Source organism: Kitasatospora sp. NPDC001095, from assembly GCF_053598615.1.
Genome location: NZ_JBSFKQ010000031.1, coordinates 1 through 57,671 on the forward strand (window position 1 = coordinate 1; position 57,671 = coordinate 57,671).

Annotated in this window: 36 protein-coding genes and 3 pseudogenes (1 of these 39 running past the window's edge); 15 read left to right on the forward strand and 24 right to left on the reverse strand. The window is 68.5% G+C overall.

The features are described from left to right. Positions 1 to 434: 434 nt before the first annotated feature. The 4 genes from ACWDBB_RS23585 to ACWDBB_RS23600 all read right to left on the reverse strand — a co-directional run bounded on the left by ACWDBB_RS23585 (position 435) and on the right by ACWDBB_RS23600 (position 2,915). Entirely contained in the window at positions 435 to 764 is a 330-nt protein-coding gene (locus ACWDBB_RS23585) for a hypothetical protein (protein WP_449791489.1), read from the reverse strand. Between the two features lie 245 nt (positions 765 to 1,009). Further along, positions 1,010 to 1,558: a hypothetical protein gene (locus tag ACWDBB_RS23590; RefSeq protein WP_449791490.1), complete on the reverse strand. Its 549-nt coding sequence runs from the start codon at positions 1,556 to 1,558 to the stop codon at positions 1,010 to 1,012. Positions 1,559 to 1,686: 128 nt separating this feature from the next. Further along, a complete protein-coding gene (locus ACWDBB_RS23595; protein ID WP_449791491.1) occupies positions 1,687 to 2,673 on the reverse strand; it encodes an IS3 family transposase in 987 nt (328 codons plus the stop codon). Continuing rightward, on the reverse strand, positions 2,604 to 2,915 hold the full coding sequence (locus tag ACWDBB_RS23600; protein ID WP_449791492.1) for a transposase: 312 nt from the start codon (positions 2,913 to 2,915) through the stop codon (positions 2,604 to 2,606). Before ACWDBB_RS23600 ends, ACWDBB_RS23595 begins: the two co-directional genes overlap by 70 nt. A gap of 2,384 nt (positions 2,916 to 5,299) precedes the next feature. Here ACWDBB_RS23600 and ACWDBB_RS23605 point away from each other — a divergent pair. Genes ACWDBB_RS23605 through cas3 form a run of 5 tightly spaced genes read left to right on the forward strand, consistent with a single transcriptional unit; the run spans position 5,300 to position 11,586 of the window. Continuing rightward, a complete protein-coding gene (locus tag ACWDBB_RS23605; protein ID WP_449791493.1) occupies positions 5,300 to 6,028 on the forward strand; it encodes a CRISPR-associated endoribonuclease Cas6 in 729 nt (242 codons plus the stop codon). 38 nt (positions 6,029 to 6,066) lie between these two features. Further along, positions 6,067 to 7,458 (forward strand): hypothetical protein, encoded by a 1,392-nt coding sequence (locus ACWDBB_RS23610; RefSeq protein WP_449791494.1) that lies wholly within the window; start codon positions 6,067 to 6,069, stop codon positions 7,456 to 7,458. Beyond that, a complete protein-coding gene (gene cas7i / locus ACWDBB_RS23615; RefSeq protein WP_449791495.1) occupies positions 7,455 to 8,480 on the forward strand; it encodes a type I-B CRISPR-associated protein Cas7/Cst2/DevR in 1,026 nt (341 codons plus the stop codon). Before ACWDBB_RS23610 ends, cas7i begins: the two co-directional genes overlap by 4 nt. Next, entirely contained in the window at positions 8,477 to 9,154 is a 678-nt protein-coding gene (gene cas5, locus ACWDBB_RS23620) for a CRISPR-associated protein Cas5 (RefSeq protein ID WP_449791496.1), read from the forward strand. Before cas7i ends, cas5 begins: the two co-directional genes overlap by 4 nt. A gap of 20 nt (positions 9,155 to 9,174) precedes the next feature. Beyond that, positions 9,175 to 11,586, forward strand: a complete 2,412-nt coding sequence (gene cas3, locus ACWDBB_RS23625) for a CRISPR-associated helicase Cas3' (protein ID WP_449791497.1) — start codon at positions 9,175 to 9,177, stop codon at positions 11,584 to 11,586. Between the two features lie 857 nt (positions 11,587 to 12,443). On the opposite strand, the gene ACWDBB_RS23630 is transcribed toward cas3, so the two are convergent. Beyond that, on the reverse strand, positions 12,444 to 13,199 hold the full coding sequence (locus ACWDBB_RS23630) for an HNH endonuclease (RefSeq protein WP_449791498.1): 756 nt from the start codon (positions 13,197 to 13,199) through the stop codon (positions 12,444 to 12,446). Between the two features lie 51 nt (positions 13,200 to 13,250). Next, positions 13,251 to 14,105, reverse strand: coding sequence for a hypothetical protein (locus tag ACWDBB_RS23635; protein WP_449791499.1), 855 nt, complete (start codon positions 14,103 to 14,105; stop codon positions 13,251 to 13,253). Positions 14,106 to 14,342: 237 nt separating this feature from the next. On the opposite strand from ACWDBB_RS23635, the gene ACWDBB_RS23640 reads away from it, so the two are divergent. Continuing rightward, positions 14,343 to 15,197, forward strand: coding sequence for a hypothetical protein (locus ACWDBB_RS23640; RefSeq protein WP_449791500.1), 855 nt, complete (start codon positions 14,343 to 14,345; stop codon positions 15,195 to 15,197). A 414-nt stretch (positions 15,198 to 15,611) separates the two neighbouring features. On the opposite strand, the gene ACWDBB_RS23645 is transcribed toward ACWDBB_RS23640, so the two are convergent. Both ACWDBB_RS23645 and ACWDBB_RS23650 read right to left on the reverse strand, forming a co-directional pair. Then, complete coding sequence (locus ACWDBB_RS23645; RefSeq protein ID WP_449791501.1) at positions 15,612 to 16,628, reverse strand: PIN domain-containing protein; 1,017 nt, start codon at positions 16,626 to 16,628, stop codon at positions 15,612 to 15,614. A gap of 270 nt (positions 16,629 to 16,898) precedes the next feature. Continuing rightward, positions 16,899 to 18,083 (reverse strand): hypothetical protein, encoded by a 1,185-nt coding sequence (locus ACWDBB_RS23650; RefSeq protein ID WP_449791502.1) that lies wholly within the window; start codon positions 18,081 to 18,083, stop codon positions 16,899 to 16,901. A gap of 143 nt (positions 18,084 to 18,226) precedes the next feature. Between ACWDBB_RS23650 and ACWDBB_RS23655 the strand changes: the two genes are divergently transcribed. Together ACWDBB_RS23655 and ACWDBB_RS23660 are read left to right on the forward strand one after the other, a co-directional pair. Beyond that, entirely contained in the window at positions 18,227 to 18,481 is a 255-nt protein-coding gene (locus ACWDBB_RS23655) for a hypothetical protein (protein ID WP_449791503.1), read from the forward strand. 110 nt (positions 18,482 to 18,591) lie between these two features. Further along, entirely contained in the window at positions 18,592 to 18,984 is a 393-nt protein-coding gene (locus ACWDBB_RS23660; protein ID WP_449791504.1) for a hypothetical protein, read from the forward strand. A 304-nt stretch (positions 18,985 to 19,288) separates the two neighbouring features. On the opposite strand, the gene ACWDBB_RS23665 is transcribed toward ACWDBB_RS23660, so the two are convergent. The 11 genes from ACWDBB_RS23665 to ACWDBB_RS23715 all read right to left on the reverse strand — a co-directional run bounded on the left by ACWDBB_RS23665 (position 19,289) and on the right by ACWDBB_RS23715 (position 45,063). After that, entirely contained in the window at positions 19,289 to 20,557 is a 1,269-nt protein-coding gene (locus ACWDBB_RS23665; protein ID WP_449791505.1) for a TIGR02679 family protein, read from the reverse strand. Then, positions 20,554 to 24,861 (reverse strand): TIGR02680 family protein, encoded by a 4,308-nt coding sequence (locus tag ACWDBB_RS23670; RefSeq protein ID WP_449791506.1) that lies wholly within the window; start codon positions 24,859 to 24,861, stop codon positions 20,554 to 20,556. The genes ACWDBB_RS23665 and ACWDBB_RS23670 overlap by 4 nt, the downstream gene beginning before the upstream one ends. Beyond that, positions 24,858 to 26,288, reverse strand: coding sequence for a DUF2398 family protein (locus ACWDBB_RS23675; RefSeq protein WP_449791507.1), 1,431 nt, complete (start codon positions 26,286 to 26,288; stop codon positions 24,858 to 24,860). The genes ACWDBB_RS23670 and ACWDBB_RS23675 overlap by 4 nt, the downstream gene beginning before the upstream one ends. Beyond that, on the reverse strand, positions 26,288 to 27,877 hold the full coding sequence (locus tag ACWDBB_RS23680; protein WP_449791508.1) for a TIGR02677 family protein: 1,590 nt from the start codon (positions 27,875 to 27,877) through the stop codon (positions 26,288 to 26,290). The genes ACWDBB_RS23675 and ACWDBB_RS23680 overlap by 1 nt, the downstream gene beginning before the upstream one ends. A gap of 443 nt (positions 27,878 to 28,320) precedes the next feature. Beyond that, a complete protein-coding gene (locus ACWDBB_RS23685; protein WP_449791509.1) occupies positions 28,321 to 29,247 on the reverse strand; it encodes a hypothetical protein in 927 nt (308 codons plus the stop codon). Between the two features lie 706 nt (positions 29,248 to 29,953). Then, entirely contained in the window at positions 29,954 to 34,576 is a 4,623-nt protein-coding gene (locus tag ACWDBB_RS23690; RefSeq protein WP_449791510.1) for a trypsin-like peptidase domain-containing protein, read from the reverse strand. Further along, positions 34,573 to 34,965, reverse strand: a complete 393-nt coding sequence (locus ACWDBB_RS23695) for a CU044_2847 family protein (protein ID WP_449791511.1) — start codon at positions 34,963 to 34,965, stop codon at positions 34,573 to 34,575. The genes ACWDBB_RS23690 and ACWDBB_RS23695 overlap by 4 nt, the downstream gene beginning before the upstream one ends. Positions 34,966 to 35,693: 728 nt before the next feature. Next, positions 35,694 to 36,341, reverse strand: coding sequence for a DCL family protein (locus ACWDBB_RS23700; protein WP_380451269.1), 648 nt, complete (start codon positions 36,339 to 36,341; stop codon positions 35,694 to 35,696). A gap of 387 nt (positions 36,342 to 36,728) precedes the next feature. After that, positions 36,729 to 42,005, reverse strand: coding sequence for a sacsin N-terminal ATP-binding-like domain-containing protein (locus ACWDBB_RS23705; RefSeq protein ID WP_449791512.1), 5,277 nt, complete (start codon positions 42,003 to 42,005; stop codon positions 36,729 to 36,731). Between the two features lie 435 nt (positions 42,006 to 42,440). Next, a complete protein-coding gene (locus ACWDBB_RS23710) occupies positions 42,441 to 44,510 on the reverse strand; it encodes a Shedu anti-phage system protein SduA domain-containing protein (RefSeq protein WP_449791513.1) in 2,070 nt (689 codons plus the stop codon). 226 nt (positions 44,511 to 44,736) lie between these two features. Beyond that, positions 44,737 to 45,063 carry a hypothetical protein gene (locus tag ACWDBB_RS23715; RefSeq protein WP_157881959.1) on the reverse strand — a complete coding sequence of 109 codons (327 nt, stop codon included), beginning with the start codon at positions 45,061 to 45,063 and terminating at the stop codon, positions 44,737 to 44,739. A gap of 292 nt (positions 45,064 to 45,355) precedes the next feature. Between ACWDBB_RS23715 and ACWDBB_RS23720 the strand changes: the two genes are divergently transcribed. Next, positions 45,356 to 46,195, forward strand: coding sequence for a PIN domain-containing protein (locus tag ACWDBB_RS23720; protein WP_449791514.1), 840 nt, complete (start codon positions 45,356 to 45,358; stop codon positions 46,193 to 46,195). Positions 46,196 to 46,581: 386 nt separating this feature from the next. Here the strand turns inward: ACWDBB_RS23720 and ACWDBB_RS23725 are convergent, their stop codons facing one another. Further along, complete coding sequence (locus tag ACWDBB_RS23725) at positions 46,582 to 47,760, reverse strand: hypothetical protein (RefSeq protein WP_449791515.1); 1,179 nt, start codon at positions 47,758 to 47,760, stop codon at positions 46,582 to 46,584. Positions 47,761 to 48,469: 709 nt separating this feature from the next. Between ACWDBB_RS23725 and ACWDBB_RS23730 the strand changes: the two are divergent. After that, positions 48,470 to 48,865: pseudogene (locus tag ACWDBB_RS23730) on the forward strand (restriction endonuclease fold toxin-2 domain-containing protein); the annotation flags it as partial. Here the strand turns inward: ACWDBB_RS23730 and ACWDBB_RS23735 are convergent. Further along, positions 48,845 to 50,275, reverse strand: a complete 1,431-nt coding sequence (locus tag ACWDBB_RS23735) for a recombinase family protein (RefSeq protein ID WP_449791516.1) — start codon at positions 50,273 to 50,275, stop codon at positions 48,845 to 48,847. The pseudogene ACWDBB_RS23730 and the gene ACWDBB_RS23735 sit on opposite strands and share 21 nt — an antisense overlap. A gap of 140 nt (positions 50,276 to 50,415) precedes the next feature. Here ACWDBB_RS23735 and ACWDBB_RS23740 point away from each other — a divergent pair. Further along, a pseudogene (locus tag ACWDBB_RS23740) lies at positions 50,416 to 50,553 on the forward strand (exodeoxyribonuclease III); the annotation flags it as partial. A gap of 895 nt (positions 50,554 to 51,448) precedes the next feature. Here ACWDBB_RS23740 and ACWDBB_RS23745 read toward each other — a convergent pair. Together ACWDBB_RS23745 and ACWDBB_RS23750 are read right to left on the reverse strand one after the other, a co-directional pair. Next, entirely contained in the window at positions 51,449 to 52,753 is a 1,305-nt protein-coding gene (locus tag ACWDBB_RS23745) for a sensor histidine kinase (RefSeq protein WP_449791517.1), read from the reverse strand. Next, on the reverse strand, positions 52,750 to 53,412 hold the full coding sequence (locus tag ACWDBB_RS23750; protein WP_449791518.1) for a response regulator transcription factor: 663 nt from the start codon (positions 53,410 to 53,412) through the stop codon (positions 52,750 to 52,752). Before ACWDBB_RS23750 ends, ACWDBB_RS23745 begins: the two co-directional genes overlap by 4 nt. Before the next feature lie 186 nt (positions 53,413 to 53,598). Between ACWDBB_RS23750 and ACWDBB_RS23755 the strand changes: the two genes are divergently transcribed. Together ACWDBB_RS23755 and ACWDBB_RS23760 are read left to right on the forward strand one after the other, a co-directional pair. Next, positions 53,599 to 55,032 (forward strand): ABC transporter permease, encoded by a 1,434-nt coding sequence (locus tag ACWDBB_RS23755; RefSeq protein WP_449791519.1) that lies wholly within the window; start codon positions 53,599 to 53,601, stop codon positions 55,030 to 55,032. A 6-nt stretch (positions 55,033 to 55,038) separates the two neighbouring features. Then, positions 55,039 to 55,761 (forward strand): ABC transporter ATP-binding protein, encoded by a 723-nt coding sequence (locus tag ACWDBB_RS23760; protein WP_449791520.1) that lies wholly within the window; start codon positions 55,039 to 55,041, stop codon positions 55,759 to 55,761. 342 nt (positions 55,762 to 56,103) lie between these two features. On the opposite strand, the gene ACWDBB_RS23765 is transcribed toward ACWDBB_RS23760, so the two are convergent. After that, positions 56,104 to 56,706, reverse strand: a complete 603-nt coding sequence (locus ACWDBB_RS23765) for a hypothetical protein (RefSeq protein WP_449791521.1) — start codon at positions 56,704 to 56,706, stop codon at positions 56,104 to 56,106. 368 nt (positions 56,707 to 57,074) lie between these two features. On the opposite strand from ACWDBB_RS23765, the gene ACWDBB_RS23770 reads away from it, so the two are divergent. Together ACWDBB_RS23770 and ACWDBB_RS23775 are read left to right on the forward strand one after the other, a co-directional pair. Next, positions 57,075 to 57,629, forward strand: coding sequence for an NAD-dependent epimerase/dehydratase family protein (locus tag ACWDBB_RS23770; RefSeq protein WP_449791522.1), 555 nt, complete (start codon positions 57,075 to 57,077; stop codon positions 57,627 to 57,629). A gap of 17 nt (positions 57,630 to 57,646) precedes the next feature. Further along, positions 57,647 to 57,671: pseudogene (locus ACWDBB_RS23775) on the forward strand (exodeoxyribonuclease III); its annotated part runs 113 nt beyond the window's last position; the annotation flags it as partial.

Sequence of the window (57,671 nt, forward strand, 5' to 3'; positions counted from 1 at the left end):
TCAGCCACGTGATCATTCTGACGGTCCAGCGTCGCCCGGCACGGCAACCGGGCGACACGTCACGACGGGGCGAACGTTGCCTGATGCGGCACTAGGGGGTGCGGTCCCAGCTGGAGGCGGACTAGAGGACCGATGCGGTGCAAGCCGGTGATGAAGCCCAGCGGGTCCCGGGCCAGGGGCAGGAGATGCCCGATCATTGGAAGGCCACCGGGCGCCCGCGGCAGCGCCGCGGCACCATCGGCCGTCACCCTTTCGTCCTTGAACGCGGCAATCACCGGGCCACGAAGCCTCACAGGTCCTCCAGGTAGTGAGGGGCTTCCCCACACCTCACCGCACCACCACCTCTCAGGACTGCTGACACCCTGATGCAGCGGACGAACTCCCCCGACCGACCCACGGCGCCTTCTCCCGCCCCGGTACCGCGGTTACCCGGGCTACACAACCACGATCGCTGTCGCGAGTGCCCGCGACCAGCAGACCACGGACTCGGGCCGCCACGTCGATCTGACTCCGGCCGGGTCCGCAGCGGTGTGGCGGGAGCGGAATCTCCGGACGCTGGCAAACGACATCCCGGCGGCCGGCCTGGTTCTCGTTTCGCGGGCGAGCCTCCCCAGCCCCTCTTCGGGCGTCCGGACGCCACCGACGCCCGGCTTGCCGATTTCGGCACGCCCGTCCTTACTCGTCTTACGAGCGAACTGATCTTTGAGGAGCGCACCGTTCTGGACAACGTCAGTCGTCTCGTGCGCGAAGACCTCTTTGCACAAGCGCGCACCTCGCCCACGTACTCGCGATGCAGGCGGTCGGTCCTCCTCTGGCGGCCCCCGCCTGATCAGCCTGGCCGGACCAGGAGAACGGCACGGCGAGGCTCGGCCGGCATAGCCCGGTGGGTACGGTGCCGAATTGCTCGACAGCATGCTGGCGGGCCCGGACCCGGTACCCGGCCCAGGGCTCCGATCAGCCGTTCGGGGCTCGCCTGCGGCCACCTACGCGACGCGTGATGGCTCGCGAGCTACATCTCTTCACCATGGTCGATGTCAGGCAGCGTCTCGCCGAACCGCTCCAACGCCGCCTCCGGCGAGCAGCCGAATGCGCGGCCGATGTACTCCCAAGTCATCATGCTGCTGCGGGCCTTGCGACCGGCCAGCAGCGCGGTCGACCCGGCGGCACGCTCGAACCGGGCCGCCGCACGGGCGGCCGCGTATGGTCTGTTCTCCGTCAGGTCGCAGATCCGGTCCACCAGGGCCGCAACCAGCTCCTCGACCTCGCGCGGCACGACGCCCTCGGCCAGGTCGACGTGTTGCTCCCAGTCCGCGAACGGACCGGTGGCTTCGCCGACCGCCTCGGTCGCCACGTCGTCGCCGAAGTCCAACAGGTGCAGCCGCTCACCTCGCCAGCCGCAACCGCAGCCACCGCGCACGGCAACGGCCCGAGGGCCATCCGCGCCGTTGTAGAGCCACCAGGTGGTGCGCCCGTCCGGCAGCGGCGCCGGCTCGCTGCCGTCCGCCAACACCGCCGCCGAGAAGCCCCGGTGGCGCTCGCTCTCGTCAATCCATGGCATGCCGCGCCCCTCCGTCCCTGGAGTACTGGCACCAGGGTTCGCGGCCCGCGACGCACTGTCAAAGCACCTTGACAATCGGTGCGATTCGCGCCTCAAGTGAGCTTCCCCCGATGAGCGGGAGGTGTTGATTAGCTGGTCAGGACGGGTTCGGATGGTTGGACGACCACTGGTTCGGCGGTCGCCTGGTCGGCGTAGTGCTTCGCCTCGTACTCGTCGGGGCTGAGCCAGTCGAGGCGCTTTTGGATGCAGCGGGTGTTGTACCAGCCGTCGATGTAGGCGAACAGGGCCAGGTCGGCGTCGGTGCGGGTCTCGAAGGTTGTGCGGCGCACGCACTCGGTCTTCAGGATGCTCCAGAAGTTCTCGGCCAGGGCGTTGTCGAACGAGTCGCCCACGGTGCCCATGCTCGGCTCGATTCCCGCTTTCAGCAGGCGGGTTGTGAGCTTGATGGACGTGTACTGGCAGCCGTGGTCGCTGTGGTGGATCAGCTTCCCGGGCTCGACCGGGCGCCCGTGCAGCGCGTACTCCAGAGCGGTGAGCACGAGGTCGGCGTCCGCACGCTCTGAGGTGTGCCAGCCCACGATTCGGCGGGAGAAGGCGTCGCGGATCGTGGCCAGCCACCACGGGCCCTCGCCGGTGGGGATCAGCGAGATGTCGGCGACCCACAGCCGGTTCGGGGCGCCCGCGGTGAAGTCGCGCCGGACCAGGTCCGGGGCGGAGTCGGCGGCCGGGTCGCGGCGGGTGAAGGAGCGGGGCCGGCGCGGGCTGACGCCCTGCAGGCCGGCCTGGCGCATCAGGCGCTCGACCCGCTTGCGGCTGACATGGGTGCCCTCGCGCCGCAGGACGGCGTGGATGCGCGGGGAGCCGTAGGTTTCGTCGGAGTCGGCGTGGATGCGACGGATGTGCTCGGTGAGTTCGACGTCGTGGCGCTTGCGCTCGCAGGGCTCGACGGCCTTGCGGCGCCAGCGGTAGTAGGTGGAGGCGGGGATGTGCAGTTCCCGGAGGACGGGCTCGGCCCCGAAGCGGTGCTGGTGCTCGTCGATGAGCTTCAGTACCGTCGCCGGGTCGGGTCGAGCTCCTGGGCGAAAAAAGCCGAGGCGGCCTTGAGGATCTCGCATGAGCGTCGCAGTTCGGCGTTTTCCTTGCGCAGAGCGGCCAGCTCCTCCTTCGCGGCAGTGGTCAGCCGGTCGTCGCGCTCGCCCCGGTCCGCCTCGTCCTGGCGGATCCAGTTCCGCAGGGCCTCGTGGTGCACGCCCAGGTCCCGGGCCATCTGACGGATCACGGGCTTCGGATCAGCGGCCCGGTACGCGGCAACAGCCCGCTGCCGCAATTCGGGCGGGTACTTCATCGGTGCAGCCATGGCAGAAGCTCCCTTCTCATGGCCAATCAGGCCACCTCCAGCAACCTTCCGCATCTCGGGGGAACCTCACAAGCCGTACTTGGCTCTGCTGTCCGTCACCCTCGAATTGTTCTCCCTCCCCGGGGCGATAAGACCCGTGCCAAAAACCCGCCAGCAGGTGGCGCGGACCATATTGCTGCCCCTCCCAGGGGGATGAGGCGGTGGCCGGCAACCCGGTCACCGTCACCGTGGCCTGGTTGTTACCCCTCCCAGGGGCGATAAGGCGGAGTGGACGGCGTACGGGATGGCCGGCCATCACGGGTTGCCACCCCTCCCAGGGGCGATGAGGCAAGGACACGCTCCACGGCCTGGCCCAGTACTTCGTGTTGCTACCCCTCCCAGGGGCGATGAGATCAGTACGTCGCGCTCGCTGACGTCCTGATCGTCACGTTGCTGCCCCTGCCCAGGGCAATGAGCCTGGCCGTGGCGAAACATGAGATGTACACAGACGAGTTGCGACCCATTCAACGGGTAATGAGACAGCGCGCTCCTACCTCCTGCAGCGGTGCGCGCAGATGTTGTTACCCCTCCGAGGAACGATGAGCCTCGACTTCCGCGGCACCTTCGACATCCTGGAGTACTCGTTGCTACCCCTCCGAGGGTGTGATGAGACGGGCGGGCCAGCTCCACAAGGCCCGCATGCTGCAATGATTGTCACCCCTCCAAGAGGCGATGAGATTGCCACATGGTCGTGGTCCCCGGAGACGTCAAGGGGTTGTTACCCCTCCGAAGGGCGATGAGCCCACTCCGGGTACCCCCGTGCAGTGCGACATCTGGGAGTTGTTACCCCTCCGAGGGGCGATGAGTCAGCGCCGATCCACGCCACCCACATCCACGGCATCACCTTGCTACCCCTGCGGGGTGATGAGGACCAGCGCGCTGGACATGCGCCGGGTGCCCGCCACCACATTGCAGCCCCTCCAATGGGCTATGAGACTTGCTGCAAGGTCAATGCCTGGCTGATCGCTAACCTGCTCAACGGCGCGGGTACGCGGAACACAGTATTGGTACCCCCGAGAGGGGCGATCAGTCGACCGCGGCCAGCGGGCGGCATTCTCCTTGATCACGTTGCTGCTCCTCCGAAGGGTGATGAGACGCCTACGTCATCACCCCGGTCTACATTGCCGGCCCGTTGCGACCCCTCCGAGAGGCGATGAGTCCGCGAAGAACTCCGAACTGCTGTCCGTCACCCTCGAATTGTTTTCCCTCCCAGGGACAATGAGACCAGGGATGCCTATTTCATCCGATAGACCGTCAGTACATTGTTACCCCTCCGGGGGCGATGAGACTACGTGGACCCGGAGACGGACGACACGCCGTGGTAGTTGCTACCCCGCCGAGGGTCAGTGAGCCTTCGCCAGCGCTGGAACGCTGACCGTGATCACCAAGTTGCCACCCCTTCGAGGGCGATGAGACGACATGGCGCGAGCGCGCCCACGGAGTTACTACCCCTCCCAGGGGCTATGAGGCCTCCGCTGGCCGCACCTGGACCTGCGCCGACTACGAGTTGCTACCCCTCCGAGGGGCGATGAGGCGCGCGTGGGCGTCTGCCGCCAGATGGTCTCCCGGGTGTTGCTACCCCTCCCAGGGACGATGAGGCTCGGTGCGCAACAGCGTTTCTGAGACTCGGCAGCAAGTTGTTACCCCTCCCGGGGGCGATGAGACTGGGCAGGACGTCACCCAGTCCGTCCAGTCCGCCGCGTTACTGCCCCTCCCAGGGATGATAAGACCAGAGGACAGGGCCCGCTTGCGCATGTCCATCAAGGAGTTGCTACCCCTCCCAGGGGCGATGAGACCACGGACTGGGTTCGCTGGATCGTCCCCTCGACCGCATTGCTACCCCCCAGGAGCGGTGAGGCGAAGCCGGAGTTCGTGCTGGAGCACGGCGCGAATTGGTTGCTACCCCTCCCAGGGGCGATGAGACCTGGGTCGACCTGGACCGCGTCATCGCGGAGATCTAGTTGCCACCCCTCCCAGGGGCGATGAGACCCGGGCATGTTCAGGGCGGGTGGCAAGCGGGTCTGTTGTTGCTACCCCTCCCAGGGGCGATGAGACCCGATGGTAAAGCTACAGGTCAGACGCCGGATATGACTGGTCAGTGAGTCAGGTTCTGCAGTAGGAGTCCGGTGATGCTGTTGGCCACGTCATGGCGCTGTGGTGCGCAGCTTGGCGTTGGTCTGGGTGGTCTTGTTCAACGGTAGGGCATCGAGTGCTGCCCGGGGTCGTGGGTGACTGTGCGCAATCTTGTGACGGCTGTCAGTGGTGCAGTTTAGGGTCCTGGACTGTGCGGCTGGTGGTTCGTCAGCTTGCTGGTTTGTCATGCCGTTTGAGCGTTGGAGTGCGGGATGAGGGTGCGGCTGGCCGTGGTGACGGCGGCGGCGGAGGTGCCGTGGGGCAGCGTGCTTGCCCCTGGTCGGGGGTTGGTCTACGGCGTGCTGGGGCGGGTGGCTCCGGAGCTTGGGCGCCGGTTGCACGAGCATGGTGAGGGGCCGCACGGGATGGCGCCGTTCGGGCATGGTGCGCCGGTGTTCTCGTCCGCACGTCGGCGGCCGGGGCGGTATGCGGCTGGCGGGCGGGGGGTGGTTGAGTTCGGCAGTCCGGTGCCGGCCATCGTGGAGGCGCTGGCGGCGGGGTTCGCGGAGCGTGAGTTGTTGGACTGGGGCGGGGTCGCCCTGCGCCTGACGGGCCTCGGCATGGTGGAGCCGCCGGAGTTCGCGGACGGTCGGGCGGTGTTGCGGACGTCAACTCCGGTGGTGATGAAGAGCTCCGGATACGGCGCGGATGGGGTGCGCGGTCCGCGTCAGGCGTGGGTGCTGCCGACGGAGCTGGAGTGGGCGGGCTATTTCCAGGGGAACCTGCGGCGCAAGGCCGAGACCTTGGGCCTGGACGCCGGGGTCAACCTGGAGTCGGTGTCCTGGGTGGGGCCGAAGAGGTCGTTCGCGGTGGGGCAGGGCGCCAAGCCTGGGGCCGCCGTCGAGGTGGAGCTGTCGGGAGCGCCGGAGACGCTGCGGGCCTTGTGGAGCTGGGGCCTGGGCCAGGCGAACTCGGCCGGGTTCGGCTGGGTGGCGGCATGACCGCGCCGGCTCGCGGTGACCTCGGCCAGGGCCGACTGGTGCTGACCGCGCACCCCTTGCAGCGGGTGGGGGCGTTCGCGCTCGCGGCCCTGGCCGGCGACGGCTCTCCGGAGGAGACCACCGAGGCCGATTTCGAGGCGGCGCTGTCGCAGATGGCCCGGGACGCGCTACGTGCGGCGCTCGGACGCGACAGCAAGGCACCGGACGGTTTCTGGTTGAAGGTCAGCTACTCCTTCTTCCCCAACACCGCGATGAACCACCCCAGCAACGGCAAGCGCACCGACGCCGAGATCACGGAGCGGGTGGAGCAGTGGCGGACTCTGTCCCCGCCGTCCGGCTGGCCGCCCACGGTGTGCTCGCTGTGCTCACGGCAGGCAGTCGGGTACTACGGGAAGAGCGACGTGCCGCTCGCCGAGAGCCAGTCGTACCGCAACACCACCCCGCGAGGCCACGACGGGATGGCACTGTGCTGGCCGTGTCTGTGCAGCTTCTACGCGCTGCCCTACGGGGTGCGCCTGACCGGCGGCCCGTCCATCGCCGTGCACAGCTGGGACGACGACTTCCTCCAGCACGCTGTGGCCGAGCAGGTCGACCACAACCAGATGCTCGCCGCTACCGGCGACGGCAGTAAGCGGCAGACCGGCGCGCAGGAGGTCGTCGCACTTGTCGCGCTGCGCACCCACCGCCGACCGATGGGCGCCGCTGTCGAACTGCTGGTGTTCAACAACAACAACCGCGGCCAGGAGCTGGAGACCCACGCGCTGGAGCAGCCGCTGGCCGAGTGGCTGCGCCGCACCCAGCGGCTGGGTGATCGGCGTGCGGGTTTCGCGGAGCTGGTTCGCGCCCATGCCAGTGCGTCGACGCCTGGGCTCGTGGCCTTGGCCCGCAACGTTTTCCGCTCGCCTGGCCGGATCGTGGCCGTCGGCCACGGCCGGCTGCTCGGCTGTCTGACCCGCACCGGGCGTGACCGGTCTAGGGCCGAGGCCCTGGCCGTGCTGCTCAACTCCTTTGCGACCGAGGTAATGCTGATGACCGAGAAAGACCTGGCCGAGATCGCCAGGACCGCCCGCAACGTGGCCGCGCTGCTGAGCACCGCCACCACCGGCGGCCGGTTGCGGAGCTTCCGCACGCTGCTTCGCGACCCGTCGAAGCTGCGCGGGTGGCTCACATCCCAGGGCGTGCAGTGGACCGTCAAGCCGCCCGCCGGAGCAGCGGGGCCGCTGGTGACTGAGCGGGGCTTCGAGCTGCTGTTCAGCCCGGTCTCGCAGAACCCGGCCTGGTTCCACCGGGACATGCTCCTGGTCGGTGTGCTGCAGGAGCTGAACTCGCTCGGCTGGAAGCCCGAGCAACCGGAGGAGGAGAGCGAGGAGGATCTCGATCCCCGCGACCTCGAAGCGATGACGTTTGACACGGAGGATGAGCAGCAGTGACGTACCTGGTTGGCAAGATCGTTCTGGATGTTGTGGCGGGAGCCCCGAACAACGGCTTGGCGGAGGACAACAACGGCAAGGTCAAGCAGTTGCGGGTCGGGCGGGACGTCCACCCGTACGTGTCCGCGCAGGCGTTCCGCCGCTGGCTGCGCGACAGTCTGCCCGTGCAGGAGTCGCGATCGCCGGTAATCCGCAGCGGCGCCGGGGCCAAGCAGCAGGCTTACACTGCGGGTCGTCCCGATCTGCACCTGGACGACGACCTGTTCGGCTACATGGTCGCGGTGAAGAAGGAGAGCTACGGCCGGGAGACGGTGCTGGCGACGGGCACGTTCGTGTCGGTCGTCCCGCAGCGGCCCACCAGCGACTTCGGCACCATGAGCCGGGACTTCCCTCCTGGCGAGCACCCGGTGATCCACTCCCACGAGCTCTACAGCGCCGTCCTGGCCGGGGATGTGCTCCTGGACCTTCCCCGTGTCGGTGTCTTCGAGACGGACGGCACGGGGCTGCGTACCGCGCTGAGCCCGGCCGCCGAGGAGGAGGCCGTCAATGCGGGTGCGGAGAAGACGGTGCTGCGCAGCGTCGGCGCGGTGCGGCTGCCCCTTGCAGAGCGCCGACGGCGGGTGGACACCGTGCTGCGCACGCTCGCCGCGGTGCGCGGCGGCGCGAAGCAGGCCCTCCACTACGGCGACCGCGCCCCGGCGCTGGTGCTGCTCGCTCCGGTCAAGGGCGGGGTGAACCCGTTCACCCGGATCGTCGGCGCCGACGACGGCCGGCCTGTCTTCCAGACCGATGTGCTGCGCGAGGAGATCGAGGCGTGGCGCGACGAGCTGGACGGCCCGGTGCTGGCCGGCTGGGCGCCCGGGTTCCTCGGCGACCAGCGTGAGAGGGCGGTCAAGGACCTCGCCGACCTCGTCGACAGCGGCGCCGTGGTCTTCGGGCACCCCCGGCTGATCCTCAACGGCCTGGCCGACCGGATCGGTGCGGGCGAGCACGACGCCTGGTTCGAGGACCCCGCGGTATGACGGCCGCCTCGGTCACGGCGCTGCGGGTGACTCTGACCGCGCCGGTGGTCTCCTTCCGCAACCACCTGTATGCCGGTGTGCAGGTCACTCATCCCTGTCCGCCGCCGTCCACCGTCGCCGGGATACTCGCGGCGGCGGCCGGCGGCTGGGACGCGGTCGACGTCGGCCTGCGGTTCGCCATGGCCTTCCACGCCGCCGGCGCCGGGGTCGACTTGGAGACCTACCACCCGCTGGATGCCACTGGGAAGGCCACCACCCCGGTCCCGCGTACCCGGGAGTTCCTCGCCGACGCCACCATGCGCATCTGGCTGCTGGACGATACCGAGTTATGGCGCGGCCGGTTGCGGAGGCCGGTGTGGCCGCTGCGGCTGGGCCGAAGCCAGGACCTCGTCGGAATCCGCCTCGACCACACCGTCCTCACCCCGGCCGAGGGGGAGCAGCGCAGCGCCGTCGTCCCCGCCTTCCCCAAGGCCCAGGGCACGCTGCTGCGACTGCCGACCGCAGTGGCCCCGGGGCGGGAGCGGACCGTCTGGGGCGACTACCGGCACGACGCCACCAGCCGCAGCCGCACCATCGTGCCCGGCAGCTGGTCGGATGCCGACGGCCAGGCCGTTCTGCTGCTGCCGCCCGTCCACCCCGGCGCCCACTTCACCACCACCGTCAGCCCGGCCTGACCCAGAAGAAGGAGACGACCTTGGGCACGAGCGCCGATCCCCTACGGACGCTGCTGGCCAAGAGCGCCCGCGGCGCCGTGCCGCCCGAAGAGCTGACGGTGCATCTGGAGACCACATTGACGGCGGGGGTCGAGTTCGCCCGGCGGGTCGGCCGGATCGAGGCCGCAGAGCATGTGCTGGACGGCCGGTTCTGGCCGGCCGCCCAGCTGAGCGGGCTGTACCACGACGGCGGCAAGCTCCCCGATGGCTGCCAGCAGATGCTCCTCGGCAGGGTCCGATCCTGGGGCGAGAGGCACGAGGTTGTCTCCCTCGGGTTCCTCCCCGCCCTCGTACCGGACGAGCAACTGTGCGGCTGGGTGGCCGCCGGTGTCGCCACCCACCACCGCGCACTGACCGGAAGCAACGGCCGCGATCTGCGCTTCCTCTACGACGGCCTGACACCGGAGGACCTCGCGAAGCGGATCGGCCCGATCGGCGAGAGCGCGGTGACGGCGCTGCTCGGCTGGCTGCACACCACCGCGACCGCGGCCATGCTCCCCACCACCCCGAAGACCAGCTCGCTGAGCAGTACCGACCTCATCGACGCGGCACACCGCACCCTCACCGAGCTGCTCCACCGCTGGGACCGACGGGTGACTCCCGACGTCGGCCTGGCCGCCGTCCTGCTCCAAGGGGCAGTAACGGTCGCCGACCACCTCTCCTCCGCCCACGGCTCCCTCCACACCACCCAGCCCTTCGACCACCGCTTCCGGCCCGCCCTTGAAGAGCAGATGGCCGCCAAGGGCCGGGCGCTGCGCGAACACCAGATCCGCGCGGCCGAGACCACCGGCCACCTGCTCCTGCGGGCGCCCACCGGCAGCGGGAAGACCGAGGCCGTGCTGCTGTGGGCGGCCCGCCAGGTCACGGAGCTCACCCAGCACTCGGGCGGCGTGCCCAGAGTCTTCTTCACCCTGCCCTACCTCGCCTCCATCAACGCGATGGCCGACCGCTTCGCCGACCTCCTCGGCAACCCGGACCTGGTCGGCGTCGCCCACTCCCGCGCCGCCTCCTACCACCTGGCCGCCGCCATCCACTCCACCGACAGCCAGGAGCAGGAGGAGACCGGGCCCTGTCAACAGAGCGAAGCCACCAAGGCCCTCGCCAGGGCGGCGGCCACCCGGCTGTTCCGCGAGAGCGTGCGGGTGGGCACGCCCTACCAGCTACTCCGCGCCGCCCTCGCGGGCCCGGCCCATGCCGGCCTGCTCGTGGACGCCGCGAACTCGGTATTCATCCTCGACGAGCTGCACGCCTACGACTCCCGCCGCCTCGGCTACGTCCTCGCCACGGCCCGGCTGTGGGAACGCCTGGGCGGGCGGATCGCCGTCGTCTCCGCCACCCTGCCCGACGTCCTCGCCGACCTCTTCAAGGACACGCTCGCCCAGGCACCCGCTCTGGTGGACACCCCCGATCTCGGCCTGCCGCCCCGCCACCGCTTTCAGGTCCGCCGCCACCACCTCACCGACCCAGCTACCACCCACGAGATCCGCGCTCGGCTCGACCGCGGTCAGAGCGTCCTGGTCGTCGCCAACAACGTCGCGCACGCCCTGGCCCTGTTCAGCGAACTCGCCCCGCACTGCGGGGCCCTCCACGGCGACGACAGCGCCTTCCTCCTGCACTCCCGCTTCACCCGCCAAGACCGCAGCCGTATCGAGCAGAACATCCGAAACCGATTCGCCAGCGCAGCAGCCCACCGCCTCCCCGGGCTGCTGGTTGCCACCCAGGTCGTCGAGGTCAGCCTCGACCTCGACCTCGACGTGCTGTTCACCGCAGCCGCTCCGCTGGAAGCCCTACTCCAGCGATTCGGCCGCATCAACCGCCTCGGCGCCTACGACCCGGCCGACGTCATCGTCCACACACCGGCCTGGAAGCGCCGACGCAACCAGCCCGGCGAGTACGCCGACGGCATCTACCCCCGCGAACCGGTCGAGGCCGGCTGGCACCGCCTTCTCGAACACCAGCACCGCATCGTCAGCGAAGCTGACGCAACCGGCTGGCTCAACACCATCTACACCACCGACTGGGGCCGGCGCTGGCACGACGACGTCACCAACCACCGCGACGCTTTCGACAACGCCTTCCTCACCTTCCGCCGGCCCTTCGCCGACCGCACCGACCTCGCCCAGACCTTCGACGAGCTCTTCGACGGCACCGAAGCCATCGTCGAACAACACCGCGACGCCTACGCCGATGCGCTCACCCAAGGCACCACCGTGGAGGGACGACTCGTCGCCGACCAGTACCTCATCCCCATGCCCGCCTGGGCCGCCCCACTCACCCGCTACGAGAAAGCCCTCAACGTCCGCATCCTTGACGCCGACTACGACCCCGACCTCGGCCTCCTCGCCATCCGCGGCCCCCACCGCCACGCCTACCAGACCAGCCAGGTCGCGTGAGGGCTGCCGGTAGCATCAGCAACGCACGGTAGGTAGGCTCATCGCCCCATTCAGGGGTAACAACCCCTTGAAGTCGAGTACTAGGGCGAAGGCTCAGCGGTCTCATCGCCCCCGGCGGAGTAGCAACTAGCGCAGACCAGCGGTGGCAGTACCGCCGTGCCTGCTCTCATCGCCCCTGAAAGGGGTATCAACTACCACTCCCAGGCGTCGAAGCCGAATGTTCCGCCGCCCTGACCTGCCTTGAAAGGGGCGGCAACTCCATGAGGCTGGCCGCCACGCGAACGTCGCCGAGCAGAATGACTAGATTCCGATTGGTGGCGACCAGCGAAGACACTGTCACCAGAGGCTCAGGGGACGCCCTTCTGCAATCGCTGCCCGAACGCGCGCGGCGATCTCCTCTTCGTCCTCACCACCGGCCAGACCGGCGCAGATGGCGGCGCCGATCGCACGGGAGCGTCCAGCGGGGCCGCGGAGGTCCGCGAGAGGGCTTCATCGTTCTTGACCGGTTCGGTTCAGTCCCCGGGCATGGTGGGACAAACCATGCCCGGGGCCGTGCCGGACGTCCGGCACGAACATCAAATTACCGGCGCCTCAAGGCCGCAGAGCAGTTGATGCCCAACCGCGCAATTTCTGGATCGCGCGAAAGATCTCGAACAAATAATTGGCGTTTACGTTCAGATGGCATCCGGATTCGCCAATCTGTGCGCATATTCCTTCTACGCCCGACGAATTGGATGCGCCCGCCCCGGATAGTCTTCGGAACAGGCAAAGAGCCAGGCGACTGTTGCTGTGAACTACGGATCGCTCTCGCGATCCGTTACCGAAGTCGCGGACCGCGGCGGTCCGAGCGACACCCCTCAGCGGTTCGGCGACCTGCTATCGGACCGTTGCCGCCGACCTTCGTCAAGCTCATCCACGTAGTGCGGACGTTGCGGCATGAGCTTGACCTTCTTCCGGGCAGGGGCGTTGAGCACCTCGTGGATCTCGTGCTCCAGATCCGCCCACAGAGCGGGGAGATCGTCAGTGGCCGGTTTCAGGTCCAGGAACTCGGCGGGGACGGGCCTGCCCATGGTCGTGCAGGTGCTCCACACGGCCGCATTCATGATCTGGTCCGCCGCCTTCGTGACAAGGGGCGGTGATTCCGCCGCGAGGTACAGCCGTGCATAGCTGGCTTCCATGGCCGCGTCGCCCGTAGCCCGAAAGATCCGCCGGCCTTCGTCAGCCCCGGCTCCTTGCTGCTTCGCCGCGGTGAACGCGCGGGCGGCGTCGAGCCACATGTCGATGAATGCCCGGAACTTCTGGTAGGCCGCGAGGAGGTCGATGTGGTCCGGGTGTTCGGCAAGCGCGTACGGGGAGAACGGGCTCAGTCTCGCCTTGTAGTGGAGCATGGACTTCCGGTCGATATCGCCCCGGTCGAACAGCGTGTGGCAGGTCGGGCAGAGGGCGATCAGGTTCTCGAACTCGTGGCACTTCACCTTGGCCCAGGGCCTGATGTGAGCGATCACGAGAACGGGCATGCGGCAATGTGGGATGGCGCACCGGTGGCCGGCTTCGACTCGGACCCTGCGGTCCAATTCCCTTGGAATTGCTGGGCGGTTGGCGGGCATGACCATCAGGGTAGAGCAGTCTGCTGACACAGCACCCCGCCTCGCTGGTCGATACGGCTACTCCGCTGGCCAGGGCACGGAAGCGAAGACGCCGGGCGCCGCCACGACGGCCCAGCCGACCGCTCGGGTCCACCGGAACAAGGTGTCCGGCGCAAAGTAGCTGGCGAGCCATAGTTCGTCCACATGCTCGGGGACGTTCGGGTTGCCTGTGGGCTGGAAGGCGTTGGTGAGTGCCATGCCGATGCTCATGTGCGAGGAGTCCACCCAGACGAACAGGATCGTGTGCAGGCCGTCGTTCTTGGCGCGCCGGAGCTTGCCGATCTTGTTCGCGGCGGTGTTGGTCAACAGGAAGGCGTCGACGTGCGGGGTGACCGCGTCGGCGGTGGCGGTGGCGGTACCTGTGTCGAGGGTGCTGGGGATGATCCGTCCACGGACCTCCGACCCGTCACCGACCCGCGCGACGGCCCGCAGGCCGAGGCTGTGGACCTGGGCGATGTCCTCGGGGACTGGGGCATCGGCCGGAGTGGCGGCTTCCCATTCGCGGACGCTGATCCGCTCGACGCCCCGGGACTCCAGGTCGGCGAGAAAGTCGATCAGTTTCCGCTGGGCGTCTCCGCTGACCCGGGCGCCCTGGGCGAACTCCACAAACCAGCCAGCCGCGAGCTGCGGGTATTCCGTCCCGACGTGCTTCTTGTCGATTGCAGCCCACAGCCCGACCCGCTCCCGATCGAGGCTGGAGGTGACCTCCAGCGCGTACGTCGGCTCTGCCCGGCCGGGCTCCGCGAGCAGCGCGTCGATCATGCCGGGCCGGGAGTTGTCGTCCCGGGTGTGGGTCCAGGTGTCGAGGACGTGGTTGACCAGGGTCTCGGCGGCCAGTTCCTCGTGGCGGGGCGGTTTCGGGTTCTTCGACATGTCGAGGACGGTAGTAGCTGACGACCTACACCGCGTGGCGAAGTGCTGATCGCAACGGATTCCCTCTACTCTCGTCTTGGGCCCGGAGGTGGTCCACGGCTGGCCGTTCGCCCGGACGAATTGTGCTCGGAGCCGACGGGTGGGATGCCCAACCTCCTCGCGATTCGCCGTGCCATCAGACGACACCACCGTCTCATTTCGCGGCGCAGTCCGGGCTGTCGCCAGCGAGGATCTTCCATGCCGCATGTCAACGACCGTGCGCGCCTCAAGCAGTACCTGGCTCTGCTCTCCGTGCCCCAGCGTGCGCTGCAGGCGGCCGCGGTCAACGGACGGATCGAGCTGGATACCAAGGACGCCGGCCAGGAGGCTTTCCAGGCCCTGCTGTGGGACCTGTTGTTCAGCTCCAGCCACTCTCACCCATGGGACCACCGTGGCGGAAGGTCGTTCCGTGAGCTCGCCGGGTACGTCGAGTGGATCATGCCCGCGCCACATCAGCTGACGATCCAGGCCAGCGTGGCTCCACGGGTAGCCAACTACCTGTTGCCGAAGACCGTGACCTACACTGACGGCTCACATGTGCACTTCGGTGTCCCGGGCCTGCGGATCGAACGTGTCTCTGCTCGCGCCGTCCACTTGCTTCACCTGCCCACGCAGGGCCGTCTTGAACTGCGCGAATTTCACCGTGGCACCGTGCGGTTGATGCACTCGCGCCTACGGTGGGAAACCGGTTCTGTCAAGACCCCGGAGAACCTCACGTTCTGGCACACGGCGGGTGTCACGACTGCCGAGGAATCCGCTTCCCCGCACTGGGCTCCCACCTCGTGTACGCCGTTGCGCAGTCGGCTGATGGTGCGTGCGAGCACCTGGTGGAGGGATTGGTCCCACACCGCCGAGATCGTGCCCGCGCGGCGGAGCAACACCAGTCGTTGCCTGAAATGGAGCGAGGGGCCCTCCCCAATCGAAGTAGGGGACCTACTGGTCAACAGTGCCATCCAAATCGCCGACGCTGTCAGCGTCTCCCACCCTGACGAGCCCGATGTCAGTGTGCTGAGGCTCGGCTCCGCCGCCATCGAGCTGGCGCGCTCCCGCTAGAGAAGCCGTCCAGCGGCGTTAGGTGCCCCCACTCAAACGGCTCCCAGCGTGCGCCAGCCAGGCGCCGAGGGCACCGTCGAGGTATGGGTGTACTGGTGCTGCTGGAGGTTCTTAACGGATTCGACCCGGATGAAGCGGACCCCACCTTCATCCGGTCGGTCCACGCCGCCGCGAGCGATCCTGAGGTACCGGAGGACCCACTGCCGACGACGCTCTGTGGCGTCCGTACGGACCCGTTGGTGCACACGCACTACCAGGCCGGTTTCGGAGAGCCGTGGTATCCAGCAGCGTTCGAGGACCGGCGATGCCGTGAGTGCGAGAGGGCCCTTCGGCGGATGTAATTCAGGCGCCGGGCACATGCGCCTCGGCTCGTGCTGCATGCTCAAGTGATCTCGCCAGCAGGGCTCTCCTCGGCTACCGATCACCCAGTCGGCCAACCTGCCAACGTCCTCGGCCCTTGACCTCCACGAACATCGCGTAGGAAGTCAACACTTCCAGGACGGCCGCCATCCGGGCAGCGTGTCCGGCACCCGGGATGTCCTCGCCCAGACGCTCCACGATCTGCGTACGGGTCAACGGTGCCCGGGAGCCGACCAATGTCCGGGCCACTCGGTGCAACAGCGTGTCGCCGGGCGTGCCCCGCTCCGCCTGCTGCCACCGGTCCTCACCTCGGGCGTGCCGCTCAGTAAGTGCGGCTATCTCCTTCGAAGCGCGGGCCATCAGCACGGGCAGCATCGGCGGCCTCTGCGCGGGAACCCGTGGATGCTTCTTGTTCAGCCAGTACAGGGCCCCGGCAGCCCCAGCACCCACTGCCGCTAGAACTGCCAGTTGCTTCGGGGTCGACTTGCCGATCTTCGCCAGGCCGTGCCCCAGGGCACGTGCCGCGGTGCCCATCAGGACTTCGGCCTGCTGCTCGATGTCGGCCATCCGGCCCTCCGTCACCCCGACGTCCCCCAGGGCCTTACGCAGGGCTGCCCAGTCGGCGTCCGCCAGCCCGCTGGCGACCAGATCCTTGTCGGTTCCGATGAGGACCACCGGGGCGATCACGTCGGCCAGCAGCAGCATGGGCACGTCCGAGGCGTCGCGGTCCGCGAGCACCTCACCCTGCGGGGTCATCGGCAGGTTGGTGGTGTCCACGACGTACAGAACGGGCGCGTACCGGGACTGCCACAGCTCCAGAGCCCGCCCTAGATCGAACCGGCCGCCCTCGCGATGCCGGTCAGCCAGCACTCGCGGCACCTCGTCCCACACGTGGGCTGGGATCAGGCACCGCACTGTTCTCGCCCGTGCCCCTGCGACGAACGATGACGGGTCCGGGCGCTTAGTGGCTGCGATGATGTCCGTAGTCAGCACGGAGGTGTCAAGCAGCGCGCGACGCAGTTGTTCGCGCTGGTACAGGGTGCGCCGTACGGCTGGCGCCAGCTCGCTCATCCGCGCATCGTAGTGCGGGCGTTGATCGACCGGTGCGGGATTTCGACTCCGTGCGAGGGCTAAGCCGACCGCACAGGAACAATCCGAGCTGCTTCGGAGTATTCGGGCAGGCCAGGGTAGCTACTCGACTTCGAGGAGAACCCAACGTCAAGCCCGAAGTCGTCGCGGACCTCAAGTCCCCCACCTGAGTCCGCGAGGGCCGGCCGCTGGTGCTGCTCGGCGACTCCGGCATCGGCAGGTCCCACCTACTGATCGACATCGGCACCGCCATCAACCGGTCTTCTGCCACGGAGCGCGAGGGAAAGTCACTCCGGCCCGGACCGCCGCCTCGTGCTCGGCGTCGTCCTTGAAGCGAGCCCGTTGGCCGCAAGGGCGCTTGCCTCGGTAGTGGGCCTCTCCGTGGACCTGAAACTTGTCTCGGCGTCGATCGCGCTCGTCCCGATAGGTTCCAAGGATCTTCTTCTTGTGGGCTCGGGCGATCCACCGGCGCAGCGTCAGACCGTTCAGGTCTAGATCCCAGTAGTGGGAGATGACGCGACGAGGCGGAACACCGAGGTGAACCGCCGTCCGGTAGGCAGCAGCCACGGCGTGAAGGTGTGCGTCTCCCCGGTGGTGCGCGGGTAGCGCTTCGAGCGTGGCCAGGATGTTCATACTGACCTGGCTGTCCCAACCGGAGCCGACGGCCAGCTTGATGAACTGGTGGACGGGGAAGGCGCGCAATAGTCGGGGCGGCAGAAGCTGTGCGGGGCCGTTAGCGTGGTGCGGACTGGGCTGGATCGTCAGGCCACGGACGCGGTCCCGGGCTTCTCCGGTGAAGATCGGGATCTGCACCTTCCATTCCCGCCACCCGGGGAAGTCCTCGTAGACGAATGCCGAGTTCGTGACGGTCGTCTGCCGCGAGGGGAAATCGGACCAGGCCGGGGGCTTGGTTGCCGTGGGGTCCGGAGCGGGTGAGGTGCACGGGGCCCTCGTTACCGCTCTGGCACTCGTCTCCCTGATGGTCAGGCGGAGGTCCTCCGCTTCGTTGATCCAGTTGTAGGCGGTCCTCTCCGAGCAGTCCCAGGCCGACTGGATCATCTGCGGGCCGTGGACGCCAGCCGCCGCTGCTGCACGGTGGAGTGCAGCAACTGCCTCGGTGAAGCGACGGTTGCCGCCCCGAGGGCGGGTGACCGCGAGATCCAGGCGCCGGGCGCTGTCCATGCCGAGCACGCGCGCGGTCACTGCCAGCGTGAAGGCGGTGGTGAACGGCAGTCGGCGGAAGAGCGGCTCGGTCAGAAGGTGCGTGCCGGACGCCGCTGGTTGAAGGGTCAGCGCAGCCGGCCGGACCAACCCTGACGCGAGCCCTCGCAGGCCCACCGTGATGATCCAGTCTTCGGCCCCGGCGAGCCCGGCCAGCGTGACCGACCCGAATTCTGCGCCCAGCTCGGTGCCCGCTGAGCGGATGTCGATCTCCACTGAACCCTCCACTGCAATCAGGCTCTATGTGAGGACCTGTGCCGCGACTTCCGAGCAGCCAGGGTAGAGACATCGCCCCACGGGGTGCTCTACCCGCAGGCGCCTGCCGGTATCCCGCTTCTCACTTTGACGTGGAGGTCAAGATGACCGTCGCCGAGCCAACCGGCCCGTGCTCCTGCCAACACTGCATCATCCTGCGGGGCCGGGTGCTCCGGTTCGCCAACCGGGCTGCCGCTGCTGTTGGGGTCGTGCTCGGGATCGCCGGGGTGTTGATCACCCTGCGGGCAGTCCTGCTGCTCCCGGGCCCGCACCCTGCGGACGCTCTCCCCTGGGCCGGCGTCGCCGCCGCGCTCTTCGCGGCTCGGATCGCGGTCACCCAATTCTGGAACCGCGAGTAACCGACCCGGCCGGGTAGCCCGATGCCAGGTGCGACATCGGCCACCGCTGCGTGATCCCCTAATCGGACTGCACCAGCTGCTGATCAGCGGAGGCGCGGTCCCTGCGGGTCATGTTGGATCTGCTGCGGGCTCGGTTGAACCGGCTGGCGCTGCTCGACGGGCTTGGGTCGACGGCCGGGCACGTGCCGGGCGGTCCGGGTGGGCTGTCCGCCGCGCTGCTGGAGCTGGTCGCGGTGGGCCTGGCGCTCGGCCTGGCGGCCAGCTCGGCGGCGCTCGGCGAGGGTCGGCTGACGCTGTTCCTCCGCCTGCGGCTGCTCGGGCCGGACGGCCTCTGCGGTGAGCTGGCGTCGCTCGGCGAGCACGGTGGTGACCTGCTCGGTGACGGTCTGCTGGGTGAGGGCGGCGTCGTCCAGTCGCGGGAGGCTGGCGAGCCAGGTGGCACCGGTCCGGGCCGCGACGGCGCGCAGGATCTCGGTCTGGTCTGCTTCGGGCAGGCGCGGTAGACATCGGCGGCGAGCTGGCGGAGGGCCTGCTGGTCGGTGGTCGCGGGGGTGATCTCCGCGCTTGCCGGTGCGGCGGCGGTACGCCGGGCGGCGATGGCGGCTGCGGTGGCCTGCCAGTAGGCGTCGTGGCCGGTGCGGCCTTCCTCGATGTAGGGGCCGGCGGGCTGGGCGGCCGTCCTTCCACCCCGAGCGGTGGGTTTACCACGCTCCATGAACGTCGCTTACCTTCCCGACAGCATCGTGCATGCGGTTCAGCCGCTTCTTGGCACCGCCTTCCCAAGGGGCACAACTGACTGGCGCGTTCTTACCAGGAAGGATCTCGGGCCAGATCGTCAAGCAGGTTGTCTGCGACGGCTTCTTCGTAGAGGGTTTGGTTGGTGCGTTGCATGGCCTCGGCGAGCTGCGGATCCCATGGGGTCGGATGGGGCTTGCCGCTGAGCGAAATGCGGTCGTCCTCGCCGGTGGCAGAGGCGCCGGCCAGATAGTCGCTGGCGGTCATGCGCCAGGGGCGAGCCCGGTAGCGGTTGATGAGCTGGTTGGTCATGTCGATGCCGGGCCAGTCGAAGTCACCGTGGTAGCAGAGCGTTCCCCCACCTCGGCTGATTGCACGGGCGAGGCGGTGGAACGCGGTTGAGGGTCGCCCTTCGGTGCAGACAAGCGGTGGGCTCGTCGGGCCGAGTTCTCCGGCGGCCCGTCGTAGGACGGCGGGGTTCTCGCATGCGTAGACGATCGGCTGGTTGACGGAGATCGGCAGGGTGACGAGCTGATGGAGGGAGATATGGAAGGGTGTGCCGTGGCGGGCCGCGCCCGTGAGCCATTCGCCCAGGCCTTCGCCGTCAGCGGGCAGGTTGAGCACCAGAACGCGGCTGGCGAGGTCGTCAACGATCACGTCGAAGGCGTCCCAGAGGTCGCGGCGCGCCTCGGCGCCGCTCGCGAGGGTGGTGTCCTTCGCGATAGCCAGGGCGCGGAGCACCAGGGTCGGGAGAGCACCGCTGCCGTGGTTGAGGGCTTTGGTGTCACCGGTGGTTGCTTCGGCAAGGACTGGGAGCATGAGCGGTGGCGCGTTGCCTGGGCGCGTGTGCAGGTGCTCGAGGACGCGGATCGCGCGGGTCAGCGCGGCGCCGTCGTTCTTGTTGACGAGGCTGGTGAGGGTGCCGTCCGCTGTGATCACGGTGAGCCAGCTTCGGTACCACGAGTGCTGTTCGTGGAGCGGGCTGGCTTCGGCGGCGGCGGCCAGTTCTGCTCGCGCCCGACCCTGTGCTTGCTTCTGTCCCGGGCGATCGACGAGCGGTCCTCCGAACCTGCTGAGGAGGGCTGCCAGTGGGGCGCCGGTGGCAGCCTGGATGGCCGCTTCGAGGTCGGCGAGCTTCACCGTGATCCTGGCGATGCCCGGTGGCCGGTAGCTGCCCGTGATGCCGATCAGTGCCTCGCGTTCGGCATCGGTGGGGGCTGTGATGCTCACCGAGCCGTCGAGCCGACCACCGGTGCGTTCGAGAGAGCGGCGCGCTGCCGCCAGCAGCCGCTGGTACTCGGGACCGCCGTAGAGGTCCTGCGGGTCTGCCGGTGTCATCATTCCTCGTCGTCCTGTCCTTCGGTGAGGTCGTCGAGGTCGGTGTCGGGGTTGATGTCGGTGAGGAGGCCGTCACTGACGGGCGCGTGGCGGCGAGGTGTGAACCCGAGGATGTCTGCGGCCAGTTCGTCGGAGCCCGGGTAGCCGAGGTCGTCGTGGATCTGTTCGCCGTCCCAGAGCATGAGCATGGCGGAGACGGTGTGGGTGGCTTCGTCGTGGAGCATGTCGTAGTGCGAGATGCGTGGGACCGACGGGTAGGTGATCCACAGGTCGTGGCCGGTCATGAAGAGGTCGAGGTCGAACTTGACGGTCAGGGCGAGGAGGTCGGGGCGGTAGCGCTCGTCGATTCCGGCGAATGCCTCGTCCAGCGCGATCAGGCGCGGGCAGGTGGGGTGGGCTGAGCCATACTGGGCGTTGGCGGCGGCGAAGAGCGGCAGGTGGATGGAGGCGGACTTCTCACCGCCGGACATTTGGCTGTGCTTGGAGCGGGTGAGCTTGTCTTCCTTTCCTCCGGGGCGGGACAGGAGTAGCTCGAACCGGCGCCAGGATCGGTAGTCGAGGACCTGGGAGATGATCTGCTGGTAGGTCTTGCGGCGGTCGCGGGCTTGTGCGGCCCGGATCTGGCTGCGCAGGTGGGAGCGGAGTTCGGCGAGCCCTGCGGGCCCCAGTGCCCTGGCGTCCTTTTCAAGGAGCTTGTTGACGGCGCGCTGGGAGTCTGTCAGGTTGTCCGACTGGACCCAGCGGATTCCGACCCTGGTTCCGGAGGACATGGGTTTGGCCCGGGTGTCGGCGTCCATGTCCCTGACGAGGTCGCGTGCTTCGATGGTCCGGGAGTGGACTTGTTGGGCGAGGCCGGTGAGGAGGGTGTCCTCAAGAACAGTTCGCTCACGTTCTTCCAGGAGTACCTTCTGGTCGGCCACTTGTTCGGCCAGGCGGACGGCGAAGTCAACGATGGGCGCGGGACCGTCGTTGTCGCGGACGCGGGCGAGGATGATGTCGCCGTCGGGTTCCCATTCGAAGTGGTATCCCTGGTCGGAGGATGCCAGGGCGCTCTCGAGTGTGCTGAGGGCAGTGGACAGTTTGCTGGCGGTGCTCTTGAGGGCGCTGTCGGTGGCTGTCCGGCCGCGGGTGGCCTCGTCGAGGGCGTCATAGAGGGCGCACGTGGCATCGGGGAGGGCGCCGCGGGCTCCGGCTTCGGGTTTGAGGTCGGTGCTCGGGGCGGTGAGCCGCACCATAAGATCCTCTGCAGCCTGATCGGCTGTCGGCCACAGCTCGGTGGGTGTCCAGTTGCTATTGGTGGTCGCGCCCAGGACACGGAGCAGGTCGGGCCTGCTGTACGGCTGGAGGGCGGCTGCCGTGCGCAGTTGTTCGGCAACTGCCGTGGCGAGGGCCTCGTGGAGGTACTGGAGGGCCTTGTCGGCGCCGGCGAGTGCGAGCTGCTGGGCTGAGTGGTCCTTGTCGGCTTGTCGGTAGGCGTTCTGAGCGTCCTCGAGCTGCCGCTTCAGGGTGTTGATCTCTTCGTGGATCCGGCGCAGTGGTGCGCCGAGGGTCTCTTCCTGTTTCCGGAGGCGCTCGGCGAGCGCCGTGTGGTCGATACGTCGCGCTTCCAGCGCCTCGGCCTGTTCCTGGCAGACGGCGGTCTGCTCGTCGACGGTGTTGCGTCGGTCGGTGAGGTCTTTGCGTAGGTCGGTGATGCTGCTCCTGGTTGTCTCCAGGGCGGCTGCGGCGGTGGTGAGGTCGCGAAGGGCGTGGTCGACGGCTTTGAGGCCTTCGGTGTCGGTGGGAAGCTTCAGGGCTGCCGCGCTCTTGTGGAGTTGGCGCTTGCGCTCGTGGGCTTCCGCGATGGCGTTGTCGAGTACCTTGCTGGCGGTGGTGAGCCGGCTTCGGGCGTCGGTCGCCTTGTTGGCGGCGATGACCACCTGTTGGGCTGCGGTGACGATGCTGGTGGTGCTCGGCAGTTGGGCGCGGGCGGTTGCGAAGGCCGCGAGGTTTCCGGCCGCGTGCTGGAGGTCGGCAGTCAAGGTCTTCAGGGTGCTTTCGAGGCCGGTGATGGCGGCGTCGTAGGCGTTGAGCCGCTCGCGGCGGCGGGCGGCGCGTGCTGTCGCTCCGATGTACTCGGGCTGGTGCTTGGGGTGAGCGCCGCGGTGGACCCCGAGGGAGAACTGGCCGCGGGTGCTGACGGTTGCGGCCGAGTCGTGGTGGGTGCCCGGGTTCGACATGGCGAGGTCGTCGGCGAGGGCGATCGAGGCGAGGACTGCGCTGATGGCCTGCGCCTCGACATGTTCCTGCTCCTCGGGGACGAGGACGTTGGCGAGGGTGCGGCCGGAAGGGCGCTGTTCGGGGGGAAGCGGGTACAGGAAGCCGTCGGCCTCCTGGTCGGCGACGGCCTGGCGTGTGGCGCTGGGGTGCGGGTGTACCCATGCCGTGAGCAGGCCCGCGCCGTACAGGGCTCCTTCGATCGCCGCCGTGTACTCGGAGCTCAGGTGATCGGCGAAGCGGACGAGCTGCCACAGCGGCGCGCCAGGGCGGTCGGTTCGGTCGGCGGGGCGCAGGTCGCTGGGCGGCGGGGCGTCGTCGCGTTGCGCGGCCACGCTTGCACGTTCGGCCCGTGTAGCCTCCAGCGTGGTGTCGGTCTCGTCGTACCGGAGTTGGAGTGCATCCTGGTGTCGGCGGGCCTGGGTGCGACGCTCGTCAGTGGCGTTGTGAAAGACCTCCTGTAGGGAGGTTGCGCCGGGCTCGTCGGCCGTTGCCAGGGCCCGGGTGAGCAGAGCGCTGTCCTCCGGTCCGAGTACGGCGTGCGGGTCAGCGCCCATCCAGCGGTTGGTGAATGCTGCCAGCTCGGCGGCTGCCTGCGTTCGCGTGTTGGCCAGCGCTCGGGCTGCTGCGTCGCTTTCGAGTTCGCGCTCGGAGACCTCGGTCTCGGCCTTGTCGAGGGCGTCTTGGGCGGTCTTTTGCGCGCTGGCCGCGTCCTGGTAGCGGCTCAGGTGGCCCTGGACGACTCCGATGTCGTGACGCCGGGTGGTGGCTCGGGCGGCGGCTTGGGTTCTGACGTCCTCGGCCAGATCGAGCGGGTCGTCGTCAATCGGGATGCCCGCGTGACGGGCGTGTTCAAGCAGCGCGGTGACGTGCCGGCCGGCGGTCTTCTCCGCTGTGGTCAGCCTTTCGGCGAACCGTTCGGCTTCCTCTTCGAGCTTGGCTACGTGCTTCTGGGCCCCTGTGAGGTTGGTCGCGGTCTCCTGGACGGCGCGTTCTTCCGCGCTGACGCGGGCGCGCAGCTCGTCGAGGTCCCGCTCGCCCTTGATCGCTTCGTGGTTCTTGAGGCCGTCCAGTTGGGCCTGTGTCTTCTTCGCCGTCTCCGCTGCCGTGTCCCGTTCGGCCTGGGCCTTGGCCAGGGCCGCGGTGGCGTCTCGTCGCTGCTGGGCGGCGTCGGTGATCTTCTGGCAGTGCCCGGCCGTGGCCCGGAGCCGCTCGGTGATCTGGTCGACTCGGTGACTCGCGTGGACGCGCATGTAGGCGGTGTACTCGCGCAGGAAGTCCTGGACGGCCGTGTCTGCGCCGATCAGTGCGTCGAGGACGTCCTGGATCTCGGCGAGGTTCTCAAAGTCACCAGCGGCCTGCTTGATCAGGTGTTCATCGAGCGGGCGCAGGCCGGCGGTGAGGGTGGCGGAGAGCTTGTCGGGGTCCAGGTCCTTGGCGAGCAGTGGGCGACGCAGTTGCAGGAGAAGGTTGATGAGCTGGGCGTAGCGTTCGCGGCCGAGTCCGAACAGGCGATCGTCGATGGCATCTCGGTAGGCAGTGCTGGTGGCGTGGAGGGCGTCCTTGCCGATGAGCTTTTCCAGCTCCGTCTTGCGGAGCGGGCGGGAGTCTGCGGTGAGGAGGCCGAAGTCGAGACCGACGCGGCCGTCGGTGACGAAGAAAACGCGGCCGGGGCGTTCTTTCGCCTTGTGGGCGAGGAGACCGATGCCGATGGTGACAGCCTCGAGGAGTCGGCCTTCGGGGGTCGAGCGGGTGAATTCCATCCACACGTAGCCGAAGTTGGACTCCTGGCCGCGGTAGAGCAGGTTGGACTTCATGGTGCGTTCTTCGCCGCTGAACGGGTCGAGGCGGCGGGCGTCGATGCTGCCGTCGAGGACAAGGGGAAAGAGGACTTCGAGGGCTTTGGTCTTGCCGGATCCGTTGTGGCCGCGCAGCACCAGGCGGCCGTCGGCGAAGACGAACTCCTCGTCGTCGTAGTCCCACAGGCCGATGATGCCGGCGCGGGACGGCTTGAAGCGGATGGTGGTGTCGACGGCGTTGGGAGTGGTCATCGGGTGACGTCCTCGGGTGCGCTGAAGTCGAAGGCGAACTGGCCGTCGACGCTCGGGCTGGGGAGGGCTGCGGTGATGTTGCGGTAGCGGCCGGCGGCGGGGCGGATGAGGATTCCGCCGGGTACGCGGTGGACCAGGCGCAGGTCCGCGAGAAGAGTGATCGCTTCGTCCAGGAGGCCGGCGGGGTCAGCCTGCCATTTACTGGTGAAGGAGGACGGCCCGAACTCCTCGTAGAGTTCGGTGATCATTTCCTCCAGCCGGGCCTGTTCGACGAGAGTCGCGGTCGCCAGCGGGTGTGGCGGCAGCGGGTCGTCGACGTACACGGCCACGGGTGGGTGCTGTCCGGGGGCGGGCGATTCGTCGGCCAGGGCGCTCAGAGTGGCTGTGTGGGGCAGGGCGACGTCGATGTGGGCGATGAGGGTGTGGTGTTCGTCGACGGGGTCGGGCGCGGGAAGCCGGCTGAGCCTGCCCGCTTGGGTGGGGTCTTCTTGCAGGTCGGCGACTTTGGCGAGGAGCAGGCCGGCGGTGCGGTTGATAGCGCCGCCTCGTCCGGGGAATCGCTTGTCGGTGAAGTGTCCGGTGGTGTCGACCAGCATGACGCCTTCGGAGCGGCGTTCGATCTTCAGGCCGGTGAACCGTGTGAGGTCTTCCTCCAGTGCGGGCTGGCGCAGTGCGCCGGCCATCTCGGGGTCGGTGTCGGCGTAGTAGACCACCGGGTGCTCGATGACGGCACGGCGGGCGCGCTGGGCGGTGTAGCGTCGGCGGGCGTCGCGGCCGGTACCGGTCGGCGCGGATTCGAGGAGGCCGGCCACGCTGGTGAGGTGCTGAAGGGGCTTGCCGGGCTTGAACAGCGCCGCGCACAGGCTTTGGTCGATGTCGTAGAGCGCGTCGCCGCGTTCGTGGTCCCGGGCCCAGTGCTGGGTGGAGCCGTCGGATAGGCGAAGGGCTCCGCGGTGGACGAGCCAGTCGATGACGTCGACGACGGCGTCCTTGTGTCCCGGGACTGTGGGGTCGAAGCCCAGGTGCTCGATGGTGTTGGCGTACGGGGTGAGTTCCCGCACGAGGTCGGCCAGGTTGATCTCGATGCGTGAGTGGTTCAGGCAAGCGAGGACCAGGCAGAGGTAGGCGAGGCGGCGCCGGTCGAAGGGCCGCTTGCTGCTGCCGGCCGCAGTGAAGTCCTGGCTTCCGTCGAGGCTGTCGAGGCGGCGGGTCAGCCGGGCATGGTAGGAGGTGGTGTGCAGGGTGTAGCCCAGAAGGGAGCGGAAGTCCTTCGCCAGCTCGTCGGCCCAGGGTAGTACGGAGGCCAGTGCGCCCTTCCGTGGATAGCTGTCGGTGACGAGGCTGTACAGCAGCATCAGGCGCGCTGCCTGCTGGTAGGACCCGAGCTGGGCAGTCTCGACGGTCGCGGCGACGCGGTGTGTTGTCATCAGCTGGGCTCCGGGGTACGCGCGCTTCGGCGGGCCGAGATGATCTCCAGGTGGAATCCGGGAAGGTGCAGGGTTCCGTTGACGGTCCGCAGTTGGCTGCCCCTTTGGTCGGGGATCAGGCGCAGCGTCATGACATCGCTGGCTCCGGTCGACGGGTGCAGGCGGCCGGCCACCACGGTGCGGCTCTCCAGGGCGCGGGTGAGCAGCTTCAGGACCGCCCTCGTCTCGGCTTCGTCCAGGATCCTGTCGTGGGCGCCGTGCTCGAGCAGTCCGCTCGCGGCGGCTCTCTCCGCGGCTCGGCTCTGCAGATGCTTCTGCCGCAGCGGTGCGCGGATTCCTCGGCTGGTTCGCACCGGTTGCGGCCCGCCGGGGGCGGGGCGTTTGCCGTGCTTGAACAGGCTGACGCTGATCTCGACGCCGGGAGCGTCCCACCAGGTCGAGCGGCTGGAGATCTGGTCGTCATCGTCGTGGGCGCCGGCCAGGTGGCGCACGGAGCGCAGGTCGAACGCCGCGGCCATCAGTGCGTTCGCCGCCTGCTGGTCCGGGGCTCCGGCGACCCAGGCCGCCAGGTGGCGGAGCTGGGTGGTGCGGCTGACGCCAGTGCGCCGGGATTCGGTGACCTGCCGCAGGAGGGCGATGACGCCGGAGATCGCGTCGCGGGTGGCGCTCTGCAGCTGGACGGCCTTCGGTTCAGCGGGATACTCGGCGACGAACCACTGGCGAAGCCCCGTCCAGCGTCGTCGCCAGTCTTCCCTGCGGGCAGCCACGCTCATCATGGGCCGCCCGTCGACGTCGGCAACGCGGTCGAGCATCGTTTCGATGCCGCTGTCCTCGACTTCGCGGACCGCGTCGAGCAGGCGGGGGGTGTAGCGCTCGAGCTCCGCCGAGAACTCGCTCATGTGCGCGAGCAGGGTGTGCTTGTGGCGCAGGAACGTCTCGGGCGAGATGTCGGTGGTGCGGGCGACGTCGTTCAGCGTGAGGTAGAACCGGGCGGAGCGCTGGGTCATGTCCTCCAGGACCGCGTCCAGTCGGGAGAGCTTCCGGTAGATCTCCTCGCGGTCCGCGCTGCGGTTCGCCGTCGCCAGGGCCGTCAGGTCCGCGAGGATGTCGGCGAAGACGAGCCGCGAAAGGTTCGCGTCCTCCACTCGGGCCCCGATCACGGCCTCCACCGCCGTGTAGGCCCGGTACCCAATCTCCGTGAACTGGTAGACCGACTGCCGGTTGCGGTACGCAGCAAGCGTTCCGGCGCGGGACGCATCCTCGACCCGGTGAAGAACCTTGCCGCCTTCCCGTCCCCGGTCCTGCTCACCCGAGAGAACATCCAGCATGTTCCGCAGGTTCAGATCATCGGGGGCCGGCACATCGGCGTGCGTCTCGCCGAGTTCGGTCAGCGCTCGGGCCACATCAGCGGTGTGAACCTGCACCTGGTGGACCGCACGCAGGACGTTCATCGCCCTCAAGACCCACAAGTAGGCCGTCGAATCATCGCGTTGGGTGAAGTTGAAGAGCCTGAGCCGGTCCCCCACCGCAAGCGAGTCGAGGTCGAATGATGTCGACGCCGTGTCGCTCGAACCCTCGCGCTCTGCCATCCAGGCCACGTCCCCTTCCCTCGTCGGCATCCCGCTCAACGGTGGCACACCCCAGTGACATTCACAGCCCGGTCAGGCCATCAGCAACCGGAAGAATCCGGATAGCGCTCGACGCGAGAGCTGGCTCCGCCGGCCGCTCGATGCCCATGACCACCGCGTGCTCGCCAGAGACTCGCACCCTCCGCTCGCATCTCCCCGTCCCGAGCCAGCGCATGATCCGTACCGTAACCGCTGGCACCGGCAGTGCGCCGGGAGATCGCCCAACCGGCAGGCTCGCCCGCCAACTTCACGCACGGGTCGCAGGCCACCACCCGACAGCTGCGCAAAGAAGGGAAGATCACCTGGGGCCGACGCGGAGAGGGAGACCAGTGACGGCTGACGGGTGCCCTTTCCCCGCGGAGCGTCGGCGACCTGCGGCCCCTGCACTCAGGCTACGGCTGTCGTCACGCGGCATCCGGCAGCTGTTCCGACGACATCGCCGGTTCGCTCACGAGCTGGAACCCGCAGTCTCCCGGACGCCGACCCAGCCTCTGCAGCGTCAGGGCTGCGAGCAATCCGGCCCCGGGCCCGCTCACGGGAGAGCGCTGAGTCCTGACGAAGAAGATGCCGTCCACGTTCGGCTCGGCGCCACCCAGGTCGCCTCCGGAGGCGAGCGCGACACAGAAGCCCCACAGATCGGCACGCAGTCCGCTCGGCAACCTGGGGTCGACGTAGACGAGCGGACGGCTCTCGCCGTCCTTGTCGTATCCGAAGGCGACTGCGGCGCCGACGCCCTCGGGCAATGCGGGAGCATCCGAGGGCAGGTCCTGGGCCAGGCCATGGTGGCGATCGACGATGATCGCCTTCAACTCGTCGATCACCTCCTCGTCGGTTCGCCAGCCACTCAGCGGGGCCCATCGGCTCTCCTCGTAGAGCGTCTCGATGTCCGCCGCAGTGAGCCGGTCAACACCGGCACCCGCGTCGGTCGCTGTGCCTTCGCGCTTTCTGGGGACGCTGATGATTTCGAACTCGCCATCGGACTCGAACGCCGGCGCGGCACACATGCCGATGCCGGGCTTCCCGATGTAGTACCCGATGAGCTTGCGGATGAGTCGCGAGAGATCCAGGTCCGTCTGACCGGGTCGCACGTAGATGCGCAGGCCGCTCGACGGATCGCCGAGCATCGCGCCGCGCGCGTTGTACGGCATCGCCGCTTCGCGAACGGTGGCGTTCAAGAGGTCCAGAAGGACCTCCAGCGGCAGGGCCCAGGCGTCGTGTGCGCGCAGCACATCGGCCCGCTCGCCGACCTGCGGCTCCTTCGAGGTTGTACGGCCCTCGGAGGCTCGCGGCTCGAAGCTGGTGACATTTTCGGCCATGTCGTGTCCCTTCATCGCAGTGGCGATAGATGAATCCAGTTTCTGCACGACCGACGTGCTGCACGGCCTAATCTGGAGAAGCGTGTTCAGCTGCGCTCTGGCCCTGCCAAGCTCCGGGAGCATTCCTCGGTTGCGGTCGGAGGATTAAGATCGCGTGGGGACCGGCTGTTCGATCTACCAGCTACCGAGTTCGCCACCGGGCAGACCGAGGTTCTCGTCCTGCTCTGAGCGTGAACCTGACCGGCTCGGACAATACGCTCGTCGCCGGATCGAGGTTGGCGAGCCTGGTAACGAGTGTGGCCATGGCCAGGCGCTCGGGGAGTGCCTCGTGGAACTTCAGACCGCGCATGGCCTGCCTTCACGTCGACATCGGGCAGGGCACAGCCGTGCGGCCGCGTCGGCCGTGCCTTGCCTTCCACATCTGCGGAGTGAGGTCGGCGCGTAGGCGCAGGTATGAGCCGACGAGGGTAGCTTTGAGTGGCCGGGAGTCGCAGACTGGCCTGACTATCCACCAGGCCAAGCGTCCGTAAATGGGCCCCGTCACGGCCAGCCTCGACCACAGCGACGCTCAGGCCCTCCAGAACGGCCCGAACCGCGGCAGCGAAGACCACCGCAAGGTGTACATAGCGCTCCCATACGCCATCGAACCTTCGCGGTGTGATTGGAGGTGTCGCCCATCGAACTCGTGGTGGTTCGATCAACTGGTGGGCTCTGCTGGTCGCTAAGGTGTCTGCGGGTGACGCCGGATGATCAACGGCGCGTCCGCGACCCATTGCCGGGTGTCGGAGGTCAGCGTCGCGTCTGCCGCCATGTTGGTCAGCGTGGCGACGGTGATGCCGCCGCAGGCTGTGTCGATCATCAGCATGAGCCTGGCTGCTTCAGAACGATGGGCGTCCGGCAGCGTGTGGTCCAACGCCAGCCCCGAAAGGCGGGTGAGTGCCTGCACATGCTCACCTGCCAGGGCCAGCTCCATGCATAGCTGGATCGCTAGGAGCGCGGGCAGCTCCTGCCTAGTTGTCAGCATGCCCAGGACATGTCGGGCAGTCAGTCGACACTGGTCGTCATAGGCCGTGAGCTTTCGGGCGGCAAGCGCACGAATAGCCGGGGTCTCGACGTTGGACTCGGCGAGAGCAGTCAGGATGTCTGAAGCACGAACGCCGGCGCCTCGCCACTCCAGGGTGCCGATTCGCCTGACCGCGGCGATACGGTCGCTGTCACCAGGCGACAACGCATGGTCGACGAGCGCGGATTGCGCGGCTTCATGCAGATCCGGCCCCCAGAGCGCCACGCCTTCGAGTGTGCTAAACCACTCAGGCCATCTCAGTACCGCCTGGCCGGACAGGGCACCGATGTCATCGGCCAGGCCGGCGCGAGCACGCGGTCCGAGGTCCGCCAACTCCTGCAAGACCCTCTCTCGCGCAATCAGATCGAGATCACCACTGGCCAACTGCGCCCGGAGGATCGTTTCCGACACGTCGCGCACGGTCGGATCCATATGCGCGAGATCTGCGGCCAGCGCGGCGAGCTCCAGTGGTTGCACTGCCCCGCGCACAGCATCTAGGACGTGCAGTGCCGCCTGAGCATCCGAGCCCTCCAATGTGCTCAGGAGCCGTGCGGCATTCATCTTGTCGATCCCCGCGGTGCCAAGGCCCTGCGCGACTTCGCTGGCGTGTGCAATAGCTGAGTCAGGGTCATGACTGGCAAGGGCAGTTGCCATCGTCAGCCGCTCCGCGGGGTTTCGGGAGCGAATAGCGGCTCTCTTGAGCAAACGGAGTGCTTCATCACGGTCAGCGGCAACAGTCGTGCGGATCAGCTCGTCGACCGCCTGGCACCAGCTACTCGCAATCTTGGTGAGGCCTATTGCGGCTCGGCTGTCCAGGTAGCTGACGGCATCAGCCCGAAATTCCGCGCCCAGCCTCAGAAGGGTGGAGACCACGATATAAGGGTCGGCGGTGCGGCGTCGGGTGAGGAAGTGGACTGCAGCATCGAGATCAAGGAGGCGGAGCGCCTCGACGATCGCGGTACGGGCGGTATTGGGCAGTTTGAGGTCCAACGCGATAAGGCAGGCCCGCTCCGTAACTTGGCCGCGCATCTCGGTGGACCTTGATGCGAGCGTACCTAGCACGGCGGTGACAGCCACGACGTTCCAGGCGGTCATGTCGGGCGTCAACAACGCGAGGCTTGCCCGCTGATGCACGGCGTTTCCGTGGGCCAGAAGCGCCGCCAGTAGGAGCCGCTTCGTCCTGCTGAGCAGCGCTGTTTTGTTGGTGACCGACGAGGTGAGGACCGGTGTTCTCTCCAGCAGTTGCTGAATGTGATCTGCGAGTCGAGATCCAGCGGCTGGTCGGTGATTGGAAAGCCAGGCCGCGACCATCGGCCAGTACTGGACGCCTCGCTCTCCCGTGGCTCGGGATTCGCCGTGGCCTCGCAGCCCGCTCGCAATCGCGTTGACCAGTACCTCAGCCAGCGCATCAACCACGTCCTCGGCCCGTGCTCGACTATCCAAAGAGAGGAAACTTCCGATGCCCCCTGGCACCTCTGAGTCCTGTTGCCTGTCCGCAACCGGCTCCAGCCCCGGCGACGCGCAACGGTGCGTGATCGGGTTGGGCCATCCGGCCGGACGCTCTTCGGGGTGATTGTCCAGGTTGAGTGGATCTACCACCATCGAAAACGAATGACCCTGCGTATCGCCAGGCTGGACAGGCCACAGTTCCAGAGGCATAGCCTGAGCAACTTCGCCGGCCAGCATGTCCCCCGCCCACTGGCGGTGGAAGGGATGGACAGATGCACCACCTCCGGCAAGGCCCATCAGGCCGTCTTGCGCCATCTCCGGTTGTCCTGAATCCAGCAACAGTCGGGCGGCCTCTAGCCGACGCCTACCGGAGACGCCGGTGTCAGCAAGGAGACGTTGCAGCGCCTTCAAAGCGTGTGCCCGGTGCGGCTCGCCGCACCGTAGCAGGGTTCGTGAGGCGGCGATGCGAAGTGGCTCCGGTGCTGCAACGTCGTCGATGACGGCGTGCAAGACTCGCTCGACGGGGCGGGATACCGCACGGAGCAGATCGAGCGCGACAATGGCGTGATCATGAAACTGCCGGTCGTGTGTAGCGCGCCAGAGCCAGTAGTCGAGGGTTCGAGCGAGCGCGGCGTGCTGCCCTCGGGCTGCTGGCACACCGTTCGACAGCAACTGGACGGCCAGGATTCGGGCGAGGTCGTTGCCGGCCAGGAGCCAGTCGAGGAGTTCCTCGGCCTCTTTGTTGAGCAAGGCACGGTGAAGAATGGTTCGTTGATGCGCTGCGCCGCCGGGAGCGCAGGCGAGCCGCAGGACTCGCCACCACGCCGCCTCGTCGGGATCGAAGCGAGACGGAAGGCGCCGGGCATCCAAGAGATCACAGATGTGCTCGGCGAAGGTGTGGTGGGTGAAGCGCAATCCATCGCCGTCGTGCGCGAGCAGCCCAGTGGAGGTCAGTACAGAAGCGACGACAGCCGACCAGTCGGGCGGCAGTGGCTGAGGCGCGATGCCTTCGCGGCGAAGCCAGTCCAAAGCAGTGGCCAGCAGGGACCGGGTATGCAATGCATGAGGCGCGAGATGCTCGATGAGATTCACACGTGCTTCGATGAGGGCTTGCGCGATACTCTCCGCCTGCGGCCAGCCTGCCAGGCGCGCACGGATATCATCCATCAGTTGCCGGGACCTCGAGTCGTATAAGTAGGAGAAGTAACGCTCGTACAGGTCGAACCGGCTTGCAGGCAGTGGGTGTTCGGGGTCTTCTTCGAAGACGATGGCAGCAACGGTGATCAGCAGTGGAATAGAGGCGACTTCCGCGAATCGCGCCTCCCCCAGTTCAGCAAGGAACCGATGGGCGAGACCCTCATCCTGGGCGAACCACGCCTTAGCGAACTCGGCACGCTGGTCATGGCGAAAGGGCTCAATCGTGTATTGGGTGAGGTCCTTGTCCCTCTCCCACACCCGGCGTTCAACCATTGGCAGGGGACGTGTCGTCACCAGTAGGTGGTAGTCGCGAGACTGCTCCATGAACACCATCAGCCGCTGGGTGAGCTCGTTGCGCTCCAACGGGTCTGTGACCTCGTCGAGCCCGTCGATAATGATGAGCCATCGACTTCCGGGTGCCTGAGACTCCAACAGGCCCGGATCCAAGCTGTGGGGCAAGAAGCGGGCCAGGCTCACGCGAACCGCGTCTGCAACGGCGGTCATCAGCCGGGTGTGCGGGCGAGCCGCCAAATCCCGGGCCAGAACACGGACGGGCAGAAGCGTGATGTCGCTCCGCCCGCCGGTTAGAAGCAGCTGCCGGGTCGCGAGCTGCAGGGTGAGGCTGGACTTCCCGGAACCGGCCTCCCCGATGAGCAGGACGTGGCGGTGTGCGGCCAGTGCCGCCTCTACGGTCTTGGGCTTCAGGGCTTCTAGGTCTGGTGCTGCGACATTGGTGTCTGGGTGAGAGGCCATGGCACCTCCGGCGACGAGCGATGTCGAGACCTGCTGACGCACATAGACCGTGGCAGGATCCTGGCGGTGAAGTCCCACCGCCCGATAGGGGAACGCCCGGGCGGCGCTGCGCTGGGCCTGTAGCAGTGCCTGTACGTCAGACGACTGGGCTTCAGACTGACCTCGGGACGATCCGAGACAGTGCTCCGCGATCACATCTGCCCGGATCGCGTAGCTCTGCCGGGCCGGATCGGCGCTGTTCAGCTTGGTGTAGGGCAGGACGTGATGCGCACTGACGAGCATGCCGATGACGATCTGGCGCTCGCGGTCCCACAACGGACTTCCGCTGTAGCCGGGCTGCACAGCATGACCGGTCGCCGACCCGCCCAGCACCAGCCACTCATCGGCCACTCCGGTAACCCGTGTGGACACAATCGTTGTGGGTTCGCCGCTCCCGAACCATGTCCAGGCCTCCTTCCCAAGTTGCGGGGCGGCGAGCGTGATAGGTCGGCCTGGAAGTGAGAGCGCGTCAGCTACGCGCAGCAGGGCAATATCTCCGCGCCACCGCTGGTCAGTGCTACGGAGTCTGCTCCCGGCGCCGCCTAGCGAGCGTGCCGGCCACCAGCCGCTGACGCGTGCTCGTGCCCGGACGCCAGGGGCCACAGGGAAGGCCACCGTCACCGTGTCTGCCTCGTTGGGCTCTTCGACAGCGAACTGGCCCCGCCCCAATGCCAGGTTGACCACATGTGCGCATGTAAGAATCTCCACCTGCCCCGGCTCGGCAGACGCCACAAGGACTCCGCCGCCGACTACCCGTCCATCGGGCTGCAGCACCGAGGCAAACGCGGAACGAATCGGTTCATCCGCTGTCGGTGGATACACCGTTCCAGCGCTCCGGCTCACTCAGATACTGCCTCGGGACCACCGACTTCGCTCACACTTGTGCTGTTCAAGCGCCAGGTTGCCGAGACGTTGAAGCTGGCCTCGCCACCACTGATGATCGCGAGCTTCAGCCCGGCCGTGAGCTTGATCCCGAACTCGACGGTCAGCTCTTCAGGTGCCTGCGGAAGCCGCGTGACCTGGCCGTGCAAGCTCCTGAGGACTGGAACCAGTGGGGCAAAGGCGTCATTCAGGCTCTGGCCTGCATGTTGCACGACACGCACACCGATCCCCACCGGCTCGATCGCCGAGCTGCCAGGCATCTGGTGGAGCGCATCGGCAGCAGCCGCCGCATGCTCGGTAGGCCACACCTCGACCAAGACGTCGGTACCGTCCGGGAAGTTGAACTCCACAAAATCAGACACGGTCCCCCCGCATTCGCCATGGGTATGAGCAGCTGTGTGCGACTGCCCCAGGAGCCTCAAGCTCAGCTGAGGGTACCGCCTCAGCTCGCCCAGCCCCGTCGAATCACCCAACTACGGCAAACGGCTACCTCGCGGGATCGCCGGCTCGGCGGCGTTCATCAAACCCCTCGCCTACTACAGAGGCAGTTCTGCAGCCTCGTACCAGGACCCTCTTCTGCCGTTGCCGCGCCAGGGCCGCGGTGGAGCCCGACCTCCTCAGTGGGCTCAGCCAGCCTCGACACTCGTCCTTCCCCCCTTGGACCGTGTGCCTATGACCATCGCCCATGACCGAGGCCGCTTGAGGGGCTCCCGAACACGGAGGTCTTGGCAATCCGAGGCTGGGCGACACTGTGACGCCGTACGAACTGACCCTCCTCGATCAGCTTCCGCTTCCTCTCCTCATGGTCCGGCCACATGTCGGGCCCACGCACGCGTAGGTGCCCTGGGGAACAGGATGGCGACCTCGTCAACGGTGTCGTCAGCTCTGCCCATGCGGAGGCGCCCCGCCTCGCCCGTCCGCAGCCGCCTGCCACCGTCACCACGCTGCATGCTGTCCCGGCTGCCACTACGTCGACCACCGATATCGCTCCTGGCACGCAACCGGTACAACCGACAACTCGGCAGAAGGAACAGCGCGGCCCCGGCCCTCACCCAGAAGCCGGGGCCGCAGTCGGCGATCAGGCGCGCAGGCGGCTGCGGTTCTCCGCCTGGGTCAGGAGACCGAGGACCGCCCGATCCTGCCAATGCGCGCGCCACCGGTCGGCCTGGTCGCGATCGACGAACAGCCCGAGGCCGTAGTCGGTCGAAGGGGTCAGCTCAATGGCCTCCCACCCGCCCTCGGCGGCGGCAAACCCATCGGCGATCTGGGCGAACGCCGGGCCCCGGAAGTGGCTCACGGCGGTGTCGCTCGTGTCCAACGGCACTCCGGACAGGTCAGAGGTGAACGTCCCGGCGGCGCGCCGCGACTCGAAGTAGGCGGTCTTCTTGTCCTCGATCTCCACCTGCATCACGTTGTGTACCTGGGAGCGGAGGCTCGGGGTCGTGAGGCAGGTCTTGTAAGAGAAGTCGATCGCGCTGCCGTCCGTCCGCACCACCTCGAACCCGGGGTATTTGCCTTTCTGCGGAGGGGCGATCCGGATGCCGGCCACACCTACGCCGATCTTCTCCTCGGCCTCATGGTGCATGTCGAGAAGGTCCCGCACGAGATCGAACTCCTCATCAACCAACTCGGTCCCGATCGGGTTCCCGTGCAAGATCTTGCGCACCGCGTCGGCAGCCGCCGTCTTCGTCGTGTACCGACGTCGCCCGATCCAAGTCACTGCCATCAGATCAACCTCCTGATCATCCGCACGCCACATCCGGGCGCCCCACAACGATGGACCCGCCGAACGGCACAACGGAAGCGAACATCGCAGATGTGGTAAGGGAGTTCGCACATCCCACACCACTCGTCCGGGCGTACCCGGGCCAATTCGTCTGCTTCGCCTTCACGGGGGTTCGGGTCCAACAGCGATCCCGGGTCACTCGACCTACGCCGAGCTGCCAGCGCGCTCCAGCCTCGGTACTCGTGCTTCGAGTTCGGCAGGTAGGTGCCAGTTTTCGATGGTGGGTGTCATATAGAGCTGCGCCCGCGCCGAGCACGTCTTCGCCCGTTCACGAATTCTCCACCCCGGCCCGTGAACCGGCCGGGACCGGACGCCGGCACAGAGCCGTCACTCCTCCTGCGGCAGGACGAAGCGCAGCCGCATCGCGGTGCTGACGATCCGATAGCCAGTCAGGCCGGACTCGCTGAACGGGTTGGGCAGCGGCGTGATCCTGCGGCGCTCGTGGTCGTTGACGTGGGAGACGTAGACGATCCGGTACTCCACGTCGGGCTCCAGCTGGCTCGCCCGTGCGGCCCGCGTCTCAGTGTCCCCGAGCTGGATGTCGCCGTCCGCGCCGGTGGACGACTTGACCTCGAAGAGCAGCGTGCGCTCGCCGTCCCGGATCAGGAAGTCGTAGCCGAGGCCGTCGTCGCCCAGCCCGTCGGCAAGGACGTGGCGGCGCATCTCCGACTTCCACGACTCCTCGGGCGGCACCCCGAAGTGCCGTTCCAGCCAGGCGCCGACCGCCACCTCGCCGGCGAGGCCGACCGCGACGGGCTTCTCGCCATTGCCGGACTCCCGCAGGCCACCCGTGCCGTTCCCTGAGCCTCCGGATCCGCGCTGGCGCGGGATGGCGGCAGCGGGGCCGGGAGCCTTGGGGGGCACCACGTCGACCGGCGTCGCCAGCTGCGCCTCGGTAAGGTCGGCTACCACTGTGCGCGCGAGTTCGCGCAGGTCGTCGCTCCCTATGGGCAGGAGCTCGCCGTTGAACTCCAGCGTCGGCGTCTGGGACCGCCCCGACGGTGCCGCTGCCCGGCCGTCGCGCGGCGACAACGGCTGACGGCCCGCCATGTCGCCCTCCAGCCCGAGATCGGCGAGGTTCGTCGTGGCCGGCATCCCGTCCGGCCAGTAGCCACGCGAGCGCAGCCAGGCGATCAGTGCCTTGCGGGTCAGCGGAGCGAAATCGAGGAGCCCCTCCGCCTCCATCTCCTGGGCGACCCGCGCCGCCCCAGGGCAGGTGAACTCCGTTCCGGCCCCCTGCCGGGTGACCCAGCGCTCGATCAGGCTGCGCAGTTCCGGCAGTCGGGCGTGCACGAAGCCCACACACGCGCCCCGGACCTCGCTCACCGGCGGCAGCGCCCCCGAGTCCTTTCCCGCCGGGGGCAGGTGCTCGGCCAGCCACCGGTCCGCGTGGTCGGCCATCAGCTGGGCGGGGAGCTCCCAGAGCGTCCGGTGCCACGCCGGGTCGGGGCCGAGCTCCGGCAGTTCGCGAAGCCGCACGTACTCCCCCAGCTCCCGCCCGGCGCGGTGGGAGGCCGCGAACGCGTCGCGCACCCGGTCCACCAGCCACGAGCGGTTGCCCTGCAGCCAGGCTTCGAACTGGCGGGTGTGCGGGGCGGAGTTGTCGATCGTGGCCAGCCCGAGGGCCTCCCAGGCGCGGTTGGCCCGCTCCAGCGGCACGCCGAGCCGCAGCAGGAGCCGCTGCCAGTCGTCCTCCGGAAGCGAGAGCAGCAGCTCGGCGCGGTCGGCGCCGAGCTTCCCGCACAGCCAACCGCGCAGGTGCTCACGGCTGTTGAAGGTCTCCTGGAGCCGTTGCAGCTGTTCCGCCAACTCGACGTCCTCGCAGGCGAGGACGGGCACCAGCCGGGCGCTGCCCGAGCGGGCGGAGGCGCGGTCGGAGAGCACCGCCTCCAGCCGGTGGAGCGGCAGGTCGAGCGCTGAGGCCAGGTCAGCCTCCGTCACCTCGGCGGTCTCCCGGCCCCGCATCCGCTGCCCCAGCCTCATCAGGGCGAGTTCGATTTCCCGGGCCAGGTAGGGAGCGCCGACCAGCTCCGCGATGCCCGGCGCGGCCGCCTGAAGGACCGGCCAGTGGGCTCGCGGCGGTGCCTGGACGACGACCAGGCAGGGGTGCTCGGGGTCGTCGTGCAGCACCGAGCGGTCGGTGGAGGCCAGCACGTGTCCGGCGACATGGGTGACGGCCTCGGTGGCGAGCACCAGGGAGCACGAGCCCAGGCGCCGGAGGAGCCGGGCGACCGTGACCGTCTCCGGACGCAGGGCGTGGTCCTCGTCGTACTCCACCACCGCGGCCACCAGGGCGCGCAGCCACGGGCCGGTGAACTCCAGCAGGGGCGTGCTCGGTGCCTGCGGCGCGGGCAGGTGGTCCGCAACCACCCGGACCGCCGCCTCGCTGCACGGAAGGGGCTCGAAGCCGTGGTGGTCCGCGAGGTGCTCGCGCACCCGGCCGCCCAGGGCCCGGTCGTCCAACGGCAGCACGGGGACGGGGACCTGGTCGAGCAGCTTGCGCTGCTGGCCGCTGCCCGGATCCGGCAGGTAGACCGGTTCGGCCGTCTCGTCGTCGGGGGCGGCGGGGAGGACCTCCAGGGCGCCGGCCCGGGAGACCAGGAGGGCTTCCAGGTCGGTGGACCGGCTGCCGGCCGGCGGTCCGCCCTGCCCCTGGTGGGGTGGCAGCAGCTCCGACCAGGCCCGCTCGTAGGCGCGGCGAATCTCGTTGGAGTGCACCCCGTGGCGCAACTGAGCCGCATCGAGCAGCAGTTGGGGCAAGTGGCGGAGCCGGTCAAGGGCGGTGCGGGGGTCGGACCAGCCGCGTACGCCCAGCAGGTCGAGCCGTTCCAGCGCCGTGCCGGTGGCCAGCTGCCGCAGCCTCGCGGATGCGACGGAGAGGTAAGCGGGCGGCTGCTCGCTCTCGCTCCACCACCACGCGGTCGAGACCGGGGCGAAGGTGCTCCGCCCCTGGTGGTCCAGGGTCTGCGGAATCCACGGCGCGTGGGAGAGGAAGGTGGCGAGCGGGGTCGGCCAGACGGTGCCGGAGTGGTCGCTGCCTCCGGTGAAGCGGGCCTCCAGGGCGCTGGGCCGCCACTGGCCCAGGCCGTGGACGATCAGTTCGGCGTAGAGCCGACGGCTCTCGTCGGAGAATCCGGCGTAGGCGTCCTGGCCGGGGAGTTTCGCCAGCCGGCCGTTGTGGGGCCGGTAGGCCACGGTCGAGTAGGGGACCTGGTTCCTGTTCCGCCAGTTCTGGGCCGTCGCCGTCCAGTCCCGGTGCGCCTGGGCGGTTGGGCAGATCGACCAGTAGGCGTCGAAGGACCACGGGTGGTTGAGCTGGCTCCCCTTCACCGGCCCCCAGACAGGGTGGTACGTCGGGCGCAGGCCGTGGCTCACCTCGTGGCGTTCCAGGAAGCGCTGGAGCACGGCCGGATCGGTGCCGCTGCCCTCGCACACCTCGGCGGCCGGCCGCAGGATTGCGTCGTGGGCCTTCCGGAGGGAGTCGTCCAGGGTCCGGGTCAGGTCCAGGAAGCGGACGAGCGTGTCGTCGACGGCCGAGGCCGCTCCCGCCCAGCCCGGACCGAACATCGCGTCCGAGGAGGGCAGCCAACCTCCCCGGGTGGGCACGAGCAGGCCTTCGACGCGGCCCGCGCGCGGGCCTTGCGCGCTCCACAGGCGGCAGGCCAGGTGCAGGCACTCCCGCCGGGTCTTGTCGTCCTGTCCGTCCTGCCGCATCACCGCGGTCAGGACGGGCAGCAGCGCCGCCGGGGTGTACGTCTGCACGAGCCGCTGCTGTTCGAGCCACCGGCGCCCGGCGGCGCGGCGGCTCCGGGCCTTGCCCCGGCCTCCCGACCACGGGATCGCGCCGTGGACGAAGGAGAGGTTCTCGCGCACGCGGACCGGTAGCGCGTCGGGCCGGAGCAGGACGTCGCCGGTGTCGGGGAAGAAGACGTGCGCGCCACCGGCGGGGACGAGCCGGCCGTCCGCGTCGAGGACGATCCGCTTGCCGCGCAGCTCGGCGGCGTCGGGGAACGACAGCGCCAGGTCGTGGTAGAAGTCCGCCCAGCGCTCGTGGTCGGCGTCCTCTGGGGCGGTGGTCTCGGCCAGCTGTTCGGCCACGGCCTCGGCCCACACGGCGAGTTGGGAGGTCGTGGGCTCCAGGCGTAGTCCGAGACGGCGGCCCATCTCCCGGAGCCGTTCGGCGCGCAGCGGGTGCAGGGCCGGGTCGATGATCGCCGCCCTGCCGGTCGCGCCGACGGCCTTCGGGGTGAAGACCTCGACGCCCTCGGGCTGCCCGACGAGGTAGCCGTAGTCGAACGAGGTGCGGGAGCCCTCCGGATAGACCCTCGGCATGAAGGCCACCTCGTTGAGCTTGCGGTCGAGCTTCCGGAACGCCTCCCGCAGGCGCTCCAGCTCCGCGCGCTCTCGGCAGACCAGGTCGATCACGGCCTCGCCCGGCAGCCGCACCCGCCCCTCGTCGACCAGCACGGCCGCCCGGGCGCAGGCCGTGGCCACCTCGTCGAGCAGCAGCCGGTTCCACGGCGTCTCGACGGCGAGCGAGCGGCGGCTGACGTGGGCGAAGAACGGCGCGTTGACGTACCCGCCGACCGGACAGTCCGTCGCGCTGCTCATCGGCAGGAAGGTGTACAGCCGGCCGCGACTCAGCGGCTTGCCCACTGGGACGGCCACCACCACCTCGGCGGACCCGCGCCACCGCTCCCAGGCCTCGCCCATGTCGCCGCTGGCCGCGATGGCGGGGAGGACGCGCGTCTCCGGCACCTTACTGCGGACCAGGACCAGCTTCCGGCGTCCCTGTCGCAGCGCCACCTCCTCGATCCTGAGGCCGCGGGCCTTGTACAGCGTCGTCACCCGCCGCCCGTAGACGACGCGGTTCTGGGCGGCGCCGGCCTCGGTGTGGGACACCACGACCGTGGCCAGACGGTCCAGGAAGAGCTCGAACGGCGCGCTGTCGTCGGCGAGTTCGCGCAACTGTCGGGCGGCCGAGGCGCGGGCCTCGGCGTCCTTGAGGGGCAGGCGGACGACGGTGACGATCCCGTGGCGACGGAGCCGCCGCACCGGCTCCGGGACCTCGTCCACGGGCACCGGGAGGGTCAGCGCGGACAGGTTGGCGCGCAGCCTGTCGGCCGCGCCGGGGTCGTCCGGGGCCACCTCGGCGGCCAGCCGGTCGAAGTCCGACGGCCGGGCGAAGCGGAAGCAGTAACCGTCGAAGGCCTTCGCGGCCGGTGCCGAGACGCTGTACAGCTCGGGGGCCTCGGTCAGCTGACGGACGCTCTTGAAGCCCACGCCCTTGTGCCCGATGCCCTCGTCCGGCCGCTTGCTGGACGACGCGACCCGGCACAGCGCGTCGAAGCGCTTCGGCGTCAGCTCACGGCCGCCGTTGGCCATGTAGAGGACCCCGTGCTCGCCCTCGGTCTCGTCGAGCAGGATCTCCACCCGCCCGTCGCCCGGTGTGGTCGGGTGCGCGTCATGGGCGTTCTGGAGCAGCTCGACGAGTACCCGCCCCTTGTACTCGGGGGCCAGTACCTCCTCGATCACGGCCTTCAGGTCGCGCGAGGTCGTGTCGCCCTCCGCCAGGTTCCTCAGGCACGTCCGCGCCTTCCTCACGGACTGCGCCCACACCTGCCGCCGACGGGAACCCGCCGCCCCGGAGCCCTTCAACCGCCGCCTCCCCGTGCCGTACGAAATCATCCGCGGCCACGCTACTAGGGCACGCATTTGGTCATACTCAATGGGTCCGAGGCCTTGATCCATCAGCTCGGTCTTGTCCAGCACCGTGCCCAGCACGTCGCCAGGACTGCTTCAGTGGGTGAGCGTAAGGCCTGCGCACACAGCCCCCGCAGCCGTGTAACGCCAAATTGTCGCAGCCGCCGATGGTGCTATCGCGAGCTGCCGGATCAACCATAGCTTCCAGCCGCCGGAGCACGTCGAACGTCAAGTCGAAACGTCGAACGTCCACACACTCTGAGCCAGGGGCGGCGACTTGTCCGTCGCAATGCCCACGCGATGGAGCCAGACCCGATGCTCTTACACCGACCAGACTCAGCGGTCCTCGACGATGAAACACGCCCGCTGGTAGAGCTCGTCGAACGTGATGATCTCGACGTCCTGGATCGACGTCCGGTACAGCTCGAAGGAGCTGAGCTTCTCCGGGTTCACGGCGCCGTTCTGGATGAACTCCTGCAGGCTCCCGATCACCACGACCTGCCGCGGGCGGGTGGTAGACAGCCCGACATCGATCGGGGTGCCGTCGTCCTCGTAGATGCGATCGAGGAACTGACGGGAGATGAGCTGCTGGGCCTTGTTGACGGTCTTCTGCACCTGGGCCACGCCCCCGCCCAGCTCCTTCGATGCCTGGTAGACGCCCGATCGGTACGGGATTCTGGCGAGTAGCTCAGTCTCGTGGGTCTTGATCTCGCAGAAGAGCATGCTGCTGATCAGACCCTTGGAACGCATGATGGCGTCGATGCGTTTCCCGGCACCGCCGAAGATATTGGCGCCTGTGGTGATGCGTTCCAGCTTGCCGTCGTCGATGGATTGGCAGGCGATGAGGTTGAGGCCGTAACCGAAGATCCACTGGTTCTCTTCGAAGAAGGCCTGCCAGACCGCCTCCGCTCCGCGTGTCGTGGCCAGGCTCTCCGCCTGCTGGAAGTAGTCCGGATCGTTAAGGAGCCGCTCGAACCTCTGGAGCTGTTCCTTGCGGTTGCTGATCAGCCGGATGTCCGCTTCCGTAAGTCCGCCACCGACCGCAGACCTGACCGCACCGAGAACCATCCTCCGGTCCTGACCGGTCAGCAGCTGGGCCAGCTGCGCTTCGTCCCCGGTCACCAGCTGGTGGAGGACACCGGGGGTGCTCAGGCCGACGCAGCCCTGCATGAAGTTGATGACCTTCCAGAAGTTCTCGTGAACGTCGCCGGTGTCGACGAGCGCCTTGACCGCCCGGGTGGCGCCGGTGTCGGGCATCATCTGGGAGATGGGGGTGTCCCCCGCCTTCTTCTTGTCCTTCTTCCAGAGCTTGATCCTCGGCGTGTAGCTGTCGCCCTTCTTGATGATGGTGACGTTGAGCAGGGTCGCTACCTGAGGCCGATCGTCGAGGACGAAGTCGGTGATCATTCGGCGTGCGCGGGTGTCGTAGAGGTGCTGGAGCCCATCACCGTCTTGGGAACCGCGGATCTCCAGGCTGGCGAAGTCACCTCGGGTGACGTCGAACTCGGTGCTGGTGAAAGGGAGACGGAAGCCCCGAACGATGGGGGTGGCAGGGGCAGCGGCCCGGGTCCGCCAGTCCGGCGCGATGTTGGGCATGGGCCGGGGATCGCCTTCGACCACGAGGCTCTGGACGTCGGTGCGCCCGAGCTGGCGCAGCACGCTCTCCAGAGTCCGCCAGACCAAGTCTTTCGTCTCTTCGGTGAAGGCGTGCAGGAGCTCGCGCTCCACCGTCAGGACCGCCTCGTACGTGTCCGCCGTCCAGCCGTCACCCGGCATGGGATGGAAGAAGCCGCCGTCGCGGCGCAGGGTCAGAATCGCGGTGCGCAGCAGGTCCCGTGCGCTCTCCTCGCCGGCGCAGTCCAGAAGGCTGTAGGTCTGGCCAAGGACCAGGTCGAGCTTGCCCGTGTCCTCATCGCCCAGCGGCAACGGGACCAACGGGCCCGTCGGCGCGACGCGCACCGGGGTGTACAGCGGGCGGCCGGAAATGAACTCATAGGGACGCAGGCTCCATCCGTCCGGTGCCAGAAGCCGGTTCAGCTCCTCGACGTGCCCGGTCGCCTCCTCGACGTCGGCCGCCACCTCGGGATGGACCACCCGGGCCAGAAAGGCGAGCAACACCTCATCCGCTCCGCGGAAGAGCTCCAGCCTGGGGTCCTCGAAGATCCAGTCGTCAGGCAGGTCGAAGTTGTTAAACCGGTGCTGCTGGATATCGGCGCGGGCAGTCGGGAGCTGGCTGCTCTCCGACGGCGGCAGGTCCAGGTCGTAGAGGCCCTCCAGAAACGCGACTTCGTCCAGTTTTCCCCACCAGGGCCTCGACATCCCGCGCAGGTACTTGAAGATGTCTTGCCGCGTCACCGCCGTGATATCGGGTCGTGCTTGTGCCGGGGCGGGGTCACTGGACGTCATGCCTCCATGATGGACGGCCGGGATGCCAGGAGGCGGACTATCGGGAGATTCCGTTCTCGCGCGGGCATCAAGGAGTCTGGAAGGCCGGCCGCGAGAACGCCGCAGTGTTTCCAGCGAGGCCAAGGTGTCGGCAACGGTCTGCCCATCCTCAACGTCGCTTCAGGTGAACGGCGTTCTGGGAGAGGGCATCTCCCCCAACGATGTGCCGTGCGCCCACGGACTGAGGTCAGCCTGCGCTTGCGAAGGCGACCACGTTCGACGCCCCATCCACCCCACGACCAGCTCGGGCCGACGACGTTTCAGGGCAGCCGACCTGCACCGATCTCCCATCGCTCTCCAGTTGCCCTGCATGTGCTTCGAGTTCGGCGGGCAGGTACCAGCCTTCGATGGCGGGTGTCATGTAGAGGCGAGCTTTGAGGCCGAGAAGGAGCTGGCGACGCCCTTCCTGGTCGGCCACGGTCCAGGCGTCGGCAAAGGTCTGGCCGGTCTCGACCTCGACCCAGGCGGAGGGGCGTTGTGGCAGGGCAGCGAGGCGGCGGCGCTCGTCAACCAAGGTCTCGAGGCTTCGGCGTACTCGTCGTCGCCGCCGGGGTAGTCGAACAGGTTGCGGCGCTTCTCCTCGCGCAGGTCGCGCATGGCCTGGGTGACATGGTTGAGCTGTTCGGTGTGGTCCTCGCCGGGATGAACCTGCGCACAGTCATCGCCAGCCCGGCCAAAGCCTGGCGCCGGTGCTGCGGAACCCCTGAGGAAGTGTCCGCCCCGGCTACTCCTGGGACGGCCAGGTCTCTGCCATATCGATCGCGGAACGGGGTGCGATCCGGTTCGACTGCTGCGAGGATCGCCGGATGCACCTCGCCCTTCACCCGGGAGCGAACCGGGAGAACGTCCTTCAAGCGCTGCGAGACGTGGAGACGGAGGTGAGCAACCTCTACACCGGCTCCCCGCTGGGCGCAGGCGAGCTCGTACTGGCGTACCTGGAGTGGGCAAACAACGCGGTCGAGCGGCTGACCAGCCAGCTGAGCGAGCGGGAGATCGAGCGCCTCGTCTTCACCCGCCGCTACGAGCACCTGCTCGCCGGAGCCGCCGACTTCGGCTCGGGCTCCATGGAGAGGTTCACCAACAGCCTCGTCCGGCTGGAGTTGCGGCAGCGGCAGACCGCGTTCGAGGAAGCCGTACGCAGGCTTCAAGAGGCCATCAACCGAGGGCCTCAGGCGGCCCTGACAGTGGTGTTCGACACCAGCATGTTCATCGAGCACCCGCAGGAGCTTGAGTACATCGACTGGGCCGCTCTGGTGGGTGCGGAGTTCGGCACCGTTCACCTCATGGTACCCATCGTCGTCATCGATGAGCTGGACCGCCTCAAGGAGTCCACGAACAAGCACGTGCGCCATCGGGCTCGTCGCGCCCTGAAGGTGATCGACGGCCTCTTCCCGAAGGGGGATCGGTGCTACAGGATCCTCCGGAAGGGCGACGGTGGGCCCGGCGTGGCCGCTGAGATCCTGTTCGACCCGCCGGCGCACACTCGCTTGCCGATCGCCGACGACGAGATCGTGGACCGGGCGCTGGCCGTGAGCCCGGTCGTCGGCGGCCGGATGAAGCTGTTCACCTACGACGTCGGCCAGTCGAGCCGAGCGAGGCACGCCGGGCTCGACGTCGAGAAGCTGAGCCCGCCGGAGGACGCGTAGAGACGCGGTTTCGCGGTCTCGCGGTCTCGCGGTCTGTGTCATCCTGTGCGGCCCAACCAGGCGAGAGGGCGCACAGGGATGACGGCCCTTGATATGACCAGTGACGACCATGTGAGCCACTCGCCCGAGGCGGACGGCACGTTCGCGACCGAACTGACAGAACAGGGGGCATCGGCTGGCCGGCACAATACCCGGCACGAGCAGGCGACGACCGAGCCGGAACACAGTGCGCTGCGACTGACAGCGCGTCCCATGTGGTGGTCAGCTCGTTGATTCGGTCATGGGGAGTGGCGGGTGAGGTTGGATAGCTCCTGACTGCTTGTGGGATCTGGTAGTGCCGTTGCTGCCAGCGGCCCGGGTGCGGCCGCAGGGCGGCGGGACGGCGCTCAGCTGCCCAGGACGAGGCCGCCGACAGCCGTGGGGCCGCCTCCGGGAACGTATCGGGGCCACCCACCGGCACCCATGACGTGGAACGGCTTCCCGTGGTCATCGACGACCGTGGTACCCGGCTCGCCCTGCTTCACCCAGTCCAGCTCGATCGTGAACCAGCACTCGTCCAACGTGTCGGAGATGTTGAGGACGAACACCTCCGGGTCCGCCGCTTCGATCCGGAACGGGAACTGCGTGAGTGGCTTCGTCCCCTGGACGGCCACGACCTTTGGAGACGTCGGGTCGAGGTCGACGTCGAACGGGCGCTCGTCCTGGCCTGCGCCGCAACCGCCCTGCCCAAGAACGATGCCCTGTTTCGGCAGCGGCCCGCGTTTGACGACGCTCACCCGCACGCCCATGAGGAGGACCGACTCGTGGGACGATGTCTGGGCGGTGACCTCGATCACCGGCTTCACTGGGGCTGACGCCACTAGGGTGGCGCCGTCCCAGGGCGCCCAGTTGGTCCCCTTGGCCTGCACGAACGCCTCTCCGGGGGCCTGTAACGTGTAGTACTCGGGACAGGCCGGAATGAGCCGGCCCTGAATGTGGACGTCTCCGCCGGCACTCGGCCACAAGGTCGTCGCCGCGCCGATCGCAAGGGCAAGCAAGATACCGAGCCAGCCGTACCGCCGGACCATCCGTGCCACCGAACGCGTCGGCTTGCGGTCCGAAAGGCCCGAGGAGGGGCTCCCGTCGAACGGGTCATAGTAGTGTCGCCGTACATGGTCGGCTTCTGGCCTCAGCAGCCTCGCACGCAGGGCCGTCTCGTCCCACAGCTCCATCACGAGGCCATGGGCCTGCTCGTTGCGCCGCTTCCAGTCGTCCCACCACTTCGCCGTCGGCCCGTCCATGTTCGACGGCACGCACAACACCCACCGCTGGACGGCGTGGCCCTGCTCCCGTGCGGCCTTCACGGCCGCGTTGAAGGACTCGCGGATCTGGCGCCGGTGGCTGTCTCCGGCGGTGACGGGGAAGAAGTACTTCGCCTGCCAGACGGTGACGGCACCGTCGAGGTCGCCCGCGAAGGCGTCGATGCCCCAGTCCCCCGGGTTCGCCGCGATGATGCGGACGCCAGGGGTGAGCGCGAGTGCGAGCTGGCCAATCATTGCCTCGAAGTCGTCGCGGGCGCCGCCCATGCCTCCCGTCCGCACTTGGTGGGTGGCGAAATTGACGGGTGGCATGCCAGCCCCCGCCGTCACCCCTCTGTTCGGCACGGTCCCCCCTGAAGCCAGAGATCAGATGGCCTGCGGCCGCTGCGCACTGCTGCGCGCGACTCACGAAGAGCAAGGGGCGATCCTATTCGGCGATCTGATGGATACTCAAGCTTGCTGGCCACGTGCGGAGGTGCGGTCGTAAGCAGCCATGGCACACACTCAACAGCACGTCACCGACACTCCGGTCCCGCCGCCGCGAGGCCCCAGCCCTTGGGGGCGGGGCCAGCGGGGATGGCACGACTCACGACGTAGGGCGTGGTCTAAGGAATCCGCCCGACGTCGAGCTGGTCGAGGCCCCTCGGCCAGTGGGGCGGCCGGCCCCGAGCCGGACGTCCTCGACGAGACCGTGCGACGCCTCAGGACATGACTGAAGCGCTGTTGCCGCCCGCACCTCGCGGGGGAGCCTCGGGGTGTGGGCGGGAGGTCGTTGGTGCCATCTCCCGGATGGTGAGCCACTGAGTGTCTTCGAGGTGATGGTTCTGGTTTGCGGCTTCCTGGGCGACGCGGTCACCTGCCGTGAGCATCACGAAGGCTTGATCTTGTAGGGCGGGCGGTAGCCACTCCACAAGCAGCCGGGCACAGCTCGGATCGATCTTGAGTACGGTGCTACGAGGGTGACGACCGCGCCTACCAGGTGCCGGTCGCCAGCAAGCCGGAGCGGAGGGTGCTCCGCGCGGACAGCAAGAAGGTGTGGGCGGACGGCTTCCGCCCGGCCGACGGGGCGCAGAACGTCCGCAAGAAAGGCTGCAGCCCGCGGCCGCTGGAAAGCCTGCAGGAGGGCAAGTTCAACATCCAGTTCGTCCTCGGTGACGACGAGTCCGAACTCGACCGCTACAAGGCCGCGATCGACAACCTGGCCAACCACGCCCAGTACCTTGAAGTCGACACCCTCGACGACGCCACCGTCGGCTACTTCACCCGACCTAGGCCGAGTTGCCAGTGCGCTCCAGTTTCGGTGCTCGTGCTTCGAGTTCGGCGGGCAGGTACCAGCCTTCGATGGCGGGTGTCATGTAGAGACGGGCCTTGAGGCCGAGAAGGAGCTGGCGCCGATGCTCCTGGTCGGCCTGGGCCCAGGCGTCGGCAAAGGTCTGGCCGGTCTCGACCTCGACCCAGGCGGAGGGGCGTTGTGGCAGGGCAGCGAGGCGGCGGCGCTCGTCAACCAAGGTCTCGAGGCTTCGGCGTACTCGTCGTCGCCGCCCGGGTAGTCGAACAAGTTGCGGCGCTTCTCCTCGCGCAGGTCGCGCATGGCCTGGGTGACATGGTTGAGCTGTTCGGTGTGGTCCTCGCCGGGGATGAACCTGCGCACCCTCATCGCCAGGCCGGCGAGGCGATCCACGAGGGCGGTGATCGCGGCGGTGACGCGCTCGCCCTTGACGGACTGGCCCTTGCAGGCCGGTTTGCCGGCCGTCTTCGCGCAGCGGTAGTACTCGTAGATGCGACCGTTCTTGGCGAGGTTCACCTGCCGGTAGAACCGGTCCCCGCATCGGTCGCAGTGCGGCACGCCGAGCCAGGGCGAGGCGCCGTTCGAGCGCTCCTTCGTGATGGACCGCTCGTCCATCGCGGCCTGGACTGCGGCCCACTCCTCCTCCGTGAACAGCGGCTTGGCCATCCGGATCGGCAGGCCCTTCGCGTCGCGGGCGATCTTGCGCGCTTTCACCGAGCGGCCGGTCAGCTTCAGGCCCATCGTCGCCGGCGAACGCAGGATCTTCCCCACGCTGGTCGGGTTCCAGTGGTTTGACGGCGGCGTCTTCCGCTTGCTCGTGTAGGTGTCGCCCTGGTTCTTGTACGCGTGGGTGGCCGGGGTGTCGAAGCCGGCGGCTTCCAGGGCTGTGGCGATCATCCACTGGCTCTGCCCTTCCAGGAGGAGCTTGCTCATGTAGCGGACGGCCTCGGAGGTGACCGGGTCCGGCTCGAGGGTGCGCCCACCACCTGGACGGTCCACGATGCGGTACCCGTACGGCGGCTGCCCGCCGGCCCACCGGTCCGTCTTCCGCAGGTGCTTGTGCGCCGCCGTGACGCGGGCCTTGATCCGCTTGAGCTCCATCTCCGCGAAAATCGACGCCAGCATCAGGAACACCTTCGCCAGCTCGTTCCCGAACGACGACTCCCGCCCCTCCCGGTAGTCCAGCGTGATGCCGTCGTCGGTGAAGACCAGGACCTTGCGGTTCTCCTCCGCCCAGTGCGCCACGTCCGCGCAGTCCTTGGCCGAGCGGAACGCCCGGTCAACCTTCGCCCACACCAACGCGTCCCACTCGCTCTGGCGATCGGTGAGCCACGGGCCCAGGTCCGGACGCTTCCACGGAGTAATTTCCGCGGAGACGTCGAGATCCTCGAACGACCCGACGATCTCCCACTCCTTCGCCAGCGCGTGCCGGGTCGCCGACTCCGCCTGCACCAGGTGCGAGACCTTGCCCTCGTCGCCGTGCGTGTCCGACACACGCGAACCAACCACCGCCCGAACCGGCACCGAAGCCGTCATGATGCTCACAGGAGGTCCCCTACCGCCCAGGCCAGCGAGCACCCTCGAACAGGCTGCACTCGAACGGGTGGACCTTTTTCGAAAAGGTGTCGTTCCGCTGGAGGATCGACCTAGTTGTCTCTACTAGAAACCTCGCTGAGAAATGCGTCGAGGCCTACGTCGAACGAGCAGCCTCCCACGCCGAGCGCTGGTCCGACCACGCACCGGTCACGGCAGTGTTCGATCTGAACAACTAGGCAGCAGAAACTGGTAGTTCGACAGAATCAAGAGGCGGCCCCGACGCGGGGCATTCCACACGTCGGGGCTTCCTCTCGGTAGCAAATACGCCAGCGGCGAAGGAAGTCGCACGACACTCCCGGAGTGGATTTTTCAGCAAAGCGATTCACGTGACCCTGCTTCCACAAGCGAAGCACCTGTCCGCCCCGGATCAGCTCCCCCGACGATCCAGACTCGAACATCCCTCTAGATACGGCCACCGCCCGCAACCCCTTGACCCCCAGTTCAGGACTCCGCCCCAAAAAACCTCAGGAACGCCTCTCCCCTGTTTCGGGAACGCATGAGGCTCCTTCGCAGTTCAAGTCCACGCGGTAGCGGCTCAGCCCGCGCTGTCCGCAGTGAACTCCGAGCACCGGCGGGGTGTCGTCGTGTGTCCTCCTCCGGTGAGAGTGACCGGGAGGTCCGGGAGGTCCGGGCGGCGGACGGATTCAGTGCTCCAGGCCGTGCACACGACCTGGCCCACGGCCGTCCGGGGCAAGGCCGCGACGTCCAGCGGCAGGGCGACCGTGAGGCCGGCACCGGAGGTGGTGACGGTGACCGCCGCCCGCGGTTGCGGCCGGCCGGTTCAGGCAGCTCCATGTGGAGCATGTTGCCCCTGTCCACTTCGTCGGGGCCGTCCAGGAGCCGTCCCAGCGTGAAGGCTGTGAGCTGCGACAGCGGACCGGGCTGCGGCTTCTTGCTGTTGTCCGTCTCGATTCTGGGGCGGGGCGGGCCCGCAGCCGGCGGTCCGGGGTGACCCCGTAGAGGCGGGGGTGGGCCGTGACCTCGGAGGGCCGGCTGCCAACGGCTTCCGGTCCCGTGCCGGATACGGCGCACCCGGTTGTGAGCAGTAGGAGTGCAGCGGCCCTCTGCGGATCAAGCCGATTCGTACGGCGAAGGCGCCGCCGCGGGAAGCCTGGCGTGGACGGCGAGGCCGCCCGCCGGGAGCGCGGTGGCGTGGACGGTGCCGCCGTGGGCCCGGGCGACGACCTGGACCAGGGCGAGGCCGAGTCCGTGTCCGTGGGCGCTGTCGAGGCGGGGCCGGGCCCGGTAGAAGGGTTCGAAGAGGCGGTCGACGACGGCCGGGTCGACGACGGGCCCGGTGTTCGTGACGGTGAGGTGCACCGCGCCGGGTCCGTCGTCCGGGGCGGTGGACCGGGACTCGGTGGCGACGTCCACGGTGACCCGGGCCCCCACTTCGCCGGTGTTGTGCTTGAGCGCGTTGTCGACGAGGTTGCCGACCAGCCGGCCCAGCAGCACGGAATTGCCCCGTACCAGGCAGTCGGGGTCGTCCGCGGTGAGGACGAACTCCGGTCCGTGCGCGGACTGCCCGGCGCCCGCGGCGGTCGCCGCGGTCACGGCTTCTTCCGCGAGGGCCGTGAGGTCGACGGGCTCGGGGTCGAAGGTGAGGTGTTCGGCCGCGGCCAGGTTCAGGAGTTCCTTGACGACCCTGATGTTGCGCTCGTTCGCCTCACCGAGCATGGGCAGGATCTCGGCGAACTCCTCACGGTCCGGACGGTCTCCCAGCATGGTCAGGGCGGTCTTCGTCGTGGACAGGGGGGTGAGCAGCTCGTGGGCGGCGTTGGCGGCAAACCGCCGGTGCGAGGAGAAGGACTCCTCCAGGCGGGCGAGTGTGACGTCGAAGGTGTCGGCGAGGCGGCGCAGTTCGTCGTCGGGCCCGGAGGCGTTGATGCGGTGGGAGAGGTCGCCTTCGGCGGCGCTCGTCGCGGCCCGGTTGAGTTCGCTCAGCGGGGCCAGCAGCCTGCCCGCGATCCTGCGGCCGGCCAGCAGGCCCGCGGTGGCGACGATGAGCACGCCCGCGGTGGAGACGGCGAGGACGGTGTTCCAGACGTCCTCTTTGGTGCGGATCGTGGAATGGGGGCCCTGGATCCGCTCGCCGGGGGACGGGGCCCGGGTCCCGATCTCGTCGGACCCCGGTGGCATGGGGTTTCCGTCGGCGGGCGGGTAGGGGTGGGCCGGGGTGGAGCTGGTGCCGGGCGGTACGGTGACCGCCGTGGTCAGGTCGTAGGTCGGCAGCCAGCGGATGCCGACGTAGACGACGGTCAGCATCAACAGGGCGCTCGCGGCCAGTGCGACGGCGAACCCGAAGGTCAGCCGGCTGCGCAGGCTGAGGGGGCGAGTGAGGCGGTGCAGGCCGAGCGGGCGGCGCCCGCGTCTCACGCCGCGCCCAGGCGGTAGCCCGTCCCGATGACGGTCTGCACGATCTTCGGGTCCCCGAGTTTGCGGCGCAGGGTGTGCACCACGAGCCGGACCACGTTGCCGCCCTGGTCGGTCTGTCCGTCCCAGGCTTTGTCCAGCAGGTCCGCGCTGCTGACGACTCCGCCGTCGGCACGCATGAGCAGTTCGAGGACCGCGATCTCCTTCGGGGTGAGCCGGATCTCCGTACCGTCGCGGGTCACCTGTCGGCGGTGGGTGTCCAGGCTGATGCCGGCCTGCTCCAGCACGGGGGCGTACGTGGTGCCGCACCTGCGGTGCAGGGCGCGGAGCCGGACGATCAGCTCGGGCAGGTCGAAGGGCTTGGGGAGGTAGTCGTCCGCCCCCACGCCGAAGCCGGCGACCTTGTCGTCCAGTGTCCCGGCCGCGGTCAGCATCAGGATCCGTGCGCCCAGGCCCATCCCGGTGATCCGGCGGCACACCTCGTCCCCGTGGACCACGGGCAGGTCCCGGTCCAGTACGACCACGTCGTAGTCGTGGATCCGTACCCGCTCCAGCGCCGCGCCGCCGTCGGGTGCGATGTCGGCGGCGATGCCCTCGCGGCCGAGGCGTATCTGGAGCAGGCGGGCGAGCGGTGCCTCGTCCTCGACGATCAGTACCCGCACGGCGGAGACGTCCCTTCGGGTGAGAATTCGATGAGAGCCCGAAGGCGGGTCGGAATATCGACCCACGGAATTACGGGACACTTCCATTTGTACCGTACCGGGCGTGTGAGCGGTATGTGAGGCCTCGGTGCCGGGCCGTCGGGCATCACATGCGGGTGAAATGCGCTGGCCGATAGCGTCGTTGCCATGAATCTATTCAAACGGGCCTGGTGGCGGCTGACCGGCCAGCTCGGGAAAACCGCCATGCTGATCGGCCTTTTCACCGTCATCTGCACGCTCGTGCTCTCCGGATTCCTCATCCAGTCTGCCGCGGCGCGCGCGGCCGATGATGCGAAGAGGAAGGTCGGGGTCGTCGCCACGATGCAGCTCGACATCAACGCGCTCATCAACTCAGGCGGAACCAACGCCGGCGGTGGCGGACGGCCCAGCACGATCGGTTCGAAGGGCGAGCTGCGCAGCAGCCTCGTCGACAAGATCTGCGCGTCCTCCGCGGTGACCGGCTGCAACTACGCCGTCGGGAGCGTCGGGCGCCCCGGCACCGGGCTGAAACTGCACCAGCCGGTTCCGACGCCGCCCGGCCAGAACGCCGAGGGAACGGACTTCTTCTCGGCTTCCGGAATTCTCGACCTGAACCAGGAGAAGGACTTCCGCAACGGCGACTCGAAAATCATCTCGGGCCGGGGCATCACCCCCACGAGCGCCAAGGACGAGATCGTCATCGAGGAACGCGTCGCCAACGACAACAAGATCAAGGTCGGGGACGTCGTCAAGCTCAAGGTGGGCGAGATCCCCATGGACGGCAAGCAGCGCAGCGACGCCGACCTCTCCTTCAAGGTCGTCGGCATCTACAAGAACAGCACCGCCGACACCGGTGCCTACGTTCCCGCGATGATGGACCCCGCCAACAAGATCTACACCACCCCGCTGGGCAGCTCGCTCCTGTTGGGCAAGGACGGCAGCGACGGCATCCTCAAGTCGGCCACCTTCAGCCTGAAGAACCCCGACGATCTCGACCGGCTGAAGAAGGACGCCGCGGCCGCCGGCGTGGACCCCAAGATCTTCCCCCTGACCGTCAACGACAAGCAGTACCAGGCCCTCGTCGGCCCCATCACCCGCACCGCGGGCTTCGCCAGCCTCACCGTCTGGCTCGTCGCCCTCGCGGGCACCGCGATCCTCGCCCTCATCATCGCCTCGGCGCTGCGCGAACGCCGCAAGGAGCTCGGCATCCTCCTCGCGCTCGGCGAGAAGAAGCCGCTGCTGCTCGGCCAGCACCTCGTGGAGATCTTCGCCTGCGCGCTGATCGCCATCGGCATCGCCTCGGCCGCCTCCCAGGCACTCGCCCAGCCCATCGGCGACGGCCTGCTGGCCGGCGAGGTCTCCTCCGCGAAGGACGACGCGGGTAGGAGGACCCCCGAGCAGGACTACAGCAGCATCGGCGGCGGCACCAAGGACGACGGACCGCAGGTCGATCCGATCGACTCCCTGGAAGTGAAGGTCGGTCCGTCCGACATCGCCCAGGTCGGCGTCCTCGGGCTCGGCATCGCCGCGATCGCCACCGTCCTGCCCGGCATCCGCGTGATGCGCATGAGTCCCCGCGACATCCTCACGAAGGGCGACTGACCCGCCATGAGCACCCACCTCACCGACGCCGCCGACTCCGCTGCCGGGCACGAGCCCGCGGTCCTCGAAGTGTCCGGCGTGGCCCGCACAGTCCCGGCCAAGAACCACAAGCGGACCATCCTCAAGGACGTCCACCAGCGCTTCGAGGCCGGCCGGATGTACGCGATCGTCGGCCCGTCCGGCTCCGGCAAGACCACCCTCCTCTCCCTCGCCTCGGGGCTCGACTCGCCCACCTCCGGCACGGTCCGCTTCAAGGGCCGCGACATCGCCGAGATCGGGCTGGGCCGCTACCGCAACCGGCACGCCGCGACCGTCTTCCAGTCCCTCAACCTCATCACCTACATGACCGCGGTGCAGAACATCACCTCCGCCATGGAGATCACCGGGGTCAAGACCGGTTCCCGGGCCCGGAAGCGGCGCGCCGTCGAACTCCTCGAACTCCTCGGTGTGGAGAAGACCGAGCACAACCGGCGCACGCTCCAGCTCTCCGGCGGCCAGCAGCAGCGCGTCGCCATCGCCCGGGCCCTGGCCTGCGAGGTGGACATCCTCTTCGCGGACGAGCCCACTGGCGCCCTCGACCACGACACCGCCGAGTCCATCGTCGGCGTCTTCCGCCGCCTCGCCCACGACGAAGGCAAGTGCGTCATCCTCGTCACCCACTCCCGCGAGGTCGCCGCCGCCTGCGACCAGATCCTCCAGCTCAAGCGCGGACGGCTCGTCGCCGCCTGATCCGCAGCACGCGGGAGAGGCCCCGACCCGGTACGGAGGATTCCGGGGGTCGGGGCCTCGTCCATGACTGGGCTTTACCCCGAACAGTGGACACTTCTGGCACAGAGCATGCTGGCCGCAACGGCCGGCGCGGATCCGCGGCGACCGGCCGAACCGGCACGGCCCCCGCTCGTACCCGGGCCCGGCTGACCGGCGGCAGCCGCCCTTCACGCTCCAGGCTGGCGACCCTTATCGCCCGCCCGGTCGGCGGCACCGAGCGGGCGGACGGCAGGGGTCGCCAGTTGCCGATGGCCGTCACCCCCGCTGGGTGACGGCCACCGAACAGGGCTCACACCGTGGTCACTAGCACGACCACGGCGTGGTGACGTGGCCCGTCACGGTGTCCACCGCCACCGTCCTGCCCTCGCTGGGAATGCAGAAGTAGTAGGTGGGATGCGGGTTCTGCACGACGGGCTCATTGAGGTACAGGGGCTTGAACGCGCCGGTGTGCCCGGCCTTGACGGCCAGATCGTGGGCCTGGACTTCCGTCATGGTGAACGGGGAGATGGCCTGGATCCCGATCGGGACGCTCCACGGCTGCGTGCTCTGGTACTGACCGGTGGTCGAGTACTTGTACTCGAAGGACGGCTCCGAGCCCTTGGCCCGGAAGCGGATCCACCAGGCCTGGACGTCATTGGGGTTGGTCGTGGGTGTCAGCAGGACGGCGTACGCATCGTAGAACTGCGAGCCGGGGTGTTCCTGCTGCGCCTTCACCTTGGCCTCCCGCACGATCTGGGTGAGCGGGAGGTGGGGTGCCGCGCTGGCGGTGGACGGGGCGATCGGCAGCAGCGACAGGGCCGTGGCGGTCGCGGCGAGCCCGGTCCGTGCCCGAAGGCGGCGGCGTGATGTCCGGCACCCGTTCAGTGCGGGTGTCGCGGGCGTGCGGGCGGTGCGCGTGCTGTTCATGTCCTTCATCTCCTTCGACCCGGACCCTGCGTGGTCACGGTGGAAGTCGACTGCCGGGTTCGGTGTGAGCGGTGGCCCACGGGCGAGAGGTCCTCGGCCGGGCTCCGCGGGGATGCAGCCTCCCGGGGTCCAACGGTAGGAAGGTCTCCGGGCGCCGTCTCCTGGCCGTCATCCTCGCTGAGCCGAACAGGCGAACCTCTCACCCGGAGCGATGCCCGTCCGGGGCTTCGCCGCGCGGTCCCGGCCGGTGGGCCCGATCCTGTGCCGCTCCCCTCGATCACCCCTCGACTTCCCGTGGCCGGGTCCGGGCGGGCCGTCGAGCCGGGCACGAGGGGGGCGTGGCACCCGCGCCCTAGGGTGACGCGGTCATGGACATCATCGGCAAGGGATTCATCGCCCGGTACCTGTGGCCGCTGCGCGAGGCCCACCCCGGGGTGACGGTGCTGGCCGCGGGCGTGCCCCGCCAGCACCTGCCGGACTCCGAGCACGAGCGGGAGGCCGCGCTGGTGCGGGACACGGTCGCGCGCTGCCGCAACCGGGGTGACCTGCTGGTCTTCCTCTCCACGGTGAGCATGTACGGCGGGCCGGGCTGCCGGGGGCGGGAGGACGACCCGCTCGTCCCCAGCACCCGCTACGGCCGGCACAAGCACGCTCTGGAGACCGTGATCCGGGAGTCCGGCGTCGAGCACCTGGTGCTGCGCCTGGCGTACGTCCTCGGGCCGCACGAGCCCGACTTCCGGCTGGTGCCGGCCCTGCCGGCGCAGGTCAGGGCGGGGCTGGTCCGGGTGCACCCGGGGGCCCGGCGCGACCTGCTGCACGTGGCGGCCTTCGTCCGGCTCGTGGACGGGCTGCTCGCCGCGGGCGTGCGCAACGAGACGGTGCACCCTCGAACAGCCCACACTCGAACGAGTGGACTCTTTTAGAAAAGGCGTCCATCCGCTGGCGCATCGACCTCCAGGTCGCCA

Bases quoted from the DNA above. Each gene is read 5' to 3' on its own strand.
- ACWDBB_RS23590 (WP_449791490.1), bottom strand. From the start codon at position 1,558: ATGCCATGGATTGACGAGAGCGAGCGCCACCGGGGCTTCTCGGCGGCG.
- ACWDBB_RS23595 (WP_449791491.1), bottom strand. From the start codon at position 2,673: ATGCGAGATCCTCAAGGCCGCCTCGGCTTTTTTCGCCCAGGAGCTCGA.
- ACWDBB_RS23600 (WP_449791492.1), bottom strand. From the start codon at position 2,915: ATGGCTGCACCGATGAAGTACCCGCCCGAATTGCGGCAGCGGGCTGTT.
- ACWDBB_RS23605 (WP_449791493.1), top strand. From the start codon at position 5,300: ATGAGGGTGCGGCTGGCCGTGGTGACGGCGGCGGCGGAGGTGCCGTGG.
- cas5 (WP_449791496.1), top strand. From the start codon at position 8,477: ATGACGGCCGCCTCGGTCACGGCGCTGCGGGTGACTCTGACCGCGCCG.
- ACWDBB_RS23630 (WP_449791498.1), bottom strand. From the start codon at position 13,199: ATGGTCATGCCCGCCAACCGCCCAGCAATTCCAAGGGAATTGGACCGC.
- ACWDBB_RS23635 (WP_449791499.1), bottom strand. From the start codon at position 14,105: ATGTCGAAGAACCCGAAACCGCCCCGCCACGAGGAACTGGCCGCCGAG.
- ACWDBB_RS23640 (WP_449791500.1), top strand. From the start codon at position 14,343: ATGCCGCATGTCAACGACCGTGCGCGCCTCAAGCAGTACCTGGCTCTG.
- ACWDBB_RS23645 (WP_449791501.1), bottom strand. From the start codon at position 16,628: ATGAGCGAGCTGGCGCCAGCCGTACGGCGCACCCTGTACCAGCGCGAA.
- ACWDBB_RS23655 (WP_449791503.1), top strand. From the start codon at position 18,227: ATGACCGTCGCCGAGCCAACCGGCCCGTGCTCCTGCCAACACTGCATC.
- ACWDBB_RS23660 (WP_449791504.1), top strand. From the start codon at position 18,592: ATGTTGGATCTGCTGCGGGCTCGGTTGAACCGGCTGGCGCTGCTCGAC.
- ACWDBB_RS23665 (WP_449791505.1), bottom strand. From the start codon at position 20,557: ATGATGACACCGGCAGACCCGCAGGACCTCTACGGCGGTCCCGAGTAC.
- ACWDBB_RS23670 (WP_449791506.1), bottom strand. From the start codon at position 24,861: ATGACCACTCCCAACGCCGTCGACACCACCATCCGCTTCAAGCCGTCC.
- ACWDBB_RS23675 (WP_449791507.1), bottom strand. From the start codon at position 26,288: ATGACAACACACCGCGTCGCCGCGACCGTCGAGACTGCCCAGCTCGGG.
- ACWDBB_RS23680 (WP_449791508.1), bottom strand. From the start codon at position 27,877: ATGGCAGAGCGCGAGGGTTCGAGCGACACGGCGTCGACATCATTCGAC.
- ACWDBB_RS23685 (WP_449791509.1), bottom strand. From the start codon at position 29,247: ATGAAGGGACACGACATGGCCGAAAATGTCACCAGCTTCGAGCCGCGA.
- ACWDBB_RS23700 (WP_380451269.1), bottom strand. From the start codon at position 36,341: ATGGCAGTGACTTGGATCGGGCGACGTCGGTACACGACGAAGACGGCG.
- ACWDBB_RS23710 (WP_449791513.1), bottom strand. From the start codon at position 44,510: ATGACGTCCAGTGACCCCGCCCCGGCACAAGCACGACCCGATATCACG.
- ACWDBB_RS23720 (WP_449791514.1), top strand. From the start codon at position 45,356: ATGCACCTCGCCCTTCACCCGGGAGCGAACCGGGAGAACGTCCTTCAA.
- ACWDBB_RS23725 (WP_449791515.1), bottom strand. From the start codon at position 47,760: ATGGGCGGCGCCCGCGACGACTTCGAGGCAATGATTGGCCAGCTCGCA.
- ACWDBB_RS23755 (WP_449791519.1), top strand. From the start codon at position 53,599: ATGAATCTATTCAAACGGGCCTGGTGGCGGCTGACCGGCCAGCTCGGG.
- ACWDBB_RS23760 (WP_449791520.1), top strand. From the start codon at position 55,039: ATGAGCACCCACCTCACCGACGCCGCCGACTCCGCTGCCGGGCACGAG.
- ACWDBB_RS23765 (WP_449791521.1), bottom strand. From the start codon at position 56,706: ATGAACAGCACGCGCACCGCCCGCACGCCCGCGACACCCGCACTGAAC.
- ACWDBB_RS23770 (WP_449791522.1), top strand. From the start codon at position 57,075: ATGGACATCATCGGCAAGGGATTCATCGCCCGGTACCTGTGGCCGCTG.